We start from the raw sequence: 57135 nt of genomic DNA, 5'->3' as shown, positions 1-57135 counted from the left end.
CTTGATGTTGGCCTGCTCGTCGAAGCGGGCCTTGATCTCCACCAGCGCCACGACCTGCTTGCCTGCCTCGGCGGCGTCGATGAGCGCGTTGACGATCGGGGAGTCACCCGAGGTGCGGTACAGCGTCTGCTTGATCGCGAGGACCTGAGGGTCGGCCGCGGCCTGTTCGATGAAGCGCTGCACGCTCGTCGAGAACGAATCGTAAGGGTGGTGCACGAGGACATCACCCTCGCGCAGCGTGGAGAAGACGCTCTTGGGCGTCTCCCGTTCGCCGAACGCCGGGTGCGTGCCCGGCACGAACGGGCGGTCCTTCAGATGCGGCCGATCGAGGTCGTAGAGCTCGAAAAGCGAAGACAGATCGAGCAGACCGGGCACCTGGATGACGTCGGCCGGGTTCACGTCGAGTTCGCGCAGCAACAGTTCGAGCATGTGCTCGCTCATGTCGTCGGCCACCTCGAGTCGGACCGGCGAGCCGAACCGGCGTCGGGCGAGTTCCCGCTCGAGCGCCTGCAGGAGATCCTCGTCGCGATCTTCCTCTACCTCGAAGTCGGCGTTGCGGGTGATCCGGAAGGCGTGATGCTCAACGACTTCCATGCCAGGGAACAGGTTGCCCAGGTTGGCGGCGATGAGGTGCTCCATGGGGAGGTACACCGCCTGTTTGGGGCGCCCGTCGTCGGCGCCGCGGTACGGCACCAGCTGATCGACCCGGATGAAGCGGTTCACATTGTCGGGGACCTTCACTCGCGCGAAATGCTCGCCGCTCTCGTTGATGTCTTTGACGGTCACCGCGAGGTTCAGCGACAGGCCGCTGATGTACGGGAACGGGTGAGCCGGGTCGACGGCCAGCGGCGTCAGGACGGGGAAGACCTCGTCCTGGAAGTAATCGACCATGCGGGCGCGTTGTTCGTCGGTCAGCTGCGACCAGGAGACGACATAGATGTCGTTGGCGGCCAACGCCGGCCGGACCGAGTCGAGGAAGACGCGGGCATGGCGGTCGGCGATGCTCTGCGTGCGGCCGGCGATGCGCATCAGCTGCTCGCGCGGGGACAACCCGTCGGCGGACCGGACCGACAGACCCGTCTCGTCGCGACGCTTCAGGCCGGCGACCCGGACCATGAAGAACTCGTCGAGGTTGGAGGCGAAGATGGCGAGGAACTTCGCCCGCTCGAGGAGCGGCAGCGAGGTGTCCTCGGCGAGGGCCAGCACACGGGAGTTGAAGTCGAGCCAACTCAATTCGCGGTTCAGATACCGGTCCTCGGGCAGGTCCGCGGACTCGTCGGGGACGAGGGTTGCGGCCGGCGGTGCATTGGGGATCGGCGTGGTCGTGACCGTTGCGGTGGTCGTTGAGGTGTCGTCGGCAGGGCTCACCCGTCAATCATGGCTCAAACTCACCGCGCTTGGGATGGGTCGGAGGCCGGAACCTCACCGTCGGCGGCACGATGTCCGAATCGGCACGGTGCGACAGGCGAAGTCGCGCACCCTCAGACGTGACGCGGACCGATCGTCACAGACGACGCAGAGCGTCGGCGGTGTGGGGGCCGAGGCCGAGTGCGCGTGCGGCGTCGAGATCGGTTGCGGTGTCGACGTCCGTACGCAGATCGGTCCACCGCGTGTGCGCGGGGTCGAGTTCGACGGCGCCGGCGGCTCGGTGCGCAGCCGCCGATCCCGGGCCGAAACGCGGTGCGTCGTCGAGCGCGCCGGGGTCGTCGGGGGTGAAGGTGCCGTGCAGCAGAACGGTGCCGGTCCCGTCGCGGTCGGTGAGGAAGCTGAGTCGGTGGGCCGGCGCCTCCTGCAGAACCTCGCGCATCGAGTCGCTGGTGGCAGCGGGCAGATCGGCCTGGACGAACACGACCCGCGTCGAATCCGGCCACGTCTCCCGCGCCCACCGTGCACCGTGACCGAAGGCGACGTTGAGTCCCGGGCCTGCGGGCGGGGAGACCACCTCGGGCAGCCCATGGGTACCGGCGCGTTGCGCGGCGGCGAGCACGTCGTCGTCGGGACTGACGACCACCACCCTCGAGACGCCGGCACCGCGCAGCGCCTCGACCGTGTCGAGGAACATCGCCAGGACCAGCCAGCCGCGGGTCGTCGGATCGTCGTGGCCGAAGGCCGACGCCAGCGTGGCCGCCAGCCTCGACTTCGCGCGATGCAGACTCTTGACCGCCAGCACGGCCGCGACCGTCGCCCCGCCGGCCGCGGGGCTCCCCGAGGCGGCGCTGAGGTCGACGCTCATGTCGACGGCGCTGTGGTCCATGCTGACCATCATGGTCCACCACGGGACCGTGGGTGACATTCCGGGTCGGTCAGAAGTGGACTGGCATTAGGGTGGGCAGGTAGTCGTTCGGTCCGGTGAAACGGACACGGGGCAGGAGGAGTGCGGTGCGCGCGGCGGTCATGGGTGCTGGTTCCTGGGGTACGGCGGTGGCGAAGGTTCTCGTCGACGCGGGGACCGAGACGGTCATCTGGGCTCGACGCCCGGAACTGGCCGATGCGATCAACTCCGAACACGTCAATCCGAACTATCTGTCGGACATCACGCTGCCCGGAGAACTCACTGCGACCAGCGACCCGGTGGCGGCCCTGAGCGGCGCCGACATCGTTGTCTGCGGGGTGCCGTCGCAGTCACTGCGGGAGAATCTCAAGCAGTGGACTCCGCACATCGGCTCCGATGCGTCGCTGGTGTCGCTCGCCAAAGGCATCGAGACCAGCACGCTGCTGCGGATGAGCGAGGTCATCGCCGAGGTCACCGGAGTGGCCGACGACCGGATCGCGGTGCTCACCGGACCCAACCTCGCGCACGAGGTCGCCGAAGGGCAGCCCGCGGCGACCGTGATCGCCTGCACCGACGAATCACGCGCGGTCACCCTGCAGAGTGCTTTCAGCACGCGCTACTTCCGCCCCTACACCAACACCGACGTCATCGGATGCGAGATCGGCGGCTCGGCGAAGAACGTGATCGCCCTCGCGTGCGGTATCGCCAGCGGCGTCGGATTCGGCCAGAACACGCTCGCCACGATCATCACCCGCGGTCTCGCCGAGACCATCCGCCTGGGCGTTGCCGTCGGCGCAGAAATCGAGACCCTCGCCGGACTCGCGGGTGTGGGCGACCTGGTCGCAACCTGCTCGTCCCCGCTGTCGCGGAACCGGAGCTTCGGTGCGCGGCTGGGCGAAGGGGCGACGATGGCCGAGGCGCAGGCGGCCACCAACGGGCAGGTCGCGGAGGGCGTGAAGTCGTGTTCGTCGGTACGCGCGCTCGCCGAGAAGCATCAGGTCCCGATGCCGCTCACGGACGCGGTGCACAAGGTGTGCCACGACGGGCAGTCGGTCGCCGACGCCATCAACTCACTGCTCGGCCGCAGTGCCAAGCCGGAGATCTACCGGGACTGAGCCCGGCGGAGCCGACCCGCGGAATCCGGCGGCAGGTCAGCCGAAGTCGAGTGGGCCGCGTTCGAGTGTCTGGTCGATGAAACCCGAGATGTCGGTGATCGGACCGTTCCCGGCATTCGACGGAACCCACAGCGCGACGTAGGGACGGTGGTCGACGCATACGTAGGCCTGGCCGGAGCCGTCGACGGTGTCGGTGATGAACCACTGCACACCGGCCTGGCCCGCGGCGTGGATCTCCTGGAGGTTGCTCGTCGGGGACAGTTCCGCCGGACGGGTCACACCGCAGCGGAGCGTCAGATCGTCGCCGGACCCCTCCGCGGGCCAGGTTGCGCGGTCCCCGGAGATCTCCTTGCTGCCGAATCCCTCGAACGTCTGCGGCACCGCCTCGAGCAGTCGCGTGCAGTCCGCTGATGCGCTGCCGTCCGCGGCATAGGACTCGACGGGATTCACTGTGTCGGGGCGCAGCGCGGCGAACGCTATGAATCCCGCGATCACCATGATGGGGATGGCGACGAGGGTCGCGATGAGCGCAGGACTCAGCCGGGAGTCGGTGCCGTAGCGCTCGTCGGCGACGGGGTCCTCGGTGGCTGTGGCGTCGTCGCCACGGGCCGGGTCACCGGCGACCGGGTCGTCCACGGGATCCTGCGGGGTGTCATCCGAACCTGCTGACGTCACGCCACCACATTAGGAGCCGTGCACGTCTGCGCCGACGCCGGGACCGGGGAACCGTGACCCGCGGGTGTTGCCGACCACCGAGCAGGTCAGGGTGCGGGTGATCCCGTCGACCTTCTGGATCTGAGGAACCACATTCTCGGTGAGTTGCGTCGCATCGGCGGCATCCACCCGGACGATCACGTCATAGGGTCCGCTGACCTCTTCGGATGAGGCGACCCCCGAGATCTCGGCGATCGTCGCCGCCGCCAGGGCGGCTCTACCGACCTCGGTCTGGATCAGTATGTATGCCTGAACCACGGACATCCTCTCCGTTCGTGCCCCATCGCCGACACGGGCTGTCGAATCCGGCGGCAATGGGTGCTGCGCGGCGAACACCGTTCGCCGTGAGCCCAATACACTGTGGCACACATTGTCACCGACAAACCCGCTCGCGCGCGACTCAAAGCGGACCCGACGAGAGTGAGACCCGACAAGTGACCCCCGAGGAAGTCGGTACCAACGGCCCCGACAACGTCGGTATGGACAGGTCCGACAGCGGCGGCTCAGACGGCCCCGACTCCGTCGGTATGGACAGGTCCGACTCCGTCGGTATCGACAGGTCCGACTCCGTCCGTATCGACAGGTCCGACTCCGTCCGTATCGACAGGTCCGACTCCGTCGGGGAGATCGGCGAGCGGGCGGTGATCGCCGCACTCACCGCGGCAGCGACCGCGGCCGGGCCCGTTGACGACATCGTGATCGGCTCGGGCGACGACGCGGCCGTCCTCGACATCGGCGGGTCGGCGGTCATCAGCACCGACACGGTGGTCGAGGGACTGCATTTCCGGTTCGACTGGTCGACGCCGCAGCAGATCGGGGCGCGGGCGGTGGTCCAGAGTTCGGCCGACGTCGCCGCGATGGGTGGTCGGACGACAGGGCTGGTGGTGTCCATCGCCTGCCCGGCTGCGACTCGAGTGGGCGTCATCCTCGACCTCAACGACGGTGTCGTCGGCGCCGCACATGCGCTGGGCGCACGAGTTCTCGGCGGGGACCTGGTGGCGGCGGAGCAGGTGGTCGTGAGCGTCACCGCGGTCGGGGCGCTCGAAGGTCGACGGCCGGTGTCGTTGGGCGGTGCCCGTCCTGGCGACGTGCTCGCCGTGAGCGGTCCCCTGGGTGCGAGCGCCGCCGGGCTCGCGGTGCTGTCGACGCCCGGCGTCGACGATGCGCAGTGGACGGAAGTGGTTGCTCTGCATCGTGTTCCGATGCCTGATCTGAGTCAGGGTCCCGTCGCGGCCGCTGCCGGAGCGCATGCGATGACCGACATCTCCGACGGTCTCGTCGAAGAACTGATCACCATGTCGCGGGCCGCGCAGGTGGCGATGGCCGTCGAGGTCGCCGCGGTGCCGCGACGACCCGATCTGGCCCGCCTGGCAACGGAACTCGGAGCGGAAGTGGACGAATGGGTTCTGACGGGTGGCGAGGATCACCACCTGCTCGCGGCCTTCGACGCCGCGTCCGTGCCCGACAGTTGGACCGTGATCGGGTCGGTCCGCGAGGCCACGTCGACGACCCCGGAGGTGTGGGTCGACGGCCGGCGCGTCGGCGGACCCGACGGACCGGACCTGCACGGGTGGCAGTCGTTCGCCGAGCCGCGCGGATGATGTGCCGAATCCGTACGGTTCCGCCACCGGAACCGCCGCGCTCCACGACACTGTGGACATGGACTCGCGATCCGATTCCGCCGGCGACTCATCGTCGTCGATCCTCCTCGCGACCGTCGTCAACCCGGCCGGACTGACGCTGGCGAAGACGGTCACCCCGGAACGCGTCCCGGTGTTCGCGTCGGTGGGGCTCGGCGCCAGTCCGTCGTGGCATGCCTTCGCGATCGACCAGACCGGAATCGCGTTCAGTGACGAGGTCGGGGTGGTGGGGGACCAGCGCATCCGGATCGATCTCGGCGCGCGGGTGGAGGTGGACCCGACGCTGAGCTGGGCGCCCGGCGAGTTCTTCGGCCTCGCCGGGGATCCGGTGCCGCAGTGCGCCCGTGGCACCCTGCGTCGCGTCGTCGCGGAACTGGCGGATGCCGGCCTGCACGCCATGGTCGGCCACGAACTCGAGTTCGTTCTCCTGGCTGCGGACGGATCGCCGCTGCCGTCCGCTCCGTGGACCCCGTATGGCGCGGTCGGGCTGCTGGAGTACGAGGAGTTCGTGCGGGACGTCCTCGTCTCGTGTCGTGCCGCGGGTATCACGGTCGAACAGCTGCATCCGGAGCATGCGCGTTGGCAGTTCGAGGTTTCTCTGGGGCCGGCGGACCCCATCACCGCCGCCGACCGGCTGGTACTCACGCGGCTCATCATCGGTCGCCTTGCCCGCAAACACGGTCTGCGCGCCGGCTTTTCCCCGAAACCCTTCGTCGACGAAGCCGGATGCGGTGCTCATCAACATGTCTCGTTACACCGTGGAGATCGGCCCCTGTTCTCGGGCGGAACCGGCGTCGCCGGGATGACGCCAGACGGTGCCCACGCGGTCGCAGGCATCGTCGACGCGCTCCTCGAACTACAGGGTGTGCTGTGCGGATCGGTGGTGTCAGGCTTGCGCATGCTGCCCGGTCAGTGGGCCGGCGCGCACGTCTGTTGGGGCGTGGAGAACCGCGAAGCGGCGGTGCGCCTGGTCCGTGCGGACTCGGCAGACGCGAGTGCCGCTGATGCCCGGCGAGATACATCGGACGTCAGGGGACGGGGTGCCAACGTCGAGGTGAAGATCGCCGACCCGTCGGCGAACGTCTACTTCGCCACCGCCGCCATCCTGGGCGCGGCGGCGGCCGGAATCGAGCGGAAGGCCACCCTGCCGCCCGAGGTCGGCGTCGACCCGCGCACCCGTGCAGCCGGGGAACGAACACTGCTCTCCACCGACCAGAGCGAGGTCGTCGACCGGATGGACGTGTCGCCGCTGCTGCGCGGGATCCTGGGCGACCCGGCGGTCGATGCGCTCGTGGCGGTCCGCCGGTACGAGGTCACCCACATCCCCGATCACACCCCCGAAGCACTCACCGAACGGTTCCGGCTGGCCTGGAGCGTGTGACCGGCGCGGGCGGGCACGGACCGCTGTCCGTACGTGGCTAGAGTCTCCGTATGGCGATCTACGCACTCGACGACCGCGAGCCCGTTCTGGGCAACGACACCTATGTCCATCCCGATGCGGTGGTGATCGGAGCCGTCACTCTGGGTGACGGCGTCTCGGTATGGCCCGGCGCCGTCCTGCGCGGCGACTACGGCACCATCACCATCGGTGAGCGCAGCAACATCCAGGACGGCACGGTCATCCACTGCACCGTCTTCGAACCGACCGTGATCGGCGCCCGCTGCGTCGTCGGACACAACGCGCACATCGAGGGCGCGACCATCGGCGACGACTGCCTCATCGCCTCCGGCTCGGTGGTCCTCAACGGTTCGACGGTCGGCAACGGAGCGATCGTCGGAGCCGGCGCCGTCGTCCCGTTCAAGTTCGACGTGCCGCCGCGCCGCATGGCGCTCGGCGTGCCCGCCCGCCTGCGCGAGAACTACGAGGTCCCCGACGGACACACCGACCTCAACAGCGACATGTACTTCCAGAACGCCCAGTACTACCGCAAGTCGCTGCGGCGACTCGACTGACACGAATGACCGCACCGATGGGACCGATGGGGAGACCGGAGTGACCGCACCGACCAAACCGCTCGCCGAGATCATCGACCCCGGCTGGGCCGAGGCCCTCGCCCCGGTCGAGCCGATCATCACCGAGATGGGCCAGTTCCTGCGCAACGAGATCGCCGAGGGACGCCGCTATCTGCCCGCCGGGCAACACATCCTGCGGGCGTTCACCCGGCCGATCGACGACGTGCGCGTGCTCATCGTCGGGCAGGACCCGTACCCGACTCCGGGACATGCTGTCGGACTGAGCTTCTCCGTGGCCCCCGACGTACGTCCGATCCCGCGGTCGCTGGCCAACATCTACACCGAGTACTGCTCGGATCTCGGATATCCGATGCCGAGCAACGGTGACCTCACCCCGTGGGCGGACAACGGAGTGTTGTTGCTGAACCGCGTCCTGACGGTCGCGCCGGGGGAGCCCGCGTCTCATCGCAAGAAGGGCTGGGAGACGGTCACCGAATGCGCGATCAAGGCACTCGTCGACCGCGACGAACCGCTCGTCGCGATCCTGTGGGGCAAGGACGCCGCCTCGCTGCAGGAGTGGTTGCCGGACGTCCCGACCATCGTCTCCGCACACCCGTCACCGCTGTCCGCATCGCGCGGCTTCTTCGGGTCGCGCCCGTTCAGCCGGGCCAACGAAGAACTCGCCGACCTCGGCGCCGACCCGGTGGACTGGCGACTGCCCTGATCTGGGCTCCCCGAGGTGCGAGGAGCGATAGCGGTGAGCGTCGACGGGCCTGGTGAGAGCGACTCACCAGGCCCGTCGAGGCTCGCTTGCAGCGATGAGAGTCAGCGACTCTTGCCGAACTCCGGCGCGCGCTTGCCCACGAACGCGTCGACCCCTTCGATGCCTTCGGCCAGCCCCGACCGCTCGGAGATGGAGCGACCCTCGAGGGCGAGCTGCTCGATGAGCGAGTTCTCCGACGAGACCGAGAGCAGGTGCTTGGTGCCGGAGTCGGCGGAGCGCGGCCCGGCGGCGATCTTCTCGGCGTTGGCGCGCGCCACGGCCTCGACGTCCTCGTCGGCGACGACCTCGGAGAAGATGCCCCAGTTCAGCGCGTCGTCGGCGGAAAGAACCCGGTCGGTGAGGATGATCTGGCGGGCCCGGGCCGCGCCGACCGCACGGGGGAGGGTCCAGGTGAGTCCGCCGTCGGGGGTGAGGCCGATGCCGCGGTACGCGGGACGCAGCTTGGACGAGGTGCCGCCGATCGCGACGTCGGCGTGCAGGACCAGCGACATGCCGGCTCCGGCCGACCAGCCCTTCGCGGCGGCGACGACCGGGATATCGGCCTCGTACAGGGCCGTCACGAAGGCATGGAAGTTGTCGGCGATCAGGCGCAGGTAGGTGGGGCGATCGTCGGCGGCGGCGAAAGCGCGCACGTTGCCGCCTGCACAGAAGTTCTTGCCCGGACCGACGAGCAGCACCGCGCCCACGTCACGACGGCCACGTGCCACCTCGCGCAGCGCCTGGGTGCCGGCGGCGATCCCGCCGTCGTCGAGGGAGTTGCCCGCGCCCGCAGCCGATACCGCGATCGTCAGGACGCCGTTGGCCTCACTGACGAGAGCCGGGGCGTCGGGCTGGGTGGTGTCGGTGGCGGGGGATTGCGTGGAGGTCATGCGCGAAACATTATCCCGCGCACACCAAAGACCCGACGCCGGGGAGCTTGCGCTCGGTGGCATCGGGTCTTGTGCTCTCGGAACCCCAAGTCACCCGCATGCGGGTGAGGAGGAGATCAGACAGCTGCGGTCTTGCCGGCCTTCAGGCAGGAGGTGCAGACGTTCTTACGCTTGCGGTTGCCCGGGGCGACCTCGACGCGAACAGACTGGATGTTCGGGTTCCAGCGGCGGTTGGTACGGCGGTGCGAGTGAGACACCGACTTGCCGAAGCCCGGGCCCTTGCCGCAAATGTCGCAGACGGCAGCCATCGTCGAACTCCCTTGATAGATGAATATGGTCTCGTGGTCAGCCTTCCGGATCGGCACCACCGGAAGGTGTGCGCGTGGACCGAAAGGCAACCCTGCAAGGATAACCAGCTCGGGTGGGTGTGACCAAATCCGGGTCGGTGTGCCTCACCTCGTGGTGCGGACGTCCCCGGGTCGTCGGGGACGCCGAGTAATCTGACACACATCCTTCCGGCCAGTCCTGTCGGCCCGCGACCCAGCCCCGTCGTAAGCCCACGTCAGAGCGAGAAAGAGTCATCGCGTGATCGCCCGCACCATCAACCCGCAGCTGCTGCGCGACTGGGCTCGTGTCTGTGTCGACCGGCTCGAGGAGTCGCGGGGCGAGATCAACGACCTCAACGTGTTTCCGATCCCCGATTCGGACACGGGCAGCAACATGCTGTTCACCATGCGTGCTGCCGCGGAGGCCGCTGCTGCCGCGCCGGATGACGCGACGTTGCCGCAGGTCGCCCGTGCGATGGCCGACGGTGCGGTGGCACAGGCCCGCGGGAACTCGGGCATCATCCTGTCTCAGGTTCTCATCGGGATGGCCGACGGTGCGGAGATCCTCGGCGACACCGACTCCCTGACCTTCGGCGACCTGGCGTCGCTCGGCCTGCGCCTGGGATCGCTGGCAGCGACCCGTGCGGTCAGCGAACCTCGCGAGGGCACGGTGCTGACGCTGGTGCGGGTGGCCGCCGAGGCGGCCGCGGCGCATGAGAAGGAGACCGCCGCCGACATCGTCCGGGCCATCGCCGACGACTGCGCCGAGGCGCTCGAACGCACACCGGAGCAGTTGTCGGTTCTGGCGTCCGCAGGCGTTGTCGACGCCGGCGGTCGCGGATTCCTCGTGATCGTCGATGCAATGGTCCAGGTGATCACCGGTGTCGCGAACCGTCGACGCCGCTATCGGGGCATCCTCACCGACAGCGCGACCCTCGGACACGGTGTCGACGACTCGTGCGTGGAGAGCAGCGATCAGGACTTCGAGGTCATGTACCTGCTCGACGGCGCGGCCGGGGACCAGATCGCCGGACTGCGCGAACGGCTGAACGAACTCGGCGACGCCGTGGTCATCGTCGGCGACAGTTCGAGCGGCGAGGGCGAGCGCTTCTCCGTTCACGTCCACACCTGCGAACCCGGTGCCGCGGTGGAGGCCGGCGCGGGACTGGGGCGACTGTCGGATGTTCGCATCAGCTGTTTCGCACTGGATGCCATTCGCGCACAAATCGATTCGAACGAGCCCCCGCCCCGGCACAAGCGTGCGGTGGTCGCGGTCACATCCGGTGAGGGTGCCGCTGACCTCTTCGCCGAGGCCGGGGCGACCGTCCTCCGTGCCGACGACGGGCTGACCGCACGCGCGTTGGGGCAGGCGATCCGCGACACCGACAGTGCGCATGTCGTCGTGATGGCCAACGGCGCGTTGAGCTCTCAGGATCTGGTCACTGTCACCACCGAGGTGCGTTCGACGCAGCGGTCGGTGCTGATGCTCCCGACGTCGTCGATGACCCAGTGTCTGGCCGCGCTCGCGGTGCACGACCCGAGCGAGATCCCGGATGTCGACGCCTACGCGATGGCCGAGGCCGCCGCCGGTGCGCGGTGGGGGTCGCTGCAACTCGCGACCACCAAGATGATGACGCTGGCCGGGATGTCGGACGTCGGCGATGTACTCGGACTGATCGGCGACGACGTCCTGGTGGTGGCGCCCGATCAGACCTCCGCGGGCACCGCGCTCATCGACCTGATGCTCGCGACCGGCGGTGAACTGGTGACGGTGCTCGCCGGAACCGACGTCGACGAGGACGCGCTCGAGGCCGTCGGCGAGCAGATGCGCCGCAGTCACCCCGGTATCGAGCTCGCGATCTACCGGACCGGGCAGCGCAGCGATCTGCTGCAGGTGGGTGTCGAGTGAACGAACTCGCTCTGGCGGATTCGCTGTCCGACGTCCTCGGGTCCAAGCCGGCCGAGAAGCTCGCAGGACTCGGCGTGACAACGGTCGGGGAACTGCTGCGCTACACACCCCGTCGGTACATCCGGCGTGGTCTCGTGGCCGACCATCAGCGACCCGAGCCGGGGGAGTGGCTCACCATCGTCGGCCGGATCACCAAGTCCGACCTGATCCAGATGAAGAGTCGTCGCGGCCAGTTCCTCAAGGTCAAGGTCACCGACGACAACGAGGTCTACGAGGCGAGCTTCTTCAACCCGAAGTTCATCCGCCACCAGCTGCGCCCCGGGGCCCGGGTCATGATGGCCGGCACGGTCAAGTACTTCCGCGAGCAGATCCAGCTGTCGCATCCGGAGTGGATGATCCTGCCCGACGGTGATCCCGAGATCGAGGACCACGTCGTCGGCTCCAAGATGCTGACCGAGATGTACGCCGTCGAGGAGGAGATCGCCCGGGAAGAGGGTGCTCATCCGCTCGTTGCGATGTTCGACCGCGAGATCCTGCCGATGTACCCGGCGACCAAAGAGGTTCAGACCTGGGACATCCTGGGTGCGGTGCGCCGGGTTCTGGACCATTGCGCGCCGATCCCCGACGCGTTGACCGATGCGCAGCGTCGTGAGCGCGGGCTCGTCTCGACCGACGAGGCGATCCGCAAGATCCATCTGCCCGACTCCGAGGACGACGTGAAGGTCGCCTCGCATCGACTCAAATTCGATGAGGCGCTGGCGATCCAGACGGTGCTCGCACAACGACGCCTCGCGGGTCGCAGCGATTCGGCGCCGCCGTGCCCGCATGTGCCCGGCGGTCTCGAGGACAAGCTGCGCGAACGTCTTCCGTTCACGCTCACCGAGGGTCAGGTTGCGGTGGGAGAAGAACTCGCCGAGGATCTCGCGCTCGCGCAACCGATGTCGCGGTTGCTGCAGGGCGAGGTGGGTTCCGGTAAAACCCTCGTCTCGCTGCTCGCGATGCTGAGGGTCGTCGACAACGGATACCAGTGCGCGATCCTCGCACCCACCGAAGTGCTTGCCGCGCAGCATCACCGGACGATGAAGAAGATGCTCGGTGACCTCGCCGACGGGGGCGAGCTGACCGCGGCCGAGGGGGCGACCCGCATCGCCCTGCTGACCGGGTCGATGAAGACCAAGGGACGACGCGAGACACTGCTCGACGTGGTGACCGGTACCGCGGGCATCGTCATCGGTACCCATGCCCTGCTCGAGGAGAAGGTCGAGTTCTTCGACCTCGGCCTCGTCGTGATCGACGAACAGCACCGGTTCGGCGTCGAACAGCGTGATGTGTTGCGCAACAAGGGGCGTGATGGTCGAATCCCGCACTTCCTGGTGATGACCGCGACGCCGATCCCGCGCACCGTCGCGATGACCGCCTTCGGCGACCTCGAGACGTCTGTCCTGCGTGAGCTTCCCCGCGGACGTCAGCCCATCTCGACGTCGGTGGTGCCGATGGGCCGGCAGAACTGGGTCGACCGGGTGTGGTCGCGTGCCAACGAGGAGATCGATGCCGGCCGCCAGGTCTATGTCGTCTGCTCGCGCATCGGCGACGACGACTCACCAGAACCCGAACCCGGCCCCGACGGCGAGAAGGGGCCGAAGACCACGTCGGTGGTCGAGCAGTACGAGGCCCTCGTGGCCGGTCCGTTCGCGCATCGTCGGGTGGAGATGCTGCACGGCCGTCTGGCGCCGGAGGAGAAGGCGGCGATCATGGACGCGTTCGGCCGCGGCGAGGTCGATGTCCTGGTGTCCACCACCGTCATCGAGGTCGGTGTGGACGTGCCCAACGCGACCACGATGGTCATCGTGGACGCTGAGCGGTTCGGTGTAAGTCAGCTCCATCAGCTGCGGGGCCGCGTCGGTCGTGGGCAGCATGCGGGGCTATGTCTGCTGATGACCAACAGCAACGAGATCTCCCAGTCGATGCAGCGCCTGCGCGCGGTCGCCGGGTCGAACGACGGCTTCGAACTCGCCCGCGTCGACCTCGAGCAACGTCGCGAAGGTGACCTGCTCGGTTCGTTGCAGTCCGGTGTCAACACCTCGCTGCGGTTCCTGTCGCTTCTCGAGGACGTCGAGGTGATCGAAGACGCGCGCGGACTCGCGGAGGACGTCGTGAGCGAGGACATCACGCTGTTGCATCACCGGCCACTGGCCGATCTCGTCGACGGGATTCTGGTTCCGCAGAAAATCGCGTATCTCGACAAGTCCTGACCGGCGGTCGCTACCCGCTTGTGGAACCGTGCGGGACCGCATTACGTCAAAGTCCCATGGTCCTTCACGAGGCGACGTTCCGTTCGCCGACGCTGCGGCGGTTGCGTATGCGTCTGCGGTGGATCGGCCGGAACGGTTCGGTATCCGGGTCGTGGTCGGCGAGGCAGTGGTGGTTGCTGGTCTTCGCGGTGGTCACGGCGATCGTGGTCGCGGTGGGGTCGGGTGGCTTCGGTCCGCGCCCCGACACCGACCCGCGGGTGCGGGCCACGGCGCGAGAAGCACTGGCGCGCTTGGCGTCCATCCCCGTGTACGCGCAGCGTCCGGACCGCGACGACTACGACCGGAGGGCGTTCGGCTCGGCGTGGACGGATGCGGTGGCCGTGGCCGGCGGTGGCAACGGATGCGACACCCGCAACGACATCCTGGCCCGCGATCTGCAGGACATCCGGGCCGGACCGGTCCCGAGTTGCCCGAGAGCGGTTGTCGCCGGGGAGTTCCGGAGTCCGTACAGCGGCGAGTTCGTTGTGTTCCGTCGTGACCGTGGGGCGTCGACCGTGCAGATCGATCACATCGTGCCGCTGGCCTACGCCTGGGACATGGGCGCGTGGTCGTGGGAATTCGGCCGACGACTCGAGTTCGCGAACGATCCGGCCAACCTGGTCGCCGTCGACGGGGCGTCGAATCAGGACAAGAGTGACTCGGAACCGGCGCGCTGGATGCCGCCGGCGCGCGGGTTCTGGTGTCAGTACGCGATCCAGTTCGTGACCGTCAGCGTGACATACGGTTTGACGATCGACGTGGAGTCACGGGAGGTGCTCGCCGACGCGCTCCGTTGCGCCGGTTGACGTGATTCAGGCGGTTTCGCCACCGGATGCGTTGTGCAGCAGATTCAATCCCACGACGCCGACCAGGATGAGAAAGATGCACCCGAGACGGGCGAGTCCGGCGGGTTCGCGGAGGAACAGCATGCCGTAGAGGGCGGTTCCGACCGCGCCGATACCGACCCACACCGCGTAAGCGGTGCCGAGCGGGATCGAACGGATCGCGTAGGCCACACCGGCCATGCTGCCGACGACACCGACGACGAAGATGACCGTGGGCCACAACCGGGTGAAGGTATCGGACTTCTCCAGCGCCGCCATGTAGACGATCTCGATCAGTCCGGCGGTCACCAACACAACCCACGGCACGTCCGACACTCCTCACCAACCCGGCTCCACACTCGTTCGTCACCCTAAGTGCGGCCGGGCCGGTCCGCTGGCCGAGCGCTCGACCAGGTCAGGCCGAGAACGTCGGTCGCCCACCCGTGGGACGCTTGAGCTGCGAGAACGCTGAGGTGGCACCGATTGTGGTGATCGCGGAGTAGAGCGCCTGCGCCTCGTCGCCGGTAGGGATGTCGGAGAGCACCGGGCCGAAGAAGTGGGTGCCGTTGATGCCGGTGATGGGGCTGCCGCCGGTCTCTCCCAGTGCTTCCTGGCTCCGCTGGTGCGCTGTTCCCAGTGTGTCGTCCCACGAGTCGTCGTCCATGGCGTCGGCCACTTCGGGAGGGAGCCCGGCCTCGGCGAGGATCTCGGCGACCACAGCGGGGGTCATCTCATCACCGGCGTGGTGGATGCGGCGGCCCATCGCCGTGTAGAGCGGCTCAACCGAATCGGCGCCGTTCTTCGCGATGGCGGCCATGAAGACCCGGCCGAGACGGCGCGAGGTGTCCCATTGCCGGCGCTGCTGGTCCGACGCGGGCTCCCGATCCTCGTTCAGGACGGCCAGGCTCATCACGTGCCAGGCGACGGTGTCATCGTGTCTCTCGGCCTGGTCGGTGAGCCATCGCGATGCGGCCCATGCGAAGGGGCACACGGGATCGAAGTAGAAGTCGAAGCGGGTCATGACAACTCCTGTCGTGTCAGGGATTCTTTTCCGGGGTCGTCGGGGTCAGGACTGATCCGACAGGGCGTCGATCGCGGCCTGCAGCTTCGTGGCGGCGTCGCGCGCGACGGACTCGAGGTCGGGCTCTCCCGAGACCTGAACCATCAGAGCCGGATTCATCGCCTCCACGAGTGTCGTGCCGGGGTGGTCCGGGTCCGACCGGACGACGACATTGCACGGCAACAACAATCCGATCTGACGTTGGACCCCGAGTGCTCGGTGGGCCAGAGGCGGATTGCAGGCGCCCAGGATCAGGTACGGCTCCATGTCCTCGTCGAGCTTCTTCTTCAGGGTGGCCTGGACATCGATCTCCGTGAGGACGCCGAAACCCTGGTCGGCGAGAGCGGCGCGCGTGCGTTCGACCGCTTCGTCGAAGGGGACGCTCATCGTGGTGCTGAGTGCGAGTGACATTGTCTTCCTTTCATATCGGCCCCGTCCCGGGCCACACGGGTTGTCATCCGTTGGCCCGGGACGGAACCGGTTCGGGGGTCAGTGCGCGAAGCTGATCTTCGGGAGGACGCGACGCAACCAGGCGGGTGACCACCATGCGGCGCGGCCCGTGATCCGCAGCATCGCCGGAAGCAGGGTGAGGCGGATCAGAACGGCATCCAGCAGGACGGCGACACCGAGGATGATGCCCATCTCCTTCGGGGGGAGAGGTTCGGCCAGGGCGAAGGTGAAGAACACCGCCACCATGACCGCTGCCGCGGCGAAGATGATCCGGCCGGAATGGGCCATCCCGTCGACCTGGGCACTTGTTGCGCTGTCGGACCGCTCGAAGTGTTCCTTCGTGGTGGCGAGCAGGAAGACCGTGTAGTCCATCGCGATCGCGAAGATCATCGCGAAGAAGAACACCGGTCCCCACCCGTCGAGGAAGCCCTGGGGTGTGAAGCCCAACAGGTCCGCGAGGTGGCCGTCCTGGAAGATGAGCTTTGCCACGCCGAAGGCAGCTGCCGTCGACAACAGGCTGACCACGGTGCCGATCAGGGCGATCAGCGGTGCCTGCAGCGAGACCAGGAGCAACACGAAGCCCAGGATGAGGATGACGGCGACGACCAGCGGGAAGTAGTCGTTCAGGGCCTGCTGGAGGTCGAGGTTCTCGGTGGGTGCGCCACCGACCAGTGCATCGCTCGGCAGGGCGCCGCGCAGGTCGTCGACGATCGTGCCCATCTGCTCATCGGACGGGTCGACTGACGGAAGTGCCTGCATGAGAACGTAATCGGAGCCGTCAGCGGCGGGCATCGGAGGGGTCACCATCTCGATCCCCGGCGACTTGGAGGCGATCGCGGCGGTCTGCTGCGCCTCGCCGGCGGGTGCGACGATCTGCAGCATGCCGGGTGCGCCCTCGCCCATCTGTGACTGGACGAGTTCGTAGCCCTGACGCACCGGCGCGTCCTCGGGGACGACGGTGATCGACGGCATCGCGACCTTCAGGCCGAACACCGGGATCGACAGCGCGATGAGAACAGCGAGGGAGCCGGCGGCCACCGTCCAGGGGTGACGGTGCAGGAAGAGTCCCCAGCGGGCGAACACGGGTGAACGGTGTTGCTGGCGGCGGGCATACGGCAACGACACCGCATTGACCCGGGGACCCAGCTTGCCCAGTGCGGCGGGCAGCAAGGTCAGGGTGGCGGCCAGGACGAAGACGACGGCGAGCATGATGCCCACGGCCATCGTGCGCACCGCGGGTGCGGGAACCAGCAGCACCGCCGACAGGCTCACCAGGACGGTGATGCCGGAGAGCAACACCGCTTTTCCTGCGGTGTCCATGGTTTCGGCGACCGCGGCACGCATGTCGTCGGCGTGGCCGCGGATTGCGTCGCGGAAGCGCGACACGATGAACAGTGCGTAGTCGATGCCCAGGGCCAGGGCGAACATCATGGCGAAGTTGATGGCCCACACGGAGATCGGGGTGACCTGGTTGAGGAGGACCAGTCCGCCCGCGGATGCGACGAGTCCGGCGATGGTCAGCAGCAGGGGGAGTCCGGCAGCGACGAGCGATCCGAAGGCGAGCACCATGATGGTCAGGGTGACGGGCCAGGAGAACAGTTCGGCCTTGATCATCGCGTCGTGATTGGCCTTGTTGAAGTCACTCCACAACGCCGACGCGCCGGTCGGATAGACCTCGACGCCGTTGCCGGACAGACCGGTCAGCTCGTCTTTGTGTTCGTCGACCGCCCGCACCATGTCGTCGGTGTTGGCGGCAGCGCCGATGAGGACGATGCCGGTGTGACCGTCGGGGCTGATGGACATCCCCGGTTGTGGTGGCACGACCTGGGCGAATCGGTCATCGGTCGCCGCGAGTTCGGTGATCTGTCCGACGACGGCCTGGACCGTGGGGCTCTCGACGCGGTCACGGTCGGAGTGGACGACCACCTGGACCGCCGCCGAGGAGTTTCCGCCGAAGTGTTGCTGGGCCAGCTCGCGGACCTGGACGGACTCGGACCCGTTGGCCTGCCATCCGGCGCCGGCGAGGGAGGAGAACACCGAGGGTGCCGCCGCTCCCAGGACCACCAGGAGCAGGACCCAGACGCCGAAAACCCAACGGGCGCGACCCGCCATCGTCGCGCCCCAGCGTCCGAGGAGCCCGGCTGTGGGACCCGAGGTATCAGGTGCTGCTTCGTCTTCGGACAAGGCCGAATTCGACGACATGAGAATCCTTTCGTTTTATACCCCTAGGGGTATCCGATCTGGCGTCGAACATACCCCTGGGGGTATCCTTGGGTCAAGGGGCCGATATCGATCGGTTGCGGAAACGGCGGAATGCCGAGACAGGAGAGGTCGGAATGACCAGTGATGTGAGGGTCCGTGCGGCCGTCGACGACGAGGCTATGGGTGCTGTCCTGAATCGGCTTCGACGCGCTCAGGGCCAGCTTGCGGGCGTGATCGCCATGATCGAGGCGGGTCGGGACTGCACGGACGTGGTCACGCAGCTCGCAGCGGTGTCACGAGCTCTGGATCGTGCCGGCTTCAAGATCGTGGCGTCCGGGATGCGGCAGTGCGTCGAGGCTGTGGACGGTGAGCGGGCCCCGCTGTCGGAGGCGGAGCTGGAGAAGTTGTTCCTCGCCCTGGCGTGAGGGGCGGGCCCGGACGCCCGCCGGGTGACGGTTACGGGAACGGAAGAGGGGGGCCGAGGAATCGGCCCTCCCTCTTCGATGATCGTCGGATGGGTGTTCGCGGGTCGGGTGCTGGGCCCTCAGCGTGGACATGAGGCGCGCGGGAGTCCGGCCTTCGCCATGAGCAGGCTGGCCGGGCACCACCCGACCGCGCTGTAGAGCAGCAGATTCGCGGCCACGAAGAGGGTGAGCACGGTCCACCACGGGGACACCGTCAGCACGAGGATGACGCTGACTGTCACCATCACGCCCGCAAGCGCGGGCACCATCCGCTCCACGGTCGATCGGGGCTGGTGGGTCTCGGTTGTGGGGGTCATGGGTTCTTCTTTCTGTTCCGGGGTCGTCTGACTGTCAAGGGACGATTACTCTGACCAATATACCCCCTGGGGTATAGTTGCGGCGAGTGCAGACGAAAGGACTCTCAGAACATGTGTCAACCGGTGACCTGTAGAACGTGTGGCAAGACCACCTGGTCGGGCTGTGGTCGTCATGTCGACGCCCTCAAGCGCCGCGTCCCCGACTCCCAGTGGTGCGACGGGCACGCAAAAGAGTCGTCCCGACGCTCGAAGTGGTGGTCCCGCGCCTGACCGGACCGGATCTCTTTGGGGACGTGCGCGGCCCGGCGCTACTCTTGAGAACGGCATATCTCCCGCGACGACCTCGTCGCGGCGACCACCCGCGAAGTCGAGGAAGTTGATGAGCGCACCCACCGCAGAGCCCTCCGTCGCAACAGGCGAGTCCGACACCGAGAAGGTCGTCCTCGGACTCGCCAGAGCTGCGAAATCGGCATCCCGCTCGCTGGGTGGACTGACGACAGCGGACAAGAACGACATCCTGCTCGCGGCAGCCGACGCCATCGAGGCCGCCACGGAGACGATTCTCGCGGCCAACGCCGAGGACATCAAGCGCGCCGAGGAGGCGGACACCGAGGCGAGCCTGCTCGATCGTCTCCGTCTCGATGCAGCCCGGGTCGTCGGCATCGCCAACGGTCTGCGGCAGGTCTCGGTCCTGCCCGACCCCATCGGTGAGGTCGTCGCCGGCAAGACCCTGCCCAACGGACTCCAGCTCCGACAGCTCCGGGTTCCCCTCGGTGTCGTCGGCATCGTCTACGAGGCGCGTCCCAACGTCACGGTCGACGCGTTCGGCATCGCCTTCAAGTCGGGCAACGCGGTGCTGCTCCGCGGATCGTCGTCGGCTCGGTCGTCGAACGCCGAACTCGTCCGCATCCTGCGGGAGACCCTGTCCTCCAAGGGAGCCAGCGCCGACGCGGTGTCGTTGCTGCCCAGCGAAGATCGCTCGAGCGTCACCGCACTCATCCGCGCCCGCGGGCTCGTCGACGTCGTGATCCCGCGTGGCGGTGCCGGACTCATCGAGGCCGTCGTCTCCAACGCGACCGTCCCGACCATCGAGACCGGCGTCGGCAACTGCCACGTCTACGTGCACGCGCTCGCCGACCTCGACGTCGCCGTCCGCGTCATCCTCAACTCCAAGACGCGCCGGCCGAGTGTCTGCAACACCGCCGAGACCGTCCTCGTCGACAAGGCCGTCGCCGCAGACGCGCTGCCCCGGATCACCCAGGTGTTGCAGTCCCAGGGCGTCGTCATCCACGGCGACGAACCCGGCATGGAACCGGCCACCGAGGACGACTGGTACAAGGAGTACCTGTCGATGGACATCGCGCTGAAGGTCGTCGACGATCTCGACGCCGCGGTCTCGCACATCGACACCTACGGCACCGGGCACACCGAGGCGATCATCACCACCGACCTCGCGGCCGCGGACGAGTTCACCCGCCGCGTCGACGCCGCCGCCGTCATGGTCAACGCCTCCACCGCCTTCACCGACGGCGAGCAGTTCGGGTTCGGCGCCGAGATCGGCATCTCCACCCAGAAGCTGCACGCGCGCGGCCCGATGGGCCTGCCCGAACTGACCTCCACCAAGTGGCTGGTCTGGGGCAACGGCCACGTTCGGCCGGCCTGATGACGACCCCTGCCGAGTACACCGCCTCCGGACCGCAGGTCGTCCCGTCGTTCACGTCGGTCGACGACGTCGTCTCGAAGCTGCGTGAGACCGGCTACCTCGCCGACGACGCCACCGCGACGTCGACCTTCCTCGCCGACCGGCTCGGCAAGCCGCTGCTGGTCGAGGGGCCCGCCGGTGTCGGCAAGACCGAACTGGCCAAGTCGATCGCCGCGGCCACGGACGCCGAACTCGTCCGCCTGCAGTGCTACGAGGGCATCGACGAGGCGCGGGCACTCTACGAGTGGAACCACGCCAAGCAGATCCTGCACATCCAGTCCACCGGCAACCGCGCCTGGGAAGAGGCGAAGACCGACATCTTCTCCGACGAGTTCCTGCTGCCGCGTCCGCTGCTGAAGGCGATCTCGCGCGAGGGCCCGACCGTGCTGCTGATCGACGAGGTCGACAAGGCCGACGTCGACATGGAAGGTCTGCTCCTCGAGGTCCTCAGCGACTTCGCGATCACCATCCCCGAGATGGGAACGGTTGCCGCGCAGCGTCGCCCGATCGTGTTGCTCACCTCGAATGCCACCCGTGAACTGTCCGAGGCGCTCAAGCGTCGTTGTCTGTACCTCTACATCGACTTTCCCGACGCCGAGCGGGAGAAGGAGATCCTCGCATCGCGGGTACCGAATCTGTCGGCGTCGCTGAGCGCGGAGCTGGTGCGCATCGTCGGCGTGCTGCGGACGCTGGACATCCGCAAGAAGCCGTCGGTGGCCGAGACGATCGACTGGGCCAACACCTTGCTCGCACTCGGTGCGGGTGAGCAGGCCGACACCAAGCGCGGCGGCCTCGACGACGGCCTCATCGCGCGCACGCTCGGTGTGGTGCTCAAGCACCGGCCCGATCTGAAGACGGCTCTCAAAGAACTCAAGCTGGGCTGATGACGACTCCGCTCGTCGCGCACCTCACCGACTTCGTCGACGAGCTGCGCCGTCGCGGGATCGTCGTCGGGCCGTCGGCCCTGATCGACGCGGCGAGCGCGATGGAGGTCCTCGACCTGCTGGAGCGCTCCCGCCTCCGCGAGGGTCTGGCGACGACGCTGCTCGTCGACAATTCGCATCGCGGGGTCTTCGACCGCGTCTTCGATCTGTGGTTCCCGGTGGGCGCGGGGATGCGCACCATCACCGAGGACCTGCCGCGCGACGAGGACGGCAACCTCGACGTCGAGGCGGTACGGGACGCGCTCGCGGAGATGCTGGCCGACGACCCGGCGGCCGGTGACGGTCGACTCGAGCAGGCGATTGCGATGATCGTCGACGAGCTGGGACGCTATGGCTCGACGAAGGGTGAGGCCTTCTCGGCTTACCAAGCGATCTCCGCGGTGAGCCCGCAGACGCTGATCGCCAAGATCGCCGCGGCGATGGCCGGGGACGGCGAGGGCGACGCGGGCCGGCCGGGCACGGAGCCGCTGTACCGGCAGGCCGCCCGGCAGAAGGCCGCCGATCTGCGGGCCGCGATCGAACGCGAGACGCAGCGTCGGATGGCCGACCGCAACGGCCGTGACAAGGTCGGCGCGTACGCGGTGCCGCCGCTGCCGGAGAACGTCAACTTCCTGTCCGCGGGCGCCAAGGAGCAGGTGGAGATCCGCAAGACCATCGAGCCGCTGGCCCGGCTGCTCGCGGCGAAGCTCGAGACGCGACGACGCCGGGCCCATCGCGGTGCGGTGGACGTGCGCAAGACCCTGCGTGCGTCGATGTCCACCGGCGGTGTCCCGATCGAACTCAGTCACCGCAAGCCGCGTCCCGGCCGCCCGGAGCTGATCATCATCTGCGACGTGTCGGGGTCGGTCGCCGGGTTCAGCCAGTTCACCCTGCGACTGGTGTACGCACTCCGGCAACAGTTCTCGAAGGTGCGGGTGTTCGCGTTCGTCGACACCGTCGACGAGGTGACCGAGTTCTTCGACCACGGCGAAGAGGACTTCGGTGCGGCGATGCACCACATGATCTCGACCGCACGGATCTCGACGCGCGACGGGCATTCGGATTACGGGAACATGCTCGCCGGCTTCGTGGGCGACTATGCGGAGACGCTGACGCATCGGGGAGCGCTGCTGGTCCTCGGCGACGGCCGTAACAACTATCACGATGCGCACGTCGATGCGCTCGCCGAACTCGTCGAACGTGCCCGTCACGCCTACTGGTTGAATCCCGAGGCGAAGGAGCATTGGGGGACCGGTGACTCGGCCGCCACCGATTACGCGGAGGTCATCGACATGTTCGAATGCCGCAATGCGACGCAGCTCGGCACGGTCATCGCCGACCTGCTGCCGATCTGAGCGCGGCGTCACCGCGTAGACTGACCGTCCATGTCAACCGACCGCCATCGTGCGCGCCGCATCGGCGTGATGGGTGGCACGTTCGACCCGATCCACAACGGGCACCTGGTGGCGGCGAGCGAGGTCGCTCATCGCTTCGAACTGGATGAGGTGATCTTCGTCCCGACCGGGCGCCCGTGGCAGAAGCTGGGCGAGCACACGACGGTGAGTCCGCCCGAGGACCGGTACCTGATGACGGTCATCGCGACGGCGTCGAATCCGCAGTTCAGCGTGAGTCGCGTCGACATCGACCGGGACGGCGACACCTACACCGTCGACACGTTGCGCGATCTGCGGAAGCAACTGCCGGACGCGCAGCTGTACTTCATCACCGGCGCCGATGCGCTGGAGTCGATCCTGTCCTGGCAGGATTGGGAGGAACTGTTCGACCTCGCTCGCTTCGTGGGCGTGAGCCGGCCCGGCTACGAGCTCGACGCCACCCATCTGGCCCAGCATCTCGCGCAGATGCCGGACGACACGCTGCACCTGCTGGAGATCCCGGCGCTGGCGATCTCGTCGACCGAATGCCGCACACGTGCGGCGCAGGGTCGTCCGGTCTGGTACCTGGTGCCCGACGGCGTCGTGCAGTACATCGCGAAGAGGAAGCTGTATCGTGCGCCTCGGGCGTCGTCGCCCGGGGTGTCCGCGCCGGGAGCGGAGCGAGCGGGCGGAGAGTCTGCCGCGCCGGGAGCGGAGCGAGCGGGTGTCGAGCCCTGAGGGAATTTCGAGAGGACTTGTGTGACTGCGTCAGCTGAAGCGTTGGAGATGGCCAAGGTGGCTGCTCTGGCGGCCGCGGAGAAGCTCGCCCATGAGGTGACGGTGATCGATGTGTCGGAACAGTTGGTGATCACCGACGCCTTCGTCATCGCGTCGGCGGACAACGAGCGACAGGTCAATTCGATCGTCGACGAGGTCGAGGAGAAGTTGCGCGAGGCCGGGCACAAGCCGCTGCGTCGCGAGGGCACCCGTGAGGGGCGTTGGGCGCTGCTCGATTACGCCGAGATCGTCGTGCACATCCAGCACACCGACGAGCGCCGCTTCTACGCGCTGGAGAGTCTGTGGAAGGACTGCCCGGTCGTCGAGGTCGAAGGACTTACGTGAGCGGGGGTCCCGACACCCACGACACTTCGGTCGAGCGTCTGACCCCGGTCGTCCGGCGGCTGATCCTGTTGCGCCACGGGCAGACCGAGTACAACGCGGGCAGCCGTATGCAGGGCCAGCTCGACACCGACCTCTCCGAGCTGGGTGTGCGGCAGGCGAATTCGGCCGCCAACGAACTGGCGAAGCGGCAACCGCTGGTGATCTGGTCGTCGGACCTGAAGCGTGCCCGCGACACCGCGGAGGCTCTCGCACAGCGGACCGGCCTTCCGGTGACAACCGATGTGCGCCTTCGTGAGACGCATCTCGGCGAGTGGCAGGGTCTGACGCATCTCGACGTCGACGAGGTCATGCCGGGCGCACGGGCGGTGTGGCGCGACGACGCGACCTGGACGCCGCCGGGTGGCGAGAGCCGCGTCGACGTGGCGAGGCGCTCCACTCCGCTGGTCGACGAGCTGATCGAGCAGTTGCCGGACTGGGGTGTCGGCGACAATCCCGAGGCGCCGGTGGTGCTGGTGGCCCATGGTGGGGTCATCGCGGCGATGACCGCGGCGCTCCTCGGTCTGCCGGTGGACAACTGGCCGGTCTTCGGTGGTCTCGCGAACACCAGCTGGGTGCAGCTGTCGGGCCATGGTGTGCCCGGCGACCTTCCGCGGTGGCGGCTCGACGTGTGGAACGCGTCGGCCGAGGACTCGGACCCCGCCGTTCAGTGACCGACGTGAACGGCGGCGCCCCCTCGGGAGAGCGCTGCATGATGGTCCTGTCCGATTCGCTGGCCTACTACGGTCCGGTCGGCGGGCTGCCCGCGAACGATCCGCGGATCTGGCCGTCACTCGTCGGCGCCGACGTGGACCTGCCGGTGAAGCTGTTCGGCCGGATCGGCTGGACGAGCCGCGACGTCTGGTGGGCGCTGACCCAGGACCCGAACATCTGGGCCACCGTGCCGCACACCGATGTCGTCGTGCTGGCATTCGGCGGCATGGACACGTTGCCCTCGCCGCTGCCGACCGCGCTGCGCGAGCAGATTCGCTACGTGCGACCGAATCGGCTGCGGCAGTTGGTGCGTGACGCGTACTCGTGGGTGCAACCCCGTGGCGCGCGTCTGGGGTGGCCGCTGGCGTTGCCGCCGAAGGTGACCGTCGAATATCTCGAGAAGATCCATGAGGCCCTCTCACAGCTCCGTCCGGATCTGCCGATCGTCGTGTGCCTCCCGCCGACGCACAGCAGCCCGTATTACGGCCATGTCCACACGGGCCGAATTCCGACGACGGCGGCGATGGCGCGGTGGGCGGAGCAGCACGGGTTGCCCTGCGTCGACTTCTATCCGGTGACGCGGGACGCCTTCGAGGATCCGGTGGCGGCGATGAACCCGGACGGCATCCACTGGGGCTTCTCCTGCCATCGTCAGATCGCCGATCTGGTGACGCCCGTGGTCGAGAAGAGTCGGGCGAACACGTAGTCGACGGACGTCGCGACTCCCATGTGAGGTCCGACCGGTGAACCGGCTAACGTAGACGGGTGCCTGTCGTCGTCGTCACAGATTCGTCGTCTCGGTTACCGGAGTCGGTCACCGAGCACTACGGGATCCGGCAGGTCCCGCTACATGTCACGATCGAGGACAAGGACTACCGCGAGGGCGTCGACTACATCCCGGAGGATGTGGTGTCGACACCGGGCGTGACCACCTCGGGTGCCAATCCGAGTGAACTGACGGAGTACTTCGAGTCGGCACTCGAAGCGAGCGAAGGTGCCGGCGTGGTGGCGGTGCACATGTCGCGAAAGCTGTCCGGCACGTGGAGCTCGGCGCGGCTGGCAGCCGAGAAGTTCTCCGGGCAGGTCCGCATCGTCGACTCCCGATCCGTCGGTCTCGCAGTGGGTTTCACCGCCATCGGGGCGGCGCAGGCGGCCGCGAACGGCGCCGACCGGGATCGCGTGTACGAGTCCGCGATCCGGCAGGCCGCGACCGTCGACTCGCTGCTGTGCGTCCAGCAGCTCGACAACCTGCGCCAGAGCGGCCGGATCTCCGCCGCCGGCAGGCTCTTCGGTTCGGCACTGTCGATCAAGCCGATCCTGCACATGGTCGACGGCACGCTCCAGCTCAAGGAACGTCACCGCACCTTCTCCAAGGCGCTCGACAAGATGGTCGACGCGGCGGTCGAATCCGCAGGAGGACGCGCGGTCACGGTCGGCGTCCAGCACTGCGAGACCCCGGACGTCGCGGCGGAAGTCCTCGCCACGCTGCGCAACCGTCTACGGATGGTGACCTCCGAGCTGACCGTCGACCTCGGACCGATCCTCGGCTCCCATGTGGGTCCCGGATCGGTCGGTATCGTCATCGCCTCGCACCTCGACCCGATCGAAGGGCTCGAGGAGAGCTGAGCGCGGTCCGGTCGGGACCTGAATCGGGAATCGGTGCACAGTCTGGTTGCTGTCCACAGATCTCTCGGCTGCGCGCCGGGCCACGTCGATTCGGCACTGAACCGCCCTAGCGTGTGGCGCCATGAGCGCATCAGGACGGCGGAATCCGCTGGACCGTCTGGGACCGGTCGTCGAGCCGCCGGCTCGTCGGGATCTGTCTCCGGCCGCTGCCGAATCCGACCCGCCGCCCGGTGTCGGTGACCCGGGCGCGGCTGTCGCAGTCGAGGAGCCCGCGCATCCCGGTTGGGGGATCGGCGGGATGCCGACGTGGCTGGATGCGCCGCCGTCGCCGTCGCCACCGCGGCGTGGTCGGGTCGGGCGATTCGACGACGTGCTCGACCCGGACGCCGACTCTCCGGGCGGGGACTGGGACGAGGACGACGACCCTGTTGCACGCCGACGCTTTGCCGTGGCACCGCCCGCGGCGATCGCGCTGATCGCGGTCGGGGTGATCGCCTGCGTCGTGGCGGGATTCGGACTGTTCCGCGGAACGGATACGACGCCGGTGGTGGACTTCGGTGCACCCGGACCGTCGTCGACGTCAGAGGTGTCGGCGCCGACTGCCGCGCAACCGAGTACGACGCCGGCGCAGTTGGTCGTGAGTGTCGTCGGCCTCGTGAACAAACCCGGACTGGTTCGTCTGGCTCCCGGAGCACGGGTCGCGGAGGCGATCGAACAGGCCGGTGGCGCCCGTAAGGGTGCGGATCTGTTGTCGCTGAATCTTGCTCAGGTCCTGCGCGATGGCGATCAGGTCCTCGTGGGCTACGCCGGTGGTGAGGGGCAGATGTCGATGCGCAGTGCGGTGGTTGGTGCGGAAGGTGCTGCGCCGGCGCCCGGTCCCTCGGCGGGCCCGGGCAGTCCGCCACCGGCGTCGTCGGCGGCGGAGGCCGGCGGTCGGGTCAACCTGAACACGGCGACCGAGACCGAACTGGATGCGCTGCCCGGGGTCGGGCCGGTGACGGCGAAAGCGATCCTCGACTGGCGAGAACGCAACGGCCGCTTCATGTCTGTGGGTCAGCTCGCCGAGGTGGACGGGATCGGTCCGGCGCGGCTGGCCAGACTTCGTGACCTCGTGACGGTCTGAGGATGGACTTTCGGCTGCTGGTGCCGGCGGTGGTGGTGTGGTCGGTGACGGCGTGCGGTCTGATGGCCCCCGTTGGTGTCGGCGTCGGCATGGCGATCGTCGCGTCACTGGTGGCCGTCGTCGGTGTGGTCGGTTCCCGCCGGTTCGGCTGGGAGTTGGTGGGGCTCGTCGTCGTGGGAGCCGGTCTGGCCGCCGCTTGTGCGGCATCGCTCGCGCTCCGGCAGGAGGCGCGCGCCGACCACCCGCTGGCACACGTGTCGGGCAAGGCGACGGCGGTCATGACCCTGCGCAGCGATCCGACCCCGATCGGACCGGCGAGGCAGGGGCGGATTCGCGTACGCGTAGGCGTCGAACAGATTGGCGGTCAGCGGGTTACGTCCGCGCCCGCGGACCTGCGTGCCGCGGCGCGGGCATGGTCGGGGTTGCTGCCCGGCCAACGGGTTGTCGCGGTCGTGAAGGTACGGCCACCGCCGAGCCGAACGCTCCTCGTCGCATCGCTGACCGCCTCGACTCCGAAGCTGATCGGCGGCCCGCCCGCGTATCAGCGAGTCGCCGGATCGATCCGGCAACGCCTGCAGCTGGTGGCCACCCGCGGCCTCGATCCGGAGGCCGCGGGTCTGCTGCCGGGTCTGGTGCTCGGCGACGAGAGTGGCGTGCACGAGGATCTGCGCGACGACTTCCGCGCCGCCGGACTGAGCCATCTCACGGCGGTGTCCGGGGCGAACTTCGCGATCGTCTGCGGCGCTGCGCTTCTCATCGTCCGGAGCATCGGGGTGCCACCGCGTGCCGCGGCGGTCGTCGGGCTGGTGGTGATCGTCGGATTCGTGATGCTCGTCCGACCCACGCCGAGCGTGTTGCGGGCAGCGCTGATGGGTGCGGTCGGGGTGCTGGCGCTGTTCGCGTCGCGTCGGTCGCAGTCGATGCCGGCTCTCGGGGCCGCGGTGATCGGTGGTCTCCTGTGGTGGCCGGAACTCGCTCTGCAACCAGGCTTCGCGCTGTCGGTGGCGGCCACCTGCGCCATCGTGCTGTGGGCACCGCGGCTGCGGGATCGGTTGCGGGGGTGGCGGTGTCCACCGGGGTTGGCGGAGGTGATCGCAATGGCGGTCACCGCGCAAGTCGTCACCGCTCCGATCGTCGTGCTGGTCACCGGTCAGCTGTCGGTGGTCGGGATCGTCGCCAATCTGCTCGTCGCGCCCGTCGTCGCGGTCATCAGTGTGGTCGGTACCGTTGCTGCCCTCGTGGGTGCGATCGGTCCACCGGATGGGGTCGGCGCGGGGATCGCGGAACTGTTGGTCCGTGCGCTGGGGCCGGAACTGTGGTGGATGATCTGGTGCGCGCACACCCTCGGCGGTCCGGGGTGGGCCAGTGTCGAGGTGTTCGGGTGAGGAGAAGTTGAGGCAGATGCCCCACGCGGGTGAGGCGGGTCGCGGACGACGCTGGGGTCATGAACACACATACACCCCGAGAAGTCGTCACCGAAGCCCGCGCTCACCCACGGCTCGCCGACGGCGATGACGAGCGATTCGCCGGGTACGGCGTCATGGGCCTGCCGTTTGCGTCGAGCCACTATCTGGCCCTGCGCGACATGGTCGCCAGTTCCATCGGACCCGCGTATCGGTCCGTCTGGCATCGAGATCCGCACGGCCTCTGGACGCTTTACACCACAACCGAGCCGGACCAGAGTTGCCCACGCTACTTCGGCGCGGGCGCGACCACACGGCGCGTTCCGTCGATCAATGTCGGATGGGCCGACGACCAGACGTTCGAGGTGACGATGGGCGACACGCTCCGCTGGACGGTGGAGCTGGCCTCGTCACCGGCGACCCGGCTGATGACCACGCTGAGCGGTGCGACGCCCACCGCAGCGTGGCGCAGCCGGACCATGCTGCACGCCGTCGGGCCGATGGCGACGCTCATGCTGCGCGCCGGCCGAATCCGCATGTGCGCCCGGACCCCCAGCGGGCCGCAGTTCCGCGGGACACCGCTGTACGTCTGGCGCGTCGCCGACAGCCGGGCGTGGCTGGACGGTGAGACTTTCGGTTCTCCCGCACCACTCGACGAACAGATCAGCATCGGCGACATCCCCCTCCCGCAACGCGGACTGTTCTTCGTCGGCCGATCGGCTTTCGATGCACCCGACGCCGCAAACGACACCACGCACGCCTTCACCGACACAGGAGTACAGACATGACCACGATGGAATCGCCGTCGCCAACGGACACCGCCCCGGCGGCAACCCTTCTCACCCGCACCGTCTACCTCGCCTATGGGGTGACTGCCTACGTCGCCTTCCTGGTGGTGTTCCTGTGGGCGATCGCGTTCGTCGAGAACGCCTCGATCGTCCTCGGCGGCGTCGATATCGTGCCGCGGACCATCGATCGTGGCGGGCCGTCGACGGGGGTCGTGGCGGCGGTGGTGGTCGACCTCGGACTGCTGACGCTGTTCGCCGCGCAGCACAGCGTCATGGCGCGCGACGGGTTCAAACGTCGGTGGACGCGCATCGTGCCCCAGCCGATCGAGCGCAGCACCTACGTCCTGGCGGCGACCGCGTGCCTGGCAGCTCTGCTCTGGTGGTGGCATCCGATCACCACCACCGTGTGGGACGTCTCCACATCGGCCTTGCGGTGGGTCCTCGTCGCGGCGTCGTTGTTCGGCTGGGTCCTCGTCCTGACCTCGACGTTCCTCATCAACCACTTCGACCTGTTCGGTCTGCGACAGGTGGTCGCCAACGCGCGTCGGCGGCCGCTCCCGCCGTATCGGTTCATCACACCCCTCTGGTACGGAATCGTGCGACACCCGATCTACCTGGGCTTCGTCATCGCGTTCTGGGTGGCCCCGACGATGACCGCCGGACATCTTCTGTTCGCCTGCGCGACAACGGGATACATCTTCATCGGTATCCACTTGGAGGAACGGGATCTGATCCGGGACTTCGGGAACGACTATGTCGAGTATCGGCGTCGCGTCCCGATGCTGGTGCCCGGGCTGCGTGCGCGTCGAGCGTCGGGGCCGGCGCACGCGCGAGTCGCCTGACACCCGAGGCGATGAGCGCGACAATGAACGTCATGAGCCCGCAAAGGGTGCTTCCGCGTCGAGTCGAGGTGCTGGCCGGCCTGTCCGTCGCCATCGACCTCGGACTCGGTCAGCCAGCCGAGCACATGCTGCGGTCGGCGGTCATCGCCACGCGATTGGCGCGCCGGCTGGGGCTCGACCGATCGCAACAGGACACCGTCTACTACGCGACGCTCGTGATGTGGATCGGCTGTCACGCCGACTCCGCCGAGTACGCGCGCTGGTTCGGCGACGACATCGCGGTGCGCCGCGACGCCTATCTCGTCGACTGGTCGGGACTTCCGTATCTGCGTTTCCTCATCGGCAATCTCGGTCGCGGAGAATCACTTCCGCATCGGATGAAGATCATGGCCGAACTCTTCCGGGATTCGCGCGGCAATATCGCGGCACTCGTGCACTCGCACTGCCTGTCGGCGGCTGCGCTGGCCGGCCACATCGGACTGGGTCCCGACGTCGAGCAGGCGATCACCTACACGTTCGAGCGCTTCGACGGGGGAGGGCTTCCCGGCGGGGTGTCCGGTGTGGAGATCCCGATCGAGATGCGGGTGGCACAACTGGCCGACATGGCCGAGGTCCACCAGCGCACGTATGGCGTCGACGGAGCGGTCGCGATGGCGCGGAGCCGGCGGGGAGGGCACTTCGATCCCGACGTCGTCGATGCCTTCGTCGACGATCCCGCGACTCTCTTCCCGGCTGACTCCGACGATCCGTGGGAGCTGGCGTTGGCGATCGCGCCGGATGCCGAGCTCCGTCTCGACGATCCGGGACTGGACCATCTGCTGCTCGCCATCGGAGATTTCGTCGACCTGAAATGTCCCTTCGCGCTGGGGCATTCACGCGGAGTGTCGGCGCTGGCCGAATCGGCTGCGGGGCACCTCGGTGTCGAACGATCGGACATCGACGCGACTCGTCGTGCGGGGTGGCTTCATGACGTCGGGCGAATCGGGGTGTCGAATCAGATCTGGTCGAAGGCCGGGGACCTCACCGCGGCGGAGTGGGAGCGCGTCCGCATGCACCCGTATCTCACCGACCGCGTCCTCACGCGCATCCCGGGTCTCCGGGACGTGGCACGCATCGCCCGGACCCACCACGAGCACCTCGACGGGACCGGCTATCCACTGGGACTCAACGGACCGGCGCTCGGGCAGCCGGAGCGTATTCTCGCTGCCGCAGTCACGTATCGGTCGGCGGTCGAACCCCGGCCGTACCGGGCGGCGATGTCGACGGACGAGGCGGTCGCACGGCTCGAGCGCCGCGCCCATCGCGGTGAACTCGACGCCGACTGCGTCGAGGCCGTTCTCGCCGCCGCCGGACACGCGCGGACCCGGGCGCGGCACAGCGACGCGTTGACGCGGCGGGAGCGGGAGATCCTCGGACTCGTCGCGCGTGGGCTGTCCAACCGGGACATCGCGTCGAAGCTCGTTCTGAGCGAGAAGACGGTGCGCAATCATGTCGAGCGGACGTATACGAAGATCGGGGCGTCGAATCGGGTGGGCGCCAGCCTGTACGCGCTGGAGAACGGGCTCGCGGGGTCGTCGTAGGTCCGTGGTCTGAGAACCGCCCGGCACGGGCCGGGCCGCACGCACGACGCCGGGACCGCCGCCGTAGTCCCCGCAGCCATGTCGGCCCGATCTGGCACGATGAGCACGTGACCGATCGCCTGCACCTGCTCCTCGGAGACGACGACTTCCTGACCGGCCGGGTGATCTCCGCGGTGGCGGAGGCGACGTCGAAGGAGGCGGGCACACCGGTCCCGGTGACCCGGGTGCGTGCGGGTGACGTCAGCGAACACGAGCTCGCCGAGTTGCTGAGCCCGTCACTGTTCGCCGAGGAACGCATCGTCGTCGTCGAGTCTGCTGCCGAAGCCGGTAAGGAGCCGGCGGCGCTCATCGCGACGACGGCCACGTCGCTGCCCGAGGGCATCACGCTGATGGTGATCCACTCCGGTGGGGGACGCGCGAAGTCGATGGTTCCGGCGTTGAAGAAGGCCGGCGCCGTCGAGCACGCGACCACCGCGCCGAAGTGGGCATCGGACCGGATGACCTTTGTCCGCAACGAGTTCCGCTCACTCGGTGTGAAGGTCAGCGCCGACGTCGTCGAGCAGGTCGTCGAGAGTGTCGGTTCCGAACTGCGTGAGCTCGCTGCCGCATGCGCCCAGCTCGTCGCCGACACCGGCGGCAAGGTGAACCGCGAGAGCGTGCAGCTGTACTACCAGGGCCGGTCCGAGGTGACCGGCTTCGAGGTCGCCGACAAAGCAGTCCTGGGGGACCGGGCCGGAGCACTCGAGTCGCTCGCCTGGGCGCTGCACCACGGAGTGCCGCGCGTACTCCTGGCCGACGCCCTCGCCGAAGCCGTCCACGCCATCGCCCGCATCCGGCCGATGGGGTCGATCGACCACTTCGCCGCCGCCTCCGAACTCGGCATGCCGCCGAACCGGGTCAAGAGCGTGCAGGCGAAGGCCAAGGCATGGGACTCGGAGTCGATCGCCCGCGCGGTCGGGGTGGTCGCGAAACTCAACGGCGATGTCAAGGGACAGGCCGCCGATGCCGACTACGCACTGACCTACGCCGTCGCCGCGGTTGCAGATCTCCGGCCGGACGGGCGTCGTCGGAACTGAGTCGGCAGTAGGTATCGGCTACTGCCGACTGGCCGAGTCTCGGTCAGCGGATCGGCGTCGAAACTCGTCCCCCTGACGCGATAGCGGGGGCAATGTGCCCTCGGGCGCCAGTCACGGGGACGACTTCTCACCCAGGCGAGGGGAGCGACTCAACCGCGCGCGGCCGGGCGGACGGTGTCTCTCAGCAGAGAAGAACGACGATCACCCCGGCAACCGCGTGGATACTACCGGGGTGATCGTGAGTATGAACATATGGCGGCGCGCCATGCGCCGAGGCGACCCGGAGGTCGGAGTGGGTCAGCTCAGAGCTTGTTGACCGCGAGAGCGATGGCCGACTTCTTGTTGGCGGCCTGGTTGGCGTGGATGACGCCCTTGCTGGCGGCCTTGTCGAGCTTGCGGCTCGCAGCCTGACCGAGCTCGGTAGCCTTGTCCTTGTCGCCGGACTCGACGGCCTCGCGGAAGCTACGGATCGAGGTACGCAGGGCCGACTTCACCGACACGTTGCGCTGCCGGTTCTTCTCGTTGGTGCGGTTGCGCTTGATCTGAGACTTGATGTTCGCCACGCGTGTTACCTCTGTCGTTGCTGGTGGATATGTCTGTCTGTTCTGGTCGGGCGGCGGACCGGTTGGCCCGAACTCGCACCGCGCGGCGTCGGCGCGTGAAGGATCTTCACGGCGTCACCGCAACAGCGGACAACTTTACCAGCCGGGATCAGTCAGCCCAAAATCCGTCGTCGGGCCGATGCGCGCCGAAAAGAATCATCGTGGGCAAAAGTCTAGGCTCGAGTCATCATGTCCGTCGTTTACGTACACATCGGCCTCCCGAAGACCGGCACCACGCACCTGCAGGATCGACTCTGGCGCAACCGTGACCTGGCGTTGCAGACGTCCGGGTTGCTCTATCCGGGCAACGTCATCTCCGATCACTTCCACGCCGCGGTCCACCTCCAGCCAGAGCGCTACCTCGACTGGGCCGACCCGGCCTTCTCCGGGGTGTGGCCCAAGCTGCTCGGGCAGATGCGGGCCTGGCCCCAGACCTCGCTGCTGTCGCATGAGCTCTACAGCACCGCGACGAGCGAGCAGATCGAGCGGCTCCTGGCCGATCTGTCGTTCGCCGACGAGGTGCACGTCATCGCAACGGTTCGCGACCTCGCCCGCCAGCTCCCGTCGGTCTGGCAGGAGAACGTCAAGAACCAGCGGCGTGCCTCCTTCGACGAGTTCGTCGACGCGGTCGCGTTCGCGGCGGAATCGAACACGGTGGGTGAGGTGTCCGCGGAGAATGCCGGTCCGCTCGTCGAGGACGAACCGTTCTGGGAGTTCCAGGACCACGTCGGCATCCTCGCCAAGTGGGCGAAGTTCGTCGGACCCGAACGCGTCCACGTGGTGACCGTGCCGCGCGGTCGGCCGGCGCAGGGCGACGCCCTCTGGGATCGCTTCCTCCGCGTCCTGGAGGTCGACGCGGCACCGCTGAACATCCCGGTGCCCAGCCTCAACAGCTCGCTGTCGGCGTCGCAGGCCGAGTTCCTCCGCGGTCTGAACCAGCGCCTGCAGCCGGAGACCATCGAATGGCGCCGGTACGAACGCATCATCAAGGGGCAGGTGATCGGCGAGATCCTGTTCGAGGCGCGCTCGGGCGCGCCCCAGGGGCTGACGGTCAAACACCGGCAGTGGGCCGCCGCGCAGGCGGCCACGATGGTGGAGGCGGTACGCAGCGCGGGATACGACGTCGCAGGCGACCTCGCCGACCTCGAGGTGTCGGCGGACGGTGCCGCCGACGACGCGCCGATGCCCTCCGATCGCGAGGTGCTCGACGTGGCTCTCGACACGATCGCCTCGATGGTCCTCGCCGCGCCGCTGCCCAAGGTCGGACCGCCGATGAAGACGCGCGCAGCCAATGTCCTGCGGCGAGTCAAGCGCCGCGCCCTCGCGATGCGACGTTCGCTCTGAGGCGCCGGCGCATGGCGCGCACGACACGGTCGGCCAACCGTGGTGCCGATTTCGCGGTTATGCGGCACCATGGCAATTTATGACCCCCGCATCGACAAGTGCGCCCGCCAAGAAGGCGCCGCGAAAGTCCGCATCCGCGAAGACAACGACGTCGAGCTCGTCCGGGAAGGCGGCCTCGGGCCGCTCCGGATCGTCGAAGAGTTCGGGGTCAGGAGGCAGATCCCGCAAGTCGAGCGGTGAGGAGAACTTCACCGGGAACTTCGGTGGGTACTCAAAAGGTCCGTACGGCAAGGCATATGACGAGATGTTCGATGCCGCGGGCGATGTGCGCACCCCGTATCGCGGCATCTACAAGGCGATGTCCGACGAGGACTCGTCCGACCTGGTCGAGGCCCGCGTCGAAGCGTTGGGCCGCGCCTACCTCGATCAGGGTGTGACCTTCTCGCTGTCCGGCCAGGAACGCCCCTTCCCGTTGGACATTGTGCCGCGCGTGATTTCGGCCGGGGAGTGGAGCAAGCTCGAAGCGGGTATCACCCAGCGCGTGCAGGCCCTCGAGTTGTTCCTCGACGACATCTACGGTGAGCAGGAGATCCTGCGCGACGGCGTGCTGCCGAAACGGCTCGTCCACTCCTGTGAGCACTTCCATCGGCAGGCAGCAAACATTCGGCCGCCCAACGGTGTTCGCATCCACGTCGCCGGCATCGACCTGATCCGCGACGAGAACGGCGACTTCCGGGTCCTCGAGGACAACCTGCGGTCGCCGTCGGGTGTCTCATACGTGCTCGAGAACCGCCGCGCGATGGCGCGCGTGTTCCCCGACCTCTTCTCCAAACACCGCGTCCGCGCGGTGGCCGACTATCCGAGCCATCTGCTGCGTGCGCTGCGCGCATCGGCGGCGTTCAACGAGGCCGACCCGAACATCGTCGTGCTCACCCCGGGGGTGGCGAACTCCGCGTACTTCGAACACTCGCTGCTCGCACGCCTGATGGGTGTCGAGCTCGTCGAGGGCCGAGATCTGTTCTGCCGCGACAACGTCGTCTACATGCGCACCACCGAGGGCGAACAGCGCGTCGACGTCATCTACCGCCGCATCGACGACGACTTCCTCGACCCGATGCAGTTCCGCCCCGATTCGATGCTGGGTGTCGCCGGACTGCTCAATGCGGCCCGCGCCGGCAACGTGGTCATCTCGAGCGCGGTCGGCAACGGCGTCGGCGACGACAAGCTGATTTACACCTACGTCCCGGAGATCATCGAGTACTACCTCGGTGAGAAGCCGAGTCTGCAGAACGTCGACACCCTGCGCTGCTGGCTTCCCGAGGAGTGCGAGGAGGTCCTCGACCGCATCGACGAGCTCGTCGTGAAACCCGTTGAGGGATCGGGTGGATACGGAATCGTCTTCGGGCCCGAGGCCACCAAGGCGGAGCTGGACACCCTGGCCCGCAAGGTGCGCAACGATCCGCGCGGCTGGATCGCACAACCCGTCGTGCAGCTGTCGACGGTGCCGACGAAGATCGGCAACGAGATCCGTCCGCGTCACGTCGACCTGCGTCCGTTCGCCGTCAACGACGGCGAGTCGGTCTGGGTCCTGCCCGGCGGCCTCACTCGCGTCGCCCTGCCGGAGGGATCGTTGGTGGTGAACTCCAGCCAGGGAGGTGGTTCCAAGGACACCTGGGTGCTCGCCAGCCGGACGTCGGAGGCCGAACGCGAACTCTCCGGCGCGAAGGTGGTCACCACCAGTGGCGTCGCCGCGGCCCGGCCCGCCGACAGCGCCCCCGACCCGGTGCACACCCAGACCCAACAGCAGCAACAGCAGGGCGGTGATCCCCGATGATGTTGGCGCGCAACGCCGAGTCGTTGTACTGGATCGGCAGGTACGTGGAGCGCGCCGACGACATGGCGCGCATCCTCGACGTCGCGATCCACCAGCTGCTCGAGGACACCACCGTCGACGTCGACCAGCAGGCGCGACTGATCATCCAGGTACTCGGGCTCGAGGCGCCGGAGACCGACGAGGAACTCGACGTCTGGTCGCTGACGGAACGCGTGGCCTACGATGCCGACGCGGTCGGGTCGATCGTCGACCTCATCCGCGCGGCACGCGAGAATGCGCGCGGCGCAAGGGAAGTCACGTCGAGCGAGCTGTGGGAGTGTCTCAACACCACCTACAACGGACTCGACGCCGCCGAACGCCGGTCGCGCCGCCTCGGTCCGCACGAGTTCCTCTCGTACGTGAAGAACCGTGCGGCCATGTTCGCCGGCCTCGCCGACGCCACCCTCAGCCACGACGACGGCTACCGCTACCTGCTGCTCGGCCGCTCCGTCGAGCGGGTCGACATGACGATCCGAATGCTGTTGTCGCGAGCGGGGGATCGAACCTCGTCGCCCGCATGGGTCAACGTGCTGGTCTCCGCCGGCGGTCACGACACCTTCCTGCGCACCTACCGCGGCGTCCTCGACGCGGAGAACATCGTCGAGTTCATGCTGCTCGATCGCCTGTTCCCGCGGTCGATCTTCCACGCGCTCAGCGTCGCCGAACGCAACCTCGGGCAGCTCGAGAAGGGTCCCAGCCGCGTCGGAGCCCAGGCCGAGGCCCAGCTGTTGCTCGGTCGGGCGCGGAGCTCGCTGGAGTTCCTCGAGCCCGGCGAGCTGCTCGACGGGCTGCAGGAACGTCTGGTTGATCTGCAGGACACCTGCCGGGCCGTCAACGAGGCGGTCACCAAGCAGTACTTCCATGTGTCGCCGTATGTCTCGTGGGCCGACACCCGCGTCAGCGACGGCCAAGCGATCGAGGAGAGTGAACTGTGAGCTGGCGTCTGCGCGTCGTCCATTCCACCGGTTTCGCGTACAACAGTCCCGTCACCTCCTCGTACAACGAGGCCCGGATCACGCCCCGTAGCGACGCCCGTCAGAACGTGATCGTCAACCGTGTCGAGACCGTGCCGGCCACCAGGTCGTATCGCTACACCGACTACTGGGGTACGGCGGTCACCGCCTTCGATCTCCATGCGCCGCACGAGGAACTCGAGGTGTCGGGGATGTCGGTGGTGGAGACCGAGGCCGGACAGCGACCAGCCGAGGAAGACCAGGTCTCGTGGGAGGACATCCGCAGCGAGGCCGTCATGGATCGCTACGACGAGATGCTCTCCAACACCACCTATGTGCCGAAGAACCGGCAGCTGATCGCGGCGGCCAAGAAGGTCGCCAAGGGGCTCACCCCGGCGGAGACGGTCGAGGCGCTGTCCCGGTTCGTCCATGAGGAGATGGAGTACGTACCCGGCACCACGGGCGTGCACACCACCGCCGTCGACGCCTGGAACGAGCGCAAGGGGGTCTGCCAGGACTACGCCCACCTCACCCTGGTGATGTTGCGCGGCCTGGGAATTCCGGCCCGCTACGTGTCGGGGTACTTGCATCCGAAACCGAATGCGGCGATCGACAAGACGGTCCAAGGCCAGAGCCACGCATGGATCGAGGCATGGACCGGCGGCTGGTGGGGCTACGACCCGACCAACGACACTCCGATCACCGAGCAGCACGTGTCGGTCGGCGTCGGCCGCGACTACGCGGATGTGTCGCCACTCAAGGGGGTCTACACCGGTGGTGGCGCAACGGATCTCGACGTCATCGTGGAGATCACGCGGCTGGCGTAGGGGAGTGCTCAGCGCCAGCCGAAGCGCGACCTGAGTTCGTCGGCGACCGCGTCGAAACGGCGACGGTCGAGGATTGCGCCCTCGCGCCGGATGCCGTCGGCGTCGACGACGAGGACACGGTCGAGGCGGACGAAGCTCGGCCGATTCTGTGAGTCCCAGGTCCCGGTGCCGACGGCGAACCAGTCGTCGTCGTCCCGGTGGTAGTCCTTGCTCGACAGCATCAGACCCAGAACCTCCTCGAAAGTGCCACCGTCGGCGGTCTCGGCGTTGGCGTCGCGGCCCACCACGAGCACCGGGCGGTCCTTGCCCTGGTTGGGGTCGTCCTCGTAGGCGACCCAGGTCCACACGATCTCGCCGGGGTCGGCGTCGCCGTCGAGTTCGGGGTTGTAGCTGATCGTGCGGGCGACCTCGGCGGTGGGACGGAGGCGGGACCGGATGCTGCGGCTCGTCACGGCCGGAATGCTCTCATCAGGAACTCGTCGACCGCGTCGGCGGTCAGCTGCGCGGTCGGCTTCTTCTTCGGGTTGAGGTCGTGACCGACCTTCTCGAGTTCGACGATCCGCGTCGGCGCGTCGATCAGGCCGATCGCCTCGGCCATCTCCTCGGTGGTGCCGAACGGGTCGGTGCTGCCGTGGACGACGAGGGTCGGCACGGTGATCGACGGCAGGTGTTCGGTGCGCAGCCGGTCGGGCTTGCCCGGCGGGTGCAGGGGATAGGAGCTGAGCAGCAGGCCGTCGGCGAGGTCGGTGCCGTCCTCGGCGACCGCCATCGACGCCTGACGCCCGCCGTAGGAGTGGCCGCCGACGAACAGCGGGCCGTCGGACTCCTCGCGGAACGTCGCGCAGGCGGCGCGGATGCCGTCGCGGTCGGCCGGCGACGTCGACGGACTCGGCGGTCCCTTGGGTCGGCGCCGGCGATAGGGGAGGTCGATCCGGGCGACGACGTAGCCGCGCGAACTCAGTTCGTCGGCGAGCGCGCGCAGGATGACCGCGTCGCGGTTGCCGCCCGCGCCGTGCGCCAAGACGATCGTGGCGCGAGGAGTGCCGTCCGGGCGGTGCACGTCGGCGGCGACGTCCTCGGTCTCGACGGTGGCGATGGTGGTCCCTGGCTTTTTCGACTCGGCGGACTCGGCTGTCACGGCTGCCACGGTAGCGCCCCACCATCCGCTTGGGCACCATTCGCGGCGCTCATGAGAACATGGTGGTCAACGTACGTGTCCATCCTCGAGGAGTAGTTCCAATTCCCACCTTCGTCGACACAACCTTCACCGACCCGGCGCGCATCCGGAACTTCTGCATCATCGCCCACATCGACCACGGAAAGTCGACGCTGGCCGACCGGATGCTGCAGCTCACCGGTGTCGTGGAAGAGCGCCAGATGCGGGCGCAGTACCTCGATCGCATGGACATCGAGCGTGAGCGCGGCATCACCATCAAGGCGCAGAACGTGCGGTTGCCGTGGCAGCTCGACGGTGACGACTACGTAGTGCACCTCATCGACACCCCCGGTCACGTCGACTTCACCTACGAGGTGTCGCGTGCGCTCGAGGCGTGTGAAGGCGCGGTCCTCCTCGTCGACGCCGCTCAGGGCATCGAGGCACAGACGCTCGCCAATCTGTACCTCGCGATGGAGAACGACCTCACCATCATCCCGGTCCTGAACAAGATCGACCTGCCCGCGGCCGACCCCGAGCGTTACGCCGCCGAGCTCGCCCACATCGTGGGCTGTGAGCCCGAGGACGTCCTGCGGGTGTCCGGCAAGACCGGCGTCGGCGTCGGCGAACTGCTCGACGAGGTCATCCGCAAGGTGCCCGCCCCCGTCGGGAACGCCGACGCGCCGGCACGCGCGATGATCTTCGACTCGGTCTACGACACCTACCGCGGCGTGGTCACCTACGTCCGTGTCGTCGACGGCAAGATCGTGCCGCGCGAGAAGATCCAGATGATGTCGACCGGCGCGACCCACGAACTGCTCGAGGTCGGCATCGTGTCGCCGGAACCGAAGCCCACCCAGGGACTCGGCGTCGGCGAGGTTGGCTACCTCATCACCGGTGTGAAGGACGTGCGCCAGTCGAAGGTCGGTGACACCGTCACCAGCGCCCGCAACGGCGCGAGCGAAGCGCTGACCGGATATCGCGAACCGCGGCCGATGGTCTACTCGGGCCTGTACCCGATGGACGGTTCCGACTATCCGGTCCTGCGTGAGGCGCTGGAGAAGCTGCAACTCAACGACGCCGCGCTCACCTACGAGCCGGAGACGTCGGTGGCGCTGGGCTTCGGATTCCGCTGCGGCTTCCTGGGTCTGCTCCACATGGAGATCACCCGCGAGCGTCTCGAGCGCGAGTTCAACCTGGACCTCATCTCCACCGCACCCAACGTGGTGTACCGCGTCGTGATGGAGGACGGCTCCGAGCACATCGTCACCAACCCGTCGGACTGGCCGGAGGGCAAGACCCGCCACATCTACGAGCCGGTCGTCAAGACCACGGTGATCGCGCCGAGCGAGTTCATCGGCGCCATCATGGAACTCTGCCAGTCGCGGCGCGGCGAGCTCGGCGGCATGGACTACCTGTCGGAGACCCGCGTGGAACTCCGCTACACCCTACCGATGGCCGAGATCATCTTCGACTTCTTCGACTCGCTGAAGTCGCGCACCCGCGGCTATGCATCTCTCGACTACGAAGAGGCAGGCGAGCAGGAAGCCGACCTGGTCAAGGTCGACATCCTGCTCCAGGGCGAGGCCGTCGACGCGTTCAGCGCGATCGTCCACCGCGACGCCGCCTACGCCTACGGCAACAAGATGGCGCTCAAGCTCCGCGAGCTCATCCCGCGTCAACAGTTCGAGGTCCCGATCCAGGCGGCCATCGGCTCGAAGATCATTGCGCGCGAGAACATCCGGGCGATCCGCAAGGATGTGCTCGCGAAGTGCTACGGCGGCGACATCAGCCGTAAGCGCAAGCTGCTCGAGAAGCAGAAGGAAGGCAAGAAGCGGATGAAGACCATCGGCCGTGTCGACGTCCCGCAGGAGGCGTTCGTCGCGGCGCTCTCCACCGATGCCGCAGGTGACAAACCGAAAGGGAAGTAGATGACGGGGCAGGACAGCGCAACCAATCCGGTACTGGCACAGAGTGATCTGCCCTACGATCTGACGGACTTCGCGTCGATCTCCGACGACGACTTCCTGCCCGCCTTCCGTGAGGCGATGGCGTCGCACCTCGCCGAGGTCGAGGCCATCGCCGCCGATCCCGCGGAACCGACCTTCGGCAACACGATCGAGGCGCTGGAGCTGTCGGGTCGCGACCTGGCCCGCGCGTCGGGCATCTTCTTCAATCTCGTCGGCCCCGACACCAACCCCAAGCGCAACGAGATCTCCCAGGAGCTCTCGACGCTGTTGACCGACCACGGCAACACGATCGCGATGAACCCGGTTCTGTTCGGCCGGATCTCGGATCTCGCGTCCCGCGCCGACGACCTCGACCTGACCGAGCCGCAGCGTCGACTCCTCGACAAGCGGTACCGCGAGTCCGTGCGTGCCGGTGCCGGTCTGCCGGAGGCCGAGCAGGAGGAGATGCGCCAGATCGCCTCCCGGCTCGCGTATCTGACGACCACGTTCTCGCAGAAGATCCTCGACGACACCAACGATTCGGCGGTCCTCGTCGAGGACGCGTCGGACCTCGACGGCTTGTCCGCCGGCCAGATCGCGGCCGCTCGACGCGCGGCGGCCGATGCCGGCCACGAGAGCGGCCACCTGATCACCCTGGAACTCCCGACCAGCCAGTCCGTGCTGACCGAGTTGACGAATCCTGCCGTGCGGCAACGGGTGTTCGACGCGTCGGTGAACCGCTGCGCGCGCGGCAACGACCACGACACCCGGGAACTCGTCCTCGAGATCGTGCGTCTGCGTGCTCGCCGTGCCGAATTGCTCGGGTACCGCGACCACGCCGAGTTCGTGATCGCCGAGCAGACCGCGCCCGACGCGTCCGCGGTCGACGACCTGCTGCGGGAACTCAACCGATCGGCGATGCGTGCCGGGGGTCGGGAACTGACGCGGCTCACCGAGTTCGCCGAAGGCGCCGAGATCGGACCCGCCGACCTGACCTTCTGGCTCGAACGTGAGAAGCAGGCCAAGTCCTCGGTACCGCTCGACGGTTTCGCCGACTACTGCGAACTCGACACCGTCCTGACGCGCGGAGTCTTCCACGCCGCCAACAAGTTGTACGGCCTGACGTTCGTCGAACGGACGGGACTGCCCGTCTATCACCCCGACGTGCGCGTCTGGGAGGTGCGGGACGACTCCGGCACCGGCATCGGACTGTTCCTCGGCGACTTCTACGCGCGGCCGTCCAAGCGCGGCGGTGCCTGGATGAACAACATCGTCGACCAGTCGTCGGTGCTGGAGACCCAGCCGATCATCGTCAACGTCCTGAACCTGACGAAACCCGATGAGGGGCAGCCGTGTCTGCTCACCATCGATCAGCTGACGACCCTGTTCCACGAGTTCGGGCATGCTCTGCACGGTCTGCTGTCGTCAGTGCAGTACCCGTCGCAGTCGGGGACATCGGTGCCGCGTGACTTCGTCGAGTTCCCGTCGCAGGTCAACGAGATGTGGGCCCTCCACCCGGATGTGCTCGCCAACTATGCGCTGCACCACGCGACCGGTGAGGCGATCCCGGCCGAACTGGCCGCCGCCGCACGGGAGTCCGCCGGCGCCGAGACCGCGCACGGGACCATCGAGTACCTCGCGGCGTCGTCGCTCGATCTGGCCTGGCATCGGTTGACGGTCGAGGAGGCCGCGGCCGTCACCGACGTCGAGGCGTTCGAGGCGAAGGCGCTCACCGAGGTCGGCCTGCAGACCGACCTGATCCCGCCCCGCTACCGCAGCGCCTACTTCAACCACATCTTTGGCGGCGGCTACTCGGCCGGCTACTACAGCTACATCTGGTCGGAGGTCCTCGACGCCGAGACCGAACAGTGGTTCCTCGCCTCGGGCGGCCTGGAGCGCGACAACGGGCGACGCTTTGCCGAGGCGACGCTGTCGCGCGGTGACAGCATCGACCCGCTGGTATCGCACGAGGCGCTGATCGGCCGTAAACCGCAGATCGAGCCGCTCCTGCGTCGTCGGGGGCTCGCGGCTTGAGCCGGGTTCGATCATGACAAGGGGACAACGCCACAACCTCGCCCGGTTCGCGGTGCTCAGCATCGTGACCGCGGTGGTCGTGTTCGGCCTCAAGCTGCTGGCCTGGTGGATCACCGGGTCGGTGGGCCTGCTGTCCGACGCGCTCGAATCGATCGTCAACGTCGTCGCCGCCGTGGGCGCGTTCGTCGCACTACGCGTCGCCGCGAAGCCGCCGGACCGGGGGCACAACTTCGGGCACACCAAGGCCGAGTACTTCTCGGCGGTTTTCGAAGGTGTCCTGATCGTCGTGGCGGCGGTGATCATCGTCGTGACCGCGATCGACCGGCTCATCAACCCCCGCGAGCTCGAAGAGATCGGGCTCGGCCTCGGCATCTCGGTGGGCGCCACGGCCCTCAACGCGGCGGTGGGGTTGATCCTCATCCGCGCCGGCCGCAAACACCGGTCGCTGACCCTCGAGGCCGACGGCAAGCATCTGATGACCGACGTGGCGACCACCGTCGGCGTCCTCGTGGGTGTGTTCCTCGTCGCGTTGACCGGCTGGCTGCCCCTCGACCCGCTGATCGCCATCGCTGTCGCGATCAACATCATGGTCGTCGGTACCCGGCTCGTGTGGCGCTCGAGTGCGGGACTGATGGATTCCGCGCTCCCCGCCGAGCAGCGCTCCGCCATCGACGACGTGCTCGACCGGCACCGCACCGACGGCATCGTCTTCCACGACATCCGCACCCGCGAGGCCGGTCACGAACGGTTTCTGCAGCTCCACATGCTCGTGCCCGGCGACTGGTCGGTGCAGCGCGCCCACGATCTCACCGAGGTCGTCGAGGACGACCTGCACGCAGCGGTCCCGGACCTGAACATCACGACGCACGTCGAACCGGTCAACGATCCGCGCGCCTACGAGGACTGGCGACTGGAATAGGAACGGGCGCCCTGACCATGGCCTGCGGGAAGTTTTGATCTCACTGATTTGAACTCCGGCCACGGCCCGGCAGGTTGCTAGCGTAGTCCGGTCTCCGCCGGTCACAGCCCTCATTCGACCGGCCCCGCCGAGTCTTGGAGGAAGAGTGAGCGCTGGCCGAGTCATGCCGCGCGGCACCCGGGTGCTGGTGAGCCTTCTGGCGTTGGCGATGGTGTTCGTCGCGGGCTGTGGTGGCGGATCGACCGACGAGCCCGGCGGAGTGGACATCTCCAGTGGCGACCGGCACCTCGACCTGGTCGCCTACGCCGTCCCCAAGATCGGCTTCGACGAGATAATCCCGGCATTCCGCGACACCCCCGAGGGCCACGACATCGGCTTCTCGGCGTCGTACGGCGCCTCCGGCGACCAGTCGCGCAAGGTGGCCCGCCGTGTTCCGGCCGACGTCGTGAACTTCTCCGTCGAGCCCGACATCACCCGATTGGTCAAGGCGGGTCTGGTCGACGAGGACTGGAAGAAGCAGGCACCGAACAACAGCACCCCGTTCGGGTCGGTCGTCGCACTGGTGGTCCGCAAGGGCAACCCGAAGGGCATCCGCGACTGGGACGATCTGCTGAAGCCCGGTGTTCAGGTGGTCACCCCGAATCCCGGCAGCTCCGGCTCGGCGAAGTGGAACCTGCTCGCGCCCTATGCCGCGATCAGTAACGGCGGCCAGGACTCGCAGGCCGGCCTGGACTACGTGGCCGAACTGGTGCGCGATCACATCAAGGTGGTGCCCAAGTCGGGTCGCGAGGCCACCACGGCGTTCGAGCAGGGTCAGGGCGATGTCTTGATCAGCTACGAGAACGAGGCGATCATGCTCGACAAGGCCAACGCCGGCGCCGGTCCGAACAGCCAGGTCGAATATGTGATCCCCCCGCAGACTTTCAAGATCGAGAATCCCGTCGCGGTCGTCAACACCTCCGACGACATCGCCGGCGCACGCTCCTTCGTTGACTTCCTCTTCACCCCGGAGGCGCAGCTGATCTGGGCCGAGCGGGGCTTCCGGCCGGTGGACCCCGCGGTCATCGAGGCGACCCGGGATCTCTTCCCTGGCGACATCGCGAAGCTGTGGACCATCGCCGAGCTCGGCAAGGTGCTCGGGAAGGGCACCGCCGAGGACAACGACGGCAAGGACCTGACCGGCTGGAAAGCCGTCGACGAGGCGCTGTTCGGCAAGAAGGGCGCCATCACCAAGATCTACGACTCAGGGGGTAAGCAGTGACCTCGGTCGACTCGACGGCCACGGAGACCGGGACACCCGTTCCCGACTCCCGGCCGCCACGCGGGTTCCTCGGACGCTCACGCACCTTCGCCGGCGTGAGCCCGATGACCATCGGCGTCGCCTGGCTCTGGCTCAGCGTCATCGTGCTGCTGCCGCTGGCCGCCATCACGGTGCAGTCCTTCGAGGACGGTTGGAGCGGCTTCTGGGAGGCGATCTCAGCGCCCGCCGCGGTGGACACCATCTGGATCACGGTGCTCGTGTCTGTGATCGCGGCGTTGATCAACGTCGTCTTCGGCACCCTGATCGCGTGGGTGCTGGTCCGAGACGAGTTCCCCGGCAAAGGGGTCGTGAACGCCATCATCGACCTGCCGTTCGCGCTGCCGACGATCGTCGCCAGCCTCGTGCTGTTGTCGCTGTACGGGCCGAACAGTCCCATCGACGTCCAGCTCAACGCCACCAAGCCCGCACTGGTGATCGCATTGACCTTCGTCACCCTGCCGTTCGTGGTGCGCCAGGTGCAGCCGGTCCTCATCGAACTCGACGTCGACGTCGAGGAAGCGGCAGCGGTACTGGGCGCGAACAACGCCACGATCTTCCGCAAGATCGTCCTGCCGGCCCTTCTCCCGGCGATCCTGACCGGCGCCGGCCTGGCGTTCACCCGTGCCATCGGCGAGTTCGGTTCCGTGGTGCTCATCGGCGGCAACATCCCGGGCGACACCCAGGTCGCCTCGCAGTACATCCAGCAGCAGATCGAGATCGATGCACCCGTCGACGCGGCAGCGATCTCCGTGGTGTTGCTGCTGATCGCCTTCGTCACTCTGCTCGTCCTGCGCGTCGCGGGCCGCCGGCAGTCCAAGAGAGAGGACGCAGACCGATGAAGGTTGCACCTCTGACGAAGTATGGGCTGCGCACCGTCGCGCTCGTCTACCTGCTCATCCTCCTGGTGGTCCCGGTCGGCACCATCTTCTACCGGTCCTTCGAACACGGTCTCGGTCAGTTCTGGGAGTGGATCACCACGCCGGCGGCCATCTCGGCGCTGCAACTCAGCCTGCTCATCGTCGCCATCGTGGTTCCGCTCAACGTGATCTTCGGGGTGATCACCGCGCTGGCACTCGCCCGCGGCCGCTTCCCGGGCAAGGGTCTGCTGCAGTCGGTCGTCGACCTGCCGTTCGCGGTGTCGCCGGTGGTCGCCGGTGTCGCGCTGATCCTGCTATGGGGCTACGGCGGCTGGTTCGGCGGTATCGAGAGTCTCGGCTTCCGGATCATCTTCGGCTTCCCCGGGCTGGTGCTGGCCACCCTGTTCGTCACGCTGCCGTTCGTCGCGCGCGAGGTCGAACCGGTACTGCGGGAGATCGGCACCGAACAGGAAGAGGCCGCAGCAACCCTGGGCGCCAGCAACTGGCAGGTCTTCTGGCGGGTGACCCTCCCGGCCATCCGCTGGGGCCTGACCTACGGCATCGTGCTGACCGTCGCACGAGCGCTGGGCGAATACGGCGCGGTGACCATGGTGTCGTCGAACTATCCCGGTGTGTCCCAGACGCTGACGTTGCTGGTCCACTCCCGCTACACCGACGACTACAACGAGTTCGGCGCCTATGCGGCCGCGACCCTGCTGATGTTCGTCGCCATCCTGGTGCTCGTGCTGATGTCGCTGATCGAGCGCCGCGCCAAGTCCCGACTCGTCGACGCCGGCGAATCCGCCTCGGGCGACGTCGAACTCACCGAGGTCGACCTCACCCCGCCGCATGGCCCCGAGTCCGTCGATGCCAAGCAGATCGTCCATCCCGACGCCCAGTACAAGGAAGGCGTGTGACATGTCCATTCAGGTGATCGGCGCGAACAAGCGCTACGGCGACTTCGCCGCCCTCGACGACGTCTCCATCGACATTCCGGACGGTCAGCTCACCTCGTTGCTGGGACCGTCGGGCTCCGGCAAGTCGACGCTGCTGCGCGCGATCGCGGGCCTCGACACGCTGGACTCGGGCATCGTCCGCATCAACGACAACGACGTCTCGCAGAAGTCGCCGCAGAAGCGCGACATCGGCTTCGTGTTCCAGCACTACGCCGCGTTCAAGCACCTCACCGTGCGCGACAACATCGCGTTCGGCCTCAAGATCCGCAAGCGGCCCAAGAAGGAGGTCGACGCCAAGGTCGACGAACTCCTCGAGGTGGTCGGCCTCGCCGTCTTCCAGCACCGGTTCCCGGCCCAGCTGTCGGGTGGTCAGCGGCAGCGGATGGCGCTCGCCCGGGCACTCGCCGTCGACCCCAAGGTGCTGCTCCTCGACGAGCCGTTCGGCGCCCTGGACGCGAAGGTGCGAGATGACCTGCGCCGCTGGCTGCGTCGTCTCCACGAGGAGGTGCACGTCACCACCGTGCTGGTCACCCACGACCAGCAGGAGGCACTCGACGTCAGCGACCGGATCGCGATCCTCAACAAGGGACGGATCGAACAGGTCGGCACGCCCGACGATCTCTACGACCGCCCGGCCAACGAGTTCGTGGCGTCGTTCCTCGGGTCGACGGTGCGTCTGAACGGCGAACTCGTCCGCCCGCACGACATCCGGATCGGACGCACCCCGGAGATGGCCTCGCCGGCCGCGGACGCGTCGCTCGACACCGGCGTGATCAAGGCGACCGTGCTGCGCGTCGTGAACCTCGGCTTCGAGACCCGCGTCGAGCTCGTCGCCGCGACGACCGGTGACGAGTTCGCCGCCCAGATCACCCGCGGCGACCAGAACGCCCTCAACCTGCAAGCCGGGGAGACGGTGTACGCGCGGGCGACCAAGGTCGCGGCACTGACCGAGGCCTGAGACCCGGCCAGAGTGCGTCAGTGATTGGCCGGCTGGAACGTGTGCTGGTGCTCGGCCTCCTCGGCGCGGATCACGTGCATGACCGCGTTGATGAGCGCGAGGTGGGTGAAAGCCTGCGGGAAGTTCCCGAGGTGCTGACCGGTCTTCGCGTCGATCTCCTCCGCGTACAGCTTGAGCGGGCTCGAGTAGTTGAGCAGCCGCTCGCACAGGGCCTTGGCCCGCTCCAGCTCACCGATCTCGACCAGCGCCGACACGAGCCAGAACGAACAGATCGTGAAGGTGCCCTCCTCACCGGTGAGGCCGTCGTCGGTCTCCTCGACCTTGTAACGCAGCACCAGTCCGTTGTCGGTGAGCTCGTCGGCGATCGCGAGAACCGTTGCGCGGACGCGGTGGTCGTCGGACGGCAGGAACCGTAGCAGCGGCACGAGAAGCAGCGATGCGTCGAGCGCGTCGTCGCCGTAGCGCTGGGTGAAAACCCCGCGGTCGTTGACGCCGTGTTCGAGGATGTCGGCCTTGATCTCGTCGGCGATCGCCGCCCACTCCCGGGCGTGGGTCTCCTCGCCGTGCATGGTGGCCAGGCGGGATCCGCGGTCGAGGGCCACCCAGCACATCACCTTCGACGAGGTGAAATGCTGCGGTTCGCCGCGGACCTCCCAGATGCCGCGGTCGGGTTCGCGCCAGTGCTTGATCGCCTCCTCGACCTGCGCCTTGAGGACCGGCCACAGGGTTTCGGGGACGGCCTCGTGGGACTTGATGTTGAGGTACACCGAGTCCAGCATCGTGCCCCAGATGTCGTGCTGCGCCTGGTTGTACGCACCGTTGCCGATGCGGACCGGGCGGGCGCCGTCGTAACCGGAGAGGTGGGTGAGTTCTTCCTCTTCGAGCGTCCGCTCGCCGCCGACGCCGTACATCACCTGCAGGGGATGACGTTCGCCGTTGGTGATGCCGGAGACGTCGGCGATGAAGGAGAAGAAGTCGTCGGCCTCACGGTCGAGGCCCAGGGTGTACAGACCCCACAGGGCGAAGGTCGAATCGCGCACCCACGCGTAGCGGTAGTCCCAGTTGCGTTCGCCCTGAGGGGTTTCCGGCAGCGAGGTGGTCGCCGCGGCCAGCAGGGCGCCGGTCGGGGAGTAGGTGAGTCCCTTGAGGGTGAGCGCGGACCGCTGCAGATGGGAACGCCACGGGTGGTCGGGGAAGGTGCCGATGTTGATCCACTGCCGCCACGATTCAGCCGTCGACCACATCTTCTGGGCGGCCTCATCCCAGTTCTGCGGTGCAGGAAACCGAGACCAGCTCAGGGCGACGAACCGGTTGTCGCCCTCGACGAGACGCGTGCGCGCCCGTGCTTCTCGCCCCTCGAGTCCGAGGCGCAGGTCGGTGGTGAGCTTGAGTGTGGGGGTGTCGGCGTCGGTGTCCCGGGCGGTGGCGATGGCTTCACCGTAGGCCGGACCCGAGTACTCCCACTTGGTGGTCCCGCGGTGGTAGTCGAAGGCCGGCTCACAGCTCATGTGCAGTTCGACGGTGCCCGACACGCAGCGCACGGTGCGGAGCAGGATGTGCTCGGCATCCCAGTCGGTGGGCGTGCGGCGATGGGTACGGGAGCGTCGGTCGTTGTCGTGCCACGGACCCATGACAAGCGCATCGCGCACGATGATCCAACCGGTCTCGGTCTGCCACGTCGTCTCGACCATCAGGCTGCCCGGCAGGTATCGGCGGTCGACGGGCACGTTGACGCCGTACGGGGCGAGGCGGAAATGGCCGGCGCTGCGATCGAGCACCGCCCCGAAGACGCTCGGCGAATCGGGCCGCGGCACGCACATCCACTCGACCGAACCGTTCCGGGCGATCAGACAGTTGGTCTCGGTGTCGGACAGGAACGCGTAGTCGCCGATGGGTGGGAAAGCGCTCCGGTGCGCCGGGTTGGTCGGGACCATGGGCGCCGGTCCCGGGACGCTGACTCGTGCGGCGTCGGTGCCGGCGCCCTGTGCGGGAGTCGCGGTCGGCAGGGACGTTACGGTGGAGTCATCTGCAACAGACATGGGAACTATCATTGCGACGGACGCTGTCCGATGCCAGTCGGCCTGAACGGGGCCGGGCCGACAGTTGATCCGGATCGGACGGACGAGGTGATGAGGTGACGGCGTTCTTCGCCTGGTGGGACGGTGTGGAGGAGTGGCTGACCGGGCTGTCCTTCGTTCCGCAGCTCCTGGTCACCGTCGCCGTGGTGATTCCGGTCGCGATCCTGATCGCCTATGTTCTCAATCTCTTGGTCGATCTGGCGGCAACGCTGTTCGACCGCCGACACTTCGCCGACGACGATGGGACCGGACTGTGAAATTGATGCGCTCGCCGGTGACCCTTGCCCTGCTGGCGTTGTTGATCCTCGTCGTGATCGCCTGGCTCATCACGATGTAGATGCCTGGGACCTGACGGGTCTCAGCGCCCGGCGATCACCGTTCGACGCTGAGTGGCTGTGCGGTACAGGCCACAGATGCCTTCGATGACGTCGGGGTGAGCGCCGAGTGGTCCGGCGACGAGTGTCTCGTCGGCCAGCGCGTCCAGAGCCGACTCGACCCGCTCGATCAGCAGACCGGCCGACAGGAAGTACGGGCTGAGGGCGATGCGCTGCGCACCGGCGACCCGGAGGCGACGGACCGCCGAGGTGACCGCGCGGTTGTTCGGACCGAGTTTGGTGGCGAAGACCACTTCGACCGGTCGATGCAGGTACGTCGACAGTTCGATGGCCCGGCGGCGGACGTGTCGGTCGGCGGACTCGTCGGATGAACCGACCGCGGACAGGATCACCCCGTCGCGCTCGCCCAGGCCTGCTTCGAGCAGACGATCGGCGAGGGCCGTCGTGAACGACCGGGTGCCGATGACGTCGGTCTGATGCGCGAACGGCCGGTGCTCGGCGATGATCGCCGGCAGGTCGACCTTGTGGTGATACCCCGCCGACAGCAGCAGTGGGACCACGACCGGATCGTCACCGTGCTCGTTCGGGCCAGACGCGAGCACATCGCCGACGAGCGGGTCGTCGAGGTCGAGGTAGGACAGGACCACCTCGACGCCCGGAAGCGTGGCGGCGACGGCGTCGCGCACACGGCGCGCGGTCGCGCCGAAGCGCGGATCGCGACTGCCGTGTGCGACGAGGACGAGAACCGGACTCACACCAACTCTTTGAGGTGCAGCGGCGCGAGTGCGTCGCCCACCAGGCCGGCGGCGAGGGTGTTGCCACCCTGCGGGTCGATCAGCAGGAAGCTGCCCGACTCGCGGTTCACCTGGTAGTCGTCGGCCGGGATGGGCTCGGCGGTCTGTACCGAGATCCGCACGATCTGGTTGAGCTCCACCGATTCCGGGGCCTCCACGAGCGCCAGGTTCTGCTCGTCGAAGAGGGCGTCGAGCCCACCGACGATGGCCTGCGTCGTCTTGGTGCCGTGTTTGAGGAGCAGACGCGCACCGGGGCGCAGCTGCTTCTCGGCGAGCCAGCAGACGGTCGCGGTGAACTGCTGCACCGGCTCCGGGGCGTCGACCGCGGCGGCGATGAGGTCGCCGCGCGAGATGTCGACGTTGTCGGCGAGCAGGATCGTGACGCTGCGCCCGGTGTGCGCGGACTCCAGCGGACCGTCGGCGGTGTCGATCTGGCTGACGGTGGTTCGCTGACCCGACGGCAGGACGACGACCTCGTCACCCACCGACACCCGTCCGGCGGCGATCTGACCCGCGTAACCGCGGTAGTCGGGGTATTCCGCGGTGCGGGGGCGGATCACGTACTGCACCGGGAAGCGCAGGCCCACCGGGGCACGCTCGGTGAGGTTGGGGACCGTCTCGAGGTGCTCGATGAGGGTCGGGCCGTTGTAGAACGGGGTGTTCTCCGAGCGGTTCGCGATGTTGTCGCCGTGCAGCGCGGACACCGGGATGGCGGTGACCTGGTCGTCGGACCAGCCGAGCGAGCGGGTCAGTTCGGCGAACTCGGCGGAGATCTCGGCGAACACCGATGCCTGATCGTCGACGAGGTCGATCTTGTTGACCGCCAGCACCAGCTGCGGCACACCGAGAAGGGCCATCACCGCGGCGTGGCGGCGGGTCTGCGAGACGACGCCGTTGCGGGCGTCGACGAGCAGGATCACCAGCTGGGCGGTGGAGGCGCCGGACACGGTGTTACGCGTGTACTGCACGTGGCCCGGGGTGTCGGCGAGCACGAAAGAGCGTGCGGGCGTAGCGAAGTAGCGGTACGCCACGTCGATGGTGATGCCCTGCTCGCGCTCGGCGCGCAGGCCGTCGACGAGCAGCGACAGGTCGGGCCCTTCGAGCCCGCGGTCCACCGATGCTTTGGTCACTGCGTCGATCTGATCGGCCAGGACGGATTTCGTGTCGTACAACAGGCGGCCGACGAGCGTCGACTTGCCGTCGTCCACACTGCCCGCAGTGGCGATGCGGAGAAGGTCGGGTGCGTGTCTCATGTCAGAAATATCCTTCGCGCTTGCGGTCTTCCATGGCGGCCTCGGAGACCCGGTCGTCGCCACGGGTGGCGCCGCGCTCGGTCAGCCGCGACGCGGCCACCTCGTCGAGCACGGCCTCGTTGTCGGCGGCGTCGGAGAGCACCGCGCCGGTCGACGAGCCGTCGCCGACGGTGCGGTAGCGCACCGAGAGACGCTGCAGCTCTTCACCTTCGCGGGGTCCGCCCCAGACGCCGGGGGTCATCCACATGCCGTCCCGCAGGAAGACGTCACGTTCGTGGGCGTAGTAGATCGAGGGGAGCAGAACCTGCTCGCGGGCGATGTAGCGCCAGATGTCGAGCTCGGTCCAGTTCGACAGCGGGAACACGCGCACGTGCTCACCCGGGGCGTGACGGCCGTTGTAGAGGTTCCACAGCTCGGGACGCTGACGCTTCGGGTCCCACTGGCCGAAGGCGTTGCGCAGCGAGAAGATCCGCTCCTTGGCGCGCGAGCGCTCCTCGTCGCGGCGACCGCCGCCGAAGACCGCGTCGAAGCGGTTCTCGGTGATGGCATCGAGCAGCGGGATGGTCTGCAGCGGGTTGCGGACGCCGTCGGGGCGCTCGGTGAGCCGGCCGTCGGCGAGGTAATCCTCGACCTTGGCGACGTGCAGGCGCAGGTTGTGACGGTCGACGACGTCGTCGCGGAACTTTAGGACCTCGGGCAGGTTGTGCCCGGTGTCGACGTGCAGCAGCGAGAACGGCAGCGGCGCAGGCCAGAACGCCTTCAGTGCGACGTGGAGGAGGACGGTCGAATCCTTGCCGCCGGAGAAGAGGATCACCGGGCGCTCGAATTCGCCTGCCACCTCACGGAAGACGTGGATAGCCTCGGATTCGAGGGCGTCGAGGGTGGTGAAGTCGTCGGCCTCGGCGGAGACGGTGGTATCGCGGATTGGTTCGGTGACGGTCATGCGTGGAGCCCACATTCTGTCTTGGCGCGACCGGCCCAGCGGCCACTGCGCGGATCGGATCCGGGTTCGGGTTTGGCGGTGCACGGTGCACAGCCGATGGAGGGGTAGCCTTCGTCGACCAGCGGGTTGACGAGCACGCCGTTGGAGTCGATGTAGTCCTGCATCGTCTCGTCGGACCACGCTGCGATCGGGTTGATCTTGACCAGCCCGAAGCCCTCGTCGAACGAGATGAGCGGCGCGTTGGCCCGGGTCGGCGCCTCCACGCGGCGGATGCCGGTGATCCAGGCGTCGTAACCGGCAAGGCCCGCCTTGAGCGGCACGACCTTGCGCATGCGGCAGCATTCGCCGGGATCGCGCGCGAAGAGGTTGCGGCCCAACAGTTCATCCTGTTCGGCGACGGTGTGCTCGGGGTTGAGGTTGACCATCCGAACCCCATACACCTGTTCGACGGCGTCACGGGTGCCGATGGTCTCGGCGAAGTGGTAGCCGGTGTCGAGGAACAGGACCTTGACCGGGTCGCCGCCGAGGTGTTCGCGGTCGATGTTCTTCACCGCGAGATCGACGAGGGCGGCGTCCTGCATGTTCGACGCGACGACGAAGTTGGTGCCGAAGGTCTCCGCGGTCCACCGGATCAGTTCCTCCGGGGTGGCGTCGGGACCGAGGTCGGCCGCGCCCTTCGCCGCGATCGCCCGGAGTTCGTCCTCGCTGTGGCGGCGGCCGGTGGCCGGTGCCGGGGTGCTGATGGTCATCGGAGAGCCTCCTCGTCGGCGCGAACGGCCCACTGCGCGAACCGTTCACCCTCTTCGCGCTGGTCCACGAAGTTGCGGACCACGCGCTCGATGTAGTCGCCGAGCTCGGTGCCGAGCACCTTGTGCTGGCGCAGCTTGCGACCGAAACCGGAGTCCAGGCCGAGGCTGCCGCCCAGGTGGACCTGGAAGCCGTCGGTCTGGTTGCCGTCGGCGTCCTCGACGAGCTGTCCCTTGAACCCGATGTCGGCGATCTGCGACCGTCCGCAGGAGTTGGGGCAGCCGTTGATGTTCACGGTGATCGGCACGTCGAGCTTCGAGTTGATGTCGGCGAGCCGCTCGTCGAGTTCCGGCGCGAGAACCTGTGAACGCTTGCGGGTCTCGGTGAACGAGAGCTTGCAGAACTCGATACCGCTGCACGCCAGCAGGTTCCGGCGCCACTGGGTCGGCCGGCCGTGCAGGCCGAGCGGCTTGAGCTCGTCGATGAGCCACTCGACCTTGTCGTCGGGGACGTCGAGGACGATCAGCTTCTGGTACGGGGTGAAGCGCACGCGGTCGGAACCGACGGCGGCGACGGCCTCGGCGGTCTTGGTCAGGATCGTGCCCGACACGCGACCGGCGATGGGGGAGAAGCCGATCGCGTTGAGTCCGTTGCGCAGCTTCTGCACACCGATGTGGTCGATCGGGCGTTCGGGCTGCACCGGAGCCGGGCCGTCGATCAGCTTGCGGCCGAGGTACTCGTCCTCGAGGACCTGACGGAACTTCTCGATGCCCCAGTCCTTGATGAGGAACTTCAGGCGTGCCTTGGCGCGGAGGCGGCGATATCCGTAGTCGCGGAAGATCGAGACCACGGCCTCCCACACGTCGGGCACCTCGTCGAGCGGGACCCAGGCGCCGACGCGCTGGGCGAGCATCGGGTTGGTGGACAGGCCTCCGCCGACCCAGAGATCGAGGCCCGGGCCGTGTTCGGGGTGGACGACGCCGACGAAGGCGACATCGTTGATCTCGTGGACCACGTCCTGCTGGCCGGAGATCGCGGTCTTGAACTTGCGCGGCAGGTTCGAGTACTTCGGGTCGCCGATGTAGCGGCGGACGATCTCGTCGATGGCCGGGGTGGGGTCGAGGACCTCGTCGAAGGATTCACCGGCGAGCGGCGAACCCAGCACGACGCGGGGGCAGTCGCCGCAGGCCTCGGTGGTCTTGAGGCCGACGCCTTCGAGGCGCTCCCAGATCGTCGGGACGTCCTCGATGCGGATCCAGTGGTACTGGACGTTCTCGCGGTCGGAGAGGTCGGCGGTGTCGCGGGCGAACTCGGTGGAGAGTTCGCCGAGCGTGCGCAGCTGCGCGACGTTGAGTGCGCCGGCGTCGCAACGCACGCGCATCATGAAGTGCTTGTCTTCGAGGATGTCGATGTTCTCGTCGCCGGTCCAGGTGCCGTCGTAACCCTCGGCGCGCTGGGTGTAGAGGCCCCACCAGCGCATCCGACCGCGCAGGTCCTGCTTGTCGATCGAGTCGAAGCCCTGCTTGGAGTAGATGTTCTCGATACGGGCGCGGACGTTGAGGGGGTTGTCGTCCTTCTTGACCTGCTCGTTGGGGTTCAGCGGCTCGCGGTAGCCGAGCTTCCACTGACCTTCGGCGCGGCGCTTGGCCGGGCGTGCCTTGCGGGCGGGACGAGCGCGCTTCTCGGTGCCGGCCTCTCCTGCAGCAGCGGGGTTGACGGCATCAGGCTGTGCGTCCGTGCTGGGGACAGCAGCAGGGGCGTC

At 67.8% G+C, this 57135-nt stretch carries 57 protein-coding genes (1 of these 57 only partly in view); 37 read left to right on the top strand and 20 right to left on the bottom strand.

All coding sequences use genetic code 11. The annotated features are described in order from the left end of the window. Positions 1–1368: the 5' portion of an RNA degradosome polyphosphate kinase gene (locus tag GOALK_RS13425; RefSeq protein ID WP_006359369.1), read on the bottom strand. It extends 828 nt beyond the left edge of the window; the window shows 1368 of its 2196 coding nt (coding positions 1–1368); it begins with the start codon at positions 1366–1368; its stop codon lies beyond the left edge, outside the window. Between the two features lie 136 nt (positions 1369–1504). Next, complete coding sequence (cofC, locus tag GOALK_RS13420) at positions 1505–2254, bottom strand: 2-phospho-L-lactate guanylyltransferase (protein WP_006359368.1); 750 nt, start codon at positions 2252–2254, stop codon at positions 1505–1507. A gap of 125 nt (positions 2255–2379) precedes the next feature. Between cofC and GOALK_RS13415 the strand changes: the two genes are divergently transcribed. Further along, a complete protein-coding gene (locus GOALK_RS13415; protein ID WP_006359367.1) occupies positions 2380–3387 on the top strand; it encodes an NAD(P)H-dependent glycerol-3-phosphate dehydrogenase in 1008 nt (335 codons plus the stop codon). 36 nt (positions 3388–3423) lie between these two features. Here the strand turns inward: GOALK_RS13415 and GOALK_RS13410 are convergent, their stop codons facing one another. Continuing rightward, the gene (locus tag GOALK_RS13410) at positions 3424–4062 is read right to left on the bottom strand and encodes a DUF3515 domain-containing protein (protein WP_035751263.1); all 639 of its coding nucleotides are present in this window, start codon (positions 4060–4062) and stop codon (positions 3424–3426) included. A 9-nt stretch (positions 4063–4071) separates the two neighbouring features. Beyond that, a complete protein-coding gene (locus GOALK_RS13405; protein ID WP_006359365.1) occupies positions 4072–4365 on the bottom strand; it encodes an Lrp/AsnC ligand binding domain-containing protein in 294 nt (97 codons plus the stop codon). A 263-nt stretch (positions 4366–4628) separates the two neighbouring features. On the opposite strand from GOALK_RS13405, the gene thiL reads away from it, so the two are divergent. Genes thiL through GOALK_RS13385 form a run of 4 tightly spaced genes read left to right on the top strand, consistent with a single transcriptional unit; the run spans position 4629 to position 8418 of the window. Next, positions 4629–5702 carry a thiamine-phosphate kinase gene (gene thiL, locus GOALK_RS13400; RefSeq protein WP_050918721.1) on the top strand — a complete coding sequence of 358 codons (1074 nt, stop codon included), beginning with the start codon at positions 4629–4631 and terminating at the stop codon, positions 5700–5702. A 58-nt stretch (positions 5703–5760) separates the two neighbouring features. Further along, the gene (locus tag GOALK_RS13395; protein ID WP_040004220.1) at positions 5761–7122 is read left to right on the top strand and encodes a type I glutamate--ammonia ligase; all 1362 of its coding nucleotides are present in this window, start codon (positions 5761–5763) and stop codon (positions 7120–7122) included. 50 nt (positions 7123–7172) lie between these two features. Then, complete coding sequence (locus GOALK_RS13390; protein ID WP_006359362.1) at positions 7173–7694, top strand: gamma carbonic anhydrase family protein; 522 nt, start codon at positions 7173–7175, stop codon at positions 7692–7694. A 40-nt stretch (positions 7695–7734) separates the two neighbouring features. Further along, positions 7735–8418, top strand: a complete 684-nt coding sequence (locus tag GOALK_RS13385) for a uracil-DNA glycosylase (RefSeq protein WP_006359361.1) — start codon at positions 7735–7737, stop codon at positions 8416–8418. 101 nt (positions 8419–8519) lie between these two features. Here GOALK_RS13385 and GOALK_RS13380 read toward each other — a convergent pair whose 3' ends face one another. Continuing rightward, positions 8520–9347 carry an enoyl-CoA hydratase/isomerase family protein gene (locus tag GOALK_RS13380; protein ID WP_006359360.1) on the bottom strand — a complete coding sequence of 276 codons (828 nt, stop codon included), beginning with the start codon at positions 9345–9347 and terminating at the stop codon, positions 8520–8522. A gap of 116 nt (positions 9348–9463) precedes the next feature. Then, positions 9464–9655, bottom strand: coding sequence for a 50S ribosomal protein L28 (gene rpmB, locus GOALK_RS13375; protein WP_004023092.1), 192 nt, complete (start codon positions 9653–9655; stop codon positions 9464–9466). 277 nt (positions 9656–9932) lie between these two features. On the opposite strand from rpmB, the gene fakA reads away from it, so the two are divergent. Genes fakA through GOALK_RS13360 form a run of 3 tightly spaced genes read left to right on the top strand, consistent with a single transcriptional unit; the run spans position 9933 to position 14679 of the window. Next, positions 9933–11582 carry a DAK2 domain-containing protein gene (gene fakA / locus GOALK_RS13370; RefSeq protein ID WP_006359359.1) on the top strand — a complete coding sequence of 550 codons (1650 nt, stop codon included), beginning with the start codon at positions 9933–9935 and terminating at the stop codon, positions 11580–11582. Then, the gene (recG, locus tag GOALK_RS13365) at positions 11579–13834 is read left to right on the top strand and encodes an ATP-dependent DNA helicase RecG (RefSeq protein ID WP_006359358.1); all 2256 of its coding nucleotides are present in this window, start codon (positions 11579–11581) and stop codon (positions 13832–13834) included. Before fakA ends, recG begins: the two co-directional genes overlap by 4 nt. Before the next feature lie 56 nt (positions 13835–13890). After that, a complete protein-coding gene (locus tag GOALK_RS13360) occupies positions 13891–14679 on the top strand; it encodes an HNH endonuclease family protein (RefSeq protein ID WP_040004212.1) in 789 nt (262 codons plus the stop codon). Between the two features lie 6 nt (positions 14680–14685). Here GOALK_RS13360 and GOALK_RS13355 read toward each other — a convergent pair whose 3' ends face one another. From GOALK_RS13355 to GOALK_RS13340, 4 genes are all read right to left on the bottom strand, one after another. Then, positions 14686–15024: a DMT family transporter gene (locus GOALK_RS13355; RefSeq protein WP_006359355.1), complete on the bottom strand. Its 339-nt coding sequence runs from the start codon at positions 15022–15024 to the stop codon at positions 14686–14688. Positions 15025–15112: 88 nt separating this feature from the next. Beyond that, positions 15113–15718, bottom strand: coding sequence for a mycothiol-dependent nitroreductase Rv2466c family protein (locus tag GOALK_RS13350; protein WP_006359354.1), 606 nt, complete (start codon positions 15716–15718; stop codon positions 15113–15115). A gap of 45 nt (positions 15719–15763) precedes the next feature. Further along, the gene (locus tag GOALK_RS13345) at positions 15764–16168 is read right to left on the bottom strand and encodes a DUF302 domain-containing protein (RefSeq protein ID WP_006359353.1); all 405 of its coding nucleotides are present in this window, start codon (positions 16166–16168) and stop codon (positions 15764–15766) included. Positions 16169–16246: 78 nt separating this feature from the next. Further along, positions 16247–18409: an MMPL family transporter gene (locus GOALK_RS13340; protein WP_006359352.1), complete on the bottom strand. Its 2163-nt coding sequence runs from the start codon at positions 18407–18409 to the stop codon at positions 16247–16249. 134 nt (positions 18410–18543) lie between these two features. Here GOALK_RS13340 and GOALK_RS13335 point away from each other — a divergent pair, with 134 nt between their 5' ends. Continuing rightward, on the top strand, positions 18544–18834 hold the full coding sequence (locus tag GOALK_RS13335) for a metal-sensitive transcriptional regulator (protein ID WP_006359351.1): 291 nt from the start codon (positions 18544–18546) through the stop codon (positions 18832–18834). Between the two features lie 119 nt (positions 18835–18953). Here the strand turns inward: GOALK_RS13335 and GOALK_RS13330 are convergent, their stop codons facing one another. Next, a complete protein-coding gene (locus tag GOALK_RS13330) occupies positions 18954–19190 on the bottom strand; it encodes a YgaP family membrane protein (RefSeq protein WP_006359350.1) in 237 nt (78 codons plus the stop codon). Between the two features lie 111 nt (positions 19191–19301). On the opposite strand from GOALK_RS13330, the gene GOALK_RS24730 reads away from it, so the two are divergent. The 15 genes from GOALK_RS24730 to holA all read left to right on the top strand — a co-directional run bounded on the left by GOALK_RS24730 (position 19302) and on the right by holA (position 33498). Beyond that, complete coding sequence (locus tag GOALK_RS24730) at positions 19302–19460, top strand: DUF8730 family Cys-rich protein (RefSeq protein WP_488160741.1); 159 nt, start codon at positions 19302–19304, stop codon at positions 19458–19460. Positions 19461–19569: 109 nt separating this feature from the next. Beyond that, entirely contained in the window at positions 19570–20853 is a 1284-nt protein-coding gene (locus GOALK_RS13325; RefSeq protein ID WP_006359349.1) for a glutamate-5-semialdehyde dehydrogenase, read from the top strand. After that, entirely contained in the window at positions 20853–21776 is a 924-nt protein-coding gene (locus tag GOALK_RS13320) for an AAA family ATPase (RefSeq protein WP_006359348.1), read from the top strand. Before GOALK_RS13325 ends, GOALK_RS13320 begins: the two co-directional genes overlap by 1 nt. Further along, positions 21776–23170: a vWA domain-containing protein gene (locus tag GOALK_RS13315; RefSeq protein WP_006359347.1), complete on the top strand. Its 1395-nt coding sequence runs from the start codon at positions 21776–21778 to the stop codon at positions 23168–23170. The genes GOALK_RS13320 and GOALK_RS13315 overlap by 1 nt, the downstream gene beginning before the upstream one ends. A gap of 30 nt (positions 23171–23200) precedes the next feature. Next, positions 23201–23926 (top strand): nicotinate-nucleotide adenylyltransferase, encoded by a 726-nt coding sequence (gene nadD, locus GOALK_RS13310; protein WP_006359346.1) that lies wholly within the window; start codon positions 23201–23203, stop codon positions 23924–23926. Between the two features lie 21 nt (positions 23927–23947). Then, the gene (rsfS, locus tag GOALK_RS13305) at positions 23948–24310 is read left to right on the top strand and encodes a ribosome silencing factor (protein WP_035751282.1); all 363 of its coding nucleotides are present in this window, start codon (positions 23948–23950) and stop codon (positions 24308–24310) included. Beyond that, positions 24307–25020 carry a histidine phosphatase family protein gene (locus GOALK_RS13300; RefSeq protein ID WP_006359344.1) on the top strand — a complete coding sequence of 238 codons (714 nt, stop codon included), beginning with the start codon at positions 24307–24309 and terminating at the stop codon, positions 25018–25020. Before rsfS ends, GOALK_RS13300 begins: the two co-directional genes overlap by 4 nt. A 38-nt stretch (positions 25021–25058) precedes the next feature. Further along, the gene (octT, locus tag GOALK_RS13295; RefSeq protein ID WP_198136083.1) at positions 25059–25766 is read left to right on the top strand and encodes a diglucosylglycerate octanoyltransferase; all 708 of its coding nucleotides are present in this window, start codon (positions 25059–25061) and stop codon (positions 25764–25766) included. 59 nt (positions 25767–25825) lie between these two features. Then, positions 25826–26686: a DegV family protein gene (locus GOALK_RS13290; RefSeq protein WP_006359342.1), complete on the top strand. Its 861-nt coding sequence runs from the start codon at positions 25826–25828 to the stop codon at positions 26684–26686. A 121-nt stretch (positions 26687–26807) separates the two neighbouring features. Next, a complete protein-coding gene (locus GOALK_RS13285) occupies positions 26808–27809 on the top strand; it encodes a ComEA family DNA-binding protein (RefSeq protein WP_040004210.1) in 1002 nt (333 codons plus the stop codon). Between the two features lie 2 nt (positions 27810–27811). Continuing rightward, positions 27812–29194 (top strand): ComEC/Rec2 family competence protein, encoded by a 1383-nt coding sequence (locus GOALK_RS13280; protein ID WP_006359340.1) that lies wholly within the window; start codon positions 27812–27814, stop codon positions 29192–29194. 59 nt (positions 29195–29253) lie between these two features. Next, the gene (locus tag GOALK_RS13275; protein WP_006359339.1) at positions 29254–30000 is read left to right on the top strand and encodes a hypothetical protein; all 747 of its coding nucleotides are present in this window, start codon (positions 29254–29256) and stop codon (positions 29998–30000) included. Next, positions 29997–30842 (top strand): methanethiol S-methyltransferase, encoded by an 846-nt coding sequence (gene mddA, locus GOALK_RS13270; RefSeq protein WP_006359338.1) that lies wholly within the window; start codon positions 29997–29999, stop codon positions 30840–30842. The genes GOALK_RS13275 and mddA overlap by 4 nt, the downstream gene beginning before the upstream one ends. Before the next feature lie 23 nt (positions 30843–30865). Further along, on the top strand, positions 30866–32422 hold the full coding sequence (locus GOALK_RS13265) for an HD domain-containing phosphohydrolase (protein ID WP_006359337.1): 1557 nt from the start codon (positions 30866–30868) through the stop codon (positions 32420–32422). Positions 32423–32529: 107 nt separating this feature from the next. Further along, a complete protein-coding gene (gene holA, locus GOALK_RS13260; protein WP_006359336.1) occupies positions 32530–33498 on the top strand; it encodes a DNA polymerase III subunit delta in 969 nt (322 codons plus the stop codon). Between the two features lie 302 nt (positions 33499–33800). Here the strand turns inward: holA and rpsT are convergent, their stop codons facing one another. Beyond that, the gene (gene rpsT, locus GOALK_RS13255; RefSeq protein ID WP_006359335.1) at positions 33801–34061 is read right to left on the bottom strand and encodes a 30S ribosomal protein S20; all 261 of its coding nucleotides are present in this window, start codon (positions 34059–34061) and stop codon (positions 33801–33803) included. A 228-nt stretch (positions 34062–34289) separates the two neighbouring features. Here rpsT and GOALK_RS13250 point away from each other — a divergent pair, with 228 nt between their 5' ends. The 5 genes from GOALK_RS13250 (at position 34290) to GOALK_RS13235 (ending at position 39097) form a co-directional block, all read left to right on the top strand. Further along, the gene (locus GOALK_RS13250; protein ID WP_006359334.1) at positions 34290–35444 is read left to right on the top strand and encodes a hypothetical protein; all 1155 of its coding nucleotides are present in this window, start codon (positions 34290–34292) and stop codon (positions 35442–35444) included. Between the two features lie 69 nt (positions 35445–35513). Continuing rightward, complete coding sequence (locus GOALK_RS24270; RefSeq protein WP_006359333.1) at positions 35514–35684, top strand: hypothetical protein; 171 nt, start codon at positions 35514–35516, stop codon at positions 35682–35684. Positions 35685–35748: 64 nt separating this feature from the next. Beyond that, positions 35749–37278, top strand: coding sequence for a circularly permuted type 2 ATP-grasp protein (locus GOALK_RS13245; RefSeq protein ID WP_232283171.1), 1530 nt, complete (start codon positions 35749–35751; stop codon positions 37276–37278). Then, complete coding sequence (locus tag GOALK_RS13240; RefSeq protein ID WP_006359331.1) at positions 37275–38252, top strand: alpha-E domain-containing protein; 978 nt, start codon at positions 37275–37277, stop codon at positions 38250–38252. The genes GOALK_RS13245 and GOALK_RS13240 overlap by 4 nt, the downstream gene beginning before the upstream one ends. Continuing rightward, positions 38249–39097 carry a transglutaminase family protein gene (locus GOALK_RS13235; protein WP_006359330.1) on the top strand — a complete coding sequence of 283 codons (849 nt, stop codon included), beginning with the start codon at positions 38249–38251 and terminating at the stop codon, positions 39095–39097. The genes GOALK_RS13240 and GOALK_RS13235 overlap by 4 nt, the downstream gene beginning before the upstream one ends. 8 nt (positions 39098–39105) lie before the next feature. On the opposite strand, the gene GOALK_RS13230 is transcribed toward GOALK_RS13235, so the two are convergent. Both GOALK_RS13230 and GOALK_RS13225 read right to left on the bottom strand, forming a co-directional pair. Next, positions 39106–39549, bottom strand: a complete 444-nt coding sequence (locus GOALK_RS13230; RefSeq protein ID WP_006359329.1) for a type II toxin-antitoxin system PemK/MazF family toxin — start codon at positions 39547–39549, stop codon at positions 39106–39108. Beyond that, the gene (locus GOALK_RS13225) at positions 39546–40244 is read right to left on the bottom strand and encodes an alpha/beta hydrolase family protein (RefSeq protein WP_006359328.1); all 699 of its coding nucleotides are present in this window, start codon (positions 40242–40244) and stop codon (positions 39546–39548) included. The genes GOALK_RS13230 and GOALK_RS13225 overlap by 4 nt, the downstream gene beginning before the upstream one ends. A gap of 50 nt (positions 40245–40294) precedes the next feature. On the opposite strand from GOALK_RS13225, the gene lepA reads away from it, so the two are divergent. From lepA to GOALK_RS13190, 7 genes are all read left to right on the top strand, one after another. Further along, positions 40295–42181, top strand: a complete 1887-nt coding sequence (lepA, locus tag GOALK_RS13220) for a translation elongation factor 4 (protein WP_035751383.1) — start codon at positions 40295–40297, stop codon at positions 42179–42181. Next, on the top strand, positions 42182–44233 hold the full coding sequence (locus GOALK_RS13215; protein WP_006359326.1) for a M3 family metallopeptidase: 2052 nt from the start codon (positions 42182–42184) through the stop codon (positions 44231–44233). Positions 44234–44246: 13 nt separating this feature from the next. Beyond that, on the top strand, positions 44247–45152 hold the full coding sequence (locus GOALK_RS13210) for a cation diffusion facilitator family transporter (protein ID WP_006359325.1): 906 nt from the start codon (positions 44247–44249) through the stop codon (positions 45150–45152). A gap of 163 nt (positions 45153–45315) precedes the next feature. Further along, positions 45316–46413 (top strand): sulfate ABC transporter substrate-binding protein, encoded by a 1098-nt coding sequence (locus tag GOALK_RS13205; RefSeq protein ID WP_006359324.1) that lies wholly within the window; start codon positions 45316–45318, stop codon positions 46411–46413. Then, complete coding sequence (gene cysT, locus GOALK_RS13200) at positions 46410–47291, top strand: sulfate ABC transporter permease subunit CysT (protein WP_005199316.1); 882 nt, start codon at positions 46410–46412, stop codon at positions 47289–47291. Before GOALK_RS13205 ends, cysT begins: the two co-directional genes overlap by 4 nt. After that, complete coding sequence (cysW, locus tag GOALK_RS13195) at positions 47288–48226, top strand: sulfate ABC transporter permease subunit CysW (RefSeq protein WP_005199315.1); 939 nt, start codon at positions 47288–47290, stop codon at positions 48224–48226. The genes cysT and cysW overlap by 4 nt, the downstream gene beginning before the upstream one ends. 1 nt (position 48227) lies before the next feature. Then, positions 48228–49223, top strand: a complete 996-nt coding sequence (locus GOALK_RS13190) for a sulfate/molybdate ABC transporter ATP-binding protein (RefSeq protein WP_006359323.1) — start codon at positions 48228–48230, stop codon at positions 49221–49223. Between the two features lie 17 nt (positions 49224–49240). Here the strand turns inward: GOALK_RS13190 and GOALK_RS13185 are convergent, their stop codons facing one another. After that, on the bottom strand, positions 49241–51274 hold the full coding sequence (locus GOALK_RS13185) for a glycoside hydrolase family 15 protein (RefSeq protein WP_081474342.1): 2034 nt from the start codon (positions 51272–51274) through the stop codon (positions 49241–49243). Between the two features lie 83 nt (positions 51275–51357). Here GOALK_RS13185 and GOALK_RS13180 point away from each other — a divergent pair, with 83 nt between their 5' ends. Further along, complete coding sequence (locus GOALK_RS13180) at positions 51358–51558, top strand: hypothetical protein (protein WP_005199311.1); 201 nt, start codon at positions 51358–51360, stop codon at positions 51556–51558. A 101-nt stretch (positions 51559–51659) separates the two neighbouring features. On the opposite strand, the gene GOALK_RS13175 is transcribed toward GOALK_RS13180, so the two are convergent. From GOALK_RS13175 to GOALK_RS13155, 5 genes are all read right to left on the bottom strand, one after another. Next, positions 51660–52391: a sirohydrochlorin chelatase gene (locus tag GOALK_RS13175; protein WP_006359321.1), complete on the bottom strand. Its 732-nt coding sequence runs from the start codon at positions 52389–52391 to the stop codon at positions 51660–51662. After that, positions 52388–53683 (bottom strand): sulfate adenylyltransferase subunit 1, encoded by a 1296-nt coding sequence (locus GOALK_RS13170; protein WP_006359320.1) that lies wholly within the window; start codon positions 53681–53683, stop codon positions 52388–52390. The genes GOALK_RS13175 and GOALK_RS13170 overlap by 4 nt, the downstream gene beginning before the upstream one ends. A 1-nt stretch (position 53684) precedes the next feature. Continuing rightward, positions 53685–54641, bottom strand: coding sequence for a sulfate adenylyltransferase subunit CysD (gene cysD, locus GOALK_RS13165; RefSeq protein ID WP_006359319.1), 957 nt, complete (start codon positions 54639–54641; stop codon positions 53685–53687). Then, positions 54623–55375 (bottom strand): phosphoadenylyl-sulfate reductase, encoded by a 753-nt coding sequence (locus tag GOALK_RS13160; RefSeq protein WP_006359318.1) that lies wholly within the window; start codon positions 55373–55375, stop codon positions 54623–54625. The genes cysD and GOALK_RS13160 overlap by 19 nt, the downstream gene beginning before the upstream one ends. Further along, positions 55372–57135, bottom strand: a 1764-nt coding sequence (locus GOALK_RS13155) for a nitrite/sulfite reductase (RefSeq protein WP_006359317.1), incomplete at its 5' end; no start/stop codon positions are given. The genes GOALK_RS13155 and GOALK_RS13160, both read right to left, overlap by 4 nt.

Origin of the sequence: Gordonia alkanivorans NBRC 16433, from assembly GCF_000225505.1 — a bacterium.
Classification (GTDB): domain Bacteria; phylum Actinomycetota; class Actinomycetes; order Mycobacteriales; family Mycobacteriaceae; genus Gordonia; species Gordonia alkanivorans.
This window is presented reverse-complemented; position numbering and strand designations above follow the sequence as displayed.

Bases quoted from the DNA above. Each gene is read 5' to 3' on its own strand.
- GOALK_RS13210 (WP_006359325.1), top strand. From the start codon at position 44,247: ATGACAAGGGGACAACGCCACAACCTCGCCCGGTTCGCGGTGCTCAGC.
- GOALK_RS13330 (WP_006359350.1), bottom strand. From the start codon at position 19,190: ATGACCCCCACAACCGAGACCCACCAGCCCCGATCGACCGTGGAGCGG.
- GOALK_RS13350 (WP_006359354.1), bottom strand. From the start codon at position 15,718: ATGACCCGCTTCGACTTCTACTTCGATCCCGTGTGCCCCTTCGCATGG.
- GOALK_RS13340 (WP_006359352.1), bottom strand. From the start codon at position 18,409: ATGTCGTCGAATTCGGCCTTGTCCGAAGACGAAGCAGCACCTGATACC.
- nadD (WP_006359346.1), top strand. From the start codon at position 23,201: ATGTCAACCGACCGCCATCGTGCGCGCCGCATCGGCGTGATGGGTGGC.
- GOALK_RS13190 (WP_006359323.1), top strand. From the start codon at position 48,228: ATGTCCATTCAGGTGATCGGCGCGAACAAGCGCTACGGCGACTTCGCC.
- GOALK_RS13360 (WP_040004212.1), top strand. From the start codon at position 13,891: ATGGTCCTTCACGAGGCGACGTTCCGTTCGCCGACGCTGCGGCGGTTG.
- cofC (WP_006359368.1), bottom strand. From the start codon at position 2,254: ATGGACCACAGCGCCGTCGACATGAGCGTCGACCTCAGCGCCGCCTCG.
- GOALK_RS13240 (WP_006359331.1), top strand. From the start codon at position 37,275: ATGATGTTGGCGCGCAACGCCGAGTCGTTGTACTGGATCGGCAGGTAC.
- cysW (WP_005199315.1), top strand. From the start codon at position 47,288: ATGAAGGTTGCACCTCTGACGAAGTATGGGCTGCGCACCGTCGCGCTC.
- GOALK_RS13335 (WP_006359351.1), top strand. From the start codon at position 18,544: ATGACCAGTGATGTGAGGGTCCGTGCGGCCGTCGACGACGAGGCTATG.
- GOALK_RS13325 (WP_006359349.1), top strand. From the start codon at position 19,570: ATGAGCGCACCCACCGCAGAGCCCTCCGTCGCAACAGGCGAGTCCGAC.
- rpmB (WP_004023092.1), bottom strand. From the start codon at position 9,655: ATGGCTGCCGTCTGCGACATTTGCGGCAAGGGCCCGGGCTTCGGCAAG.
- thiL (WP_050918721.1), top strand. From the start codon at position 4,629: ATGGACAGGTCCGACTCCGTCGGTATCGACAGGTCCGACTCCGTCCGT.
- GOALK_RS13280 (WP_006359340.1), top strand. From the start codon at position 27,812: ATGGACTTTCGGCTGCTGGTGCCGGCGGTGGTGGTGTGGTCGGTGACG.
- GOALK_RS13185 (WP_081474342.1), bottom strand. From the start codon at position 51,274: ATGATAGTTCCCATGTCTGTTGCAGATGACTCCACCGTAACGTCCCTG.
- GOALK_RS13170 (WP_006359320.1), bottom strand. From the start codon at position 53,683: ATGAGACACGCACCCGACCTTCTCCGCATCGCCACTGCGGGCAGTGTG.
- mddA (WP_006359338.1), top strand. From the start codon at position 29,997: ATGACCACGATGGAATCGCCGTCGCCAACGGACACCGCCCCGGCGGCA.
- GOALK_RS13285 (WP_040004210.1), top strand. From the start codon at position 26,808: ATGAGCGCATCAGGACGGCGGAATCCGCTGGACCGTCTGGGACCGGTC.
- octT (WP_198136083.1), top strand. From the start codon at position 25,059: ATGATGGTCCTGTCCGATTCGCTGGCCTACTACGGTCCGGTCGGCGGG.
- GOALK_RS13345 (WP_006359353.1), bottom strand. From the start codon at position 16,168: ATGTCACTCGCACTCAGCACCACGATGAGCGTCCCCTTCGACGAAGCG.
- GOALK_RS13315 (WP_006359347.1), top strand. From the start codon at position 21,776: ATGACGACTCCGCTCGTCGCGCACCTCACCGACTTCGTCGACGAGCTG.
- lepA (WP_035751383.1), top strand. From the start codon at position 40,295: ATGGTGGTCAACGTACGTGTCCATCCTCGAGGAGTAGTTCCAATTCCC.
- GOALK_RS13160 (WP_006359318.1), bottom strand. From the start codon at position 55,375: ATGACCATCAGCACCCCGGCACCGGCCACCGGCCGCCGCCACAGCGAG.
- GOALK_RS13390 (WP_006359362.1), top strand. From the start codon at position 7,173: ATGGCGATCTACGCACTCGACGACCGCGAGCCCGTTCTGGGCAACGAC.
- GOALK_RS13275 (WP_006359339.1), top strand. From the start codon at position 29,254: ATGAACACACATACACCCCGAGAAGTCGTCACCGAAGCCCGCGCTCAC.
- GOALK_RS13215 (WP_006359326.1), top strand. From the start codon at position 42,182: ATGACGGGGCAGGACAGCGCAACCAATCCGGTACTGGCACAGAGTGAT.
- GOALK_RS13395 (WP_040004220.1), top strand. From the start codon at position 5,761: ATGGACTCGCGATCCGATTCCGCCGGCGACTCATCGTCGTCGATCCTC.
- GOALK_RS13405 (WP_006359365.1), bottom strand. From the start codon at position 4,365: ATGTCCGTGGTTCAGGCATACATACTGATCCAGACCGAGGTCGGTAGA.
- cysD (WP_006359319.1), bottom strand. From the start codon at position 54,641: ATGTGGGCTCCACGCATGACCGTCACCGAACCAATCCGCGATACCACC.
- GOALK_RS13245 (WP_232283171.1), top strand. From the start codon at position 35,749: ATGTTCGATGCCGCGGGCGATGTGCGCACCCCGTATCGCGGCATCTAC.
- GOALK_RS13250 (WP_006359334.1), top strand. From the start codon at position 34,290: ATGTCCGTCGTTTACGTACACATCGGCCTCCCGAAGACCGGCACCACG.
- GOALK_RS13265 (WP_006359337.1), top strand. From the start codon at position 30,866: ATGAACGTCATGAGCCCGCAAAGGGTGCTTCCGCGTCGAGTCGAGGTG.
- GOALK_RS24730 (WP_488160741.1), top strand. From the start codon at position 19,302: ATGTGTCAACCGGTGACCTGTAGAACGTGTGGCAAGACCACCTGGTCG.
- GOALK_RS13320 (WP_006359348.1), top strand. From the start codon at position 20,853: ATGACGACCCCTGCCGAGTACACCGCCTCCGGACCGCAGGTCGTCCCG.
- GOALK_RS13205 (WP_006359324.1), top strand. From the start codon at position 45,316: ATGCCGCGCGGCACCCGGGTGCTGGTGAGCCTTCTGGCGTTGGCGATG.
- GOALK_RS24270 (WP_006359333.1), top strand. From the start codon at position 35,514: ATGGCAATTTATGACCCCCGCATCGACAAGTGCGCCCGCCAAGAAGGC.
- GOALK_RS13380 (WP_006359360.1), bottom strand. From the start codon at position 9,347: ATGACCTCCACGCAATCCCCCGCCACCGACACCACCCAGCCCGACGCC.